We start from the raw sequence: 56,510 nt of genomic DNA on the forward strand, positions 1-56,510 counted from the left end.
ACCGGGCTCGGTGTCGACGAGGATCTTGCCGCCGTGCTCCTGGATGATCTTGAACGAGATCGACAGGCCCATGCCGGTGCCTTTTCCGATCGGCTTGGTGGTGTAGAACGGGTCGAAGATCTTCGGCAGCACGTTCGCCGGAATCCCGCTGCCGTTGTCCTGGATCTCGATGCGCACCATGTCGTCGCCCTCGCGCGCGGTGCGCAGCGTGATCACGCCGGGTTCGGCGCGCTCCGCCGGCATCGCATGCACCGCGTTCGTGATGATGTTCAGGAACACCTGGTTGATCTGCGACGGCGAGCACTGGATCTTCGGCAGGTCGAAGGCCAGCTCGCGACGGATCTCGACCGTGTTCTTCAGCAGGTTGCGCGCGAGCAGCAGCGTGCTCTCCAGGCCCTCGTGCACCGCGAACTCGCTGACCTTCGCGCGGTCGAGCCGGCTGAAGTTCTTCAGGTTCGTGACGATCTCCGAGATCTGCTCGATGCCGTGGATGCCGTCGGCCAGCAGCTGCCCCATCTCGTCCATCACGCGGCTGCCGGAGACCTCCCGCGTGGACTTGTCGAACCGGTTCGCCACCGTCTGCAACTGCGCGCGGTCGCGCTGCTCGTTCGGCAGGTGCAGCATCTGCGCGAACTGCACGCTGTTGGCCGCCAGCTGCGCCACCGGCACGACCTGCTCGCGCAGCACCTCGAACGTGCCCTTGACGTACGCGAGCGGCGTGTTGATCTCGTGGGCGATGCCGGCCACCATCTGCCCGAGGGCCGACATCTTCTCGGACTGCACCAGGTGGACCTGCGACTCCTTCAGCTCGTCGTGGCTGCGCGTCAGCTCCAGGTTGACGCGCGCCAGCAGGCGGTAGCTGGCGACGAGGCGCCACGCGAACCAGCCGAGTGCGACCAGCAGCGCGGCCGAATAGGCCACCAGCACCCAGCGCCAGGTCTGCTGCGAGACCAGCAGCTTCTCGTGCTCCAGCGCATTCATGTCGGCCAGCTCGTCCAGCGCGCGCGCCGTCGGCAGCACCGCCAGCTGCTTCAGCAGCCTGTCGCCCAGCTGCTGCTGGCGCACCACCGTCTCGGCATGGGCCGCGTAACCCGCAATGCGCTCGGCCGTGGCGTCCGGCAGCGCCTTGGCGAGCTTGCGCAGGTGGGCGATGCTGTCGTCGACACGGGCGACCAGGCCGGCGTCGGGCGTGTCGGTGTAGACAAGCGTGTCGACCAGAACGCGGTCGACCGCCTGGATCAGCCCGTCGCGTTCGGCGGCCGGCCCCGCGGCCAGCACTTCCGCGGCCGCCGACGGCAGGTAGCGGGTGGAGTTGCGCAGGATCGAATGTTGCGACTTGAAGCGGTCGATCAGCTCGACCTTGGACGCCATCAGCTGCCGGTAGTTGTCGAGCAGCGGCACGATGCGCGCGCCGCTGTCGCCGCGACCGCTCCAGAACAGGTTGGTCTTGCTGCGCAGCAGGTCGTCGAGCGATTCGATCACCGGCAACGGGCTCGCAACCGGGTCGTAGCTCGCGTTCAGGCCGGTCTTCGAGCGCAGCACGTCGACGTTCCATTCGGCATCGATCTGCTTGAGCTGGCGCAGCAGCGAGCTGATCTCGCCGTATTCGGCGTGGTTTACATCCGAGGTCTTGTCCACCAGCAGCGCCAGCACCAGGGCCAGCCCGGCGCCGACCAGCAGGTTCACCCAGGTTCTCTTGTTCATCGTGATCATGGGAGCTCGCTCGTTCAAGGTTGGGTGCGGGGCTCGAGCGAGCGGCCGCGAAGCTCGCCGGTGAGCGTGTACAGGAACTTCACGATCAGTGCCTTGTCCTGCTGCGGAGCGGGTCGCCCAAGCTGGTAGCGGAACATCGTGTCCACCGCATCGTCGAGCGTGCGGGCCGAGCCGTCGTGGAAGTACGGCGCCGTGAGCGCGACGTTGCGCAGGCTGGGCACCTTGAACATGTGCCGGTCCGCCTCGTTGTGCGTCACGTTGTAGCGACCCATGTCGGCGCCGGTCGGCTCGCCGCGGCCGGCGAAGTAGTCGCCCATCACGCCGAACACCTGGAACATGTTGCCGCCGACGTTCACGCCCTGGTGGCAGGCCACGCAACCGTAGCTCTTGAACAGCCGGTAGCCTTGCAGTTCGTCGCGGTGCAGCGCCGTCATGTCGCCGCGCAGGTACTTGTCGAAGCGCGCATTCGGCGTCGTCAGCGAGCGCTCGAACACCGCGATCGCATCCTGGATGTTGCGCGGCTTCAGCCCGTCGCGGTACGACTCGCCGAAGGCCGACACCAGGCTCTTGTCGCGCGACAGCTTCTCGATCACCTGCGACCAGTTGCTGCCCATTTCCTTCGGGTTGTGGACCGGGCCGGCCGCCTGTTCTTCCAGCGACGCCGCGCGGCCGTCCCAGAACTGGCGGAAGTTGAAGCCGCTGTTCAACACCGTGGGCACGTTGATCGGACCCACCGCGCCCCCGATGCCGATGGCGCTGACGCGGCCATCGACGCCGCCGCGCTCCAGCGAATGGCAGCTGGCGCAGGCGATGGTGTCGTCGCCGGACAGGCGCTTGTCGTGGAACAGGCGGTCGCCGAGCGCCACCTTGCGCGCATCGAGCCGGACATCGAGCGGGATCGGCCGGATCGGCTCGTCGACCTGCGCCCACGCTTGTCCTGCAGCGAAGCCGCCGAGCGCGGCGGCGAGAACAACAGCGGCAATTTTTTCGGCATCCAACCAGGGCATGAGGACCTCATCAATCGTTGTGTGCGTGATGCGTCACTGCACCCGACGACTATCGGCTCAGGTTGTCACGTGACGTAAGGAATTGCCGCACAGGTCGCCCACTCGAAAAGTCAACAACTGCCAACTGCGTTGACACACCCATCACGGGTACGAATGTCTGGCGCCGGGACCGGAACCGGCGGCGGCGTCAGGCCACTCAGTCCGCACCGAATCCCTCGGCATGAACATCGATCCATGAGCAACATCCTGAAGAACCTGGTGGACGGCTTCGCGCGTCGCGTCGGCGGCACGCACTTCGAGTTCGACGGCGAAGGCCACCTGCAGCTGGTGGTCGACGGCAAGTACGTCGTGAGCCTGCTGCACGAGCCCGACGAATCCCGCATCCACCTGTTCGCCGAAGCCGGCACGATGCCCTTCGGCCTCGATCATCTGCGCGATCGGCACGGCGAAGACCGCTGGCAGGCCAGCACCGACCGCACCGATGCCGAAGGCTTCACGTCGGCGCTGCGCTGGCATGAATCGACCGGCAGCGTGCTGCAACTGGCCAGCGCACCGGTCGCGCAACTCGACGATGTGAAGTTCGCGAACTGGCTCAAGCTGTTCCTCGACAACCTGACCCGGCTCGACGCGATGATCGCGGCCGGGCCCGATGTCGAGAACGCCGAAGTGATCGAGGTCAGCGAGTTCCCGCCGATGGATCCGCTGGAACTGGAACTGCAGTTGATGATGTGAGGCGGCGGCGGCCGGTTGGCGCTCCGCACAGCCGCCATCCGATCAAGGTCGGGGACCACACGGTGAGCCAGGAGCGGCTTCCCACAACCGCGCTTCTGCCGGAGTTTCAGCTGCAGCACGTGATGCTCGGTGCGCCACCCTCGGATGTCGGCGGCCCAGCTTCCGAGCGTCTCAACGGGATGCTGTCCGCACTGGAAGAGTTGCCCGCCTTCCCGGTCTGACCACGGCCCTGACCGCCGACGTTACAAGCAGTCCGGCGCCTGCACCGCCTGCAGCACGGTGTCGACGACACCTTCGCGGTCGCGCCGTCGGAACCACCACACCGCGCCCTTCTTGATCGACCAGGCCTGCGGCTGGCCGCTCAGCAGCAGCGCCGCCACCTGGCCCAGCGTCGGCTGGTGGCCGATCACCAGCACCGGTTCGGTCGCATCGGGCCAGCGCGCGACCTTCAGCACCGCCTCTGCCGTGGCCTCGGGCGCCAGCACCGGCACGGTCTTGAACGATTTGTCGAGCGCCTTCGCGGTCTGCTGCGTGCGCACCGCGGGGCTGACCAGGATGCGCGTCGAATGCGCGAGCCGCTGGTTCAGCCACTCGGCCATGCGCTGCGCCTGGCGCTCGCCCTTTGGCGTCAACGCGCGCTCGAGGTCGCCTTGGCCCTCGCGCAACACGTGCGCTTCCGCATGGCGCCACAGGATCAGGTCCATGTCGATCACCCCGCTCCGGATGGCTTCGCCGTCATCAACCGCATCAGTGCCTGCTGCGCGCTCGGACCTTCGGTGCCGATGCGCTGGTAGCTGCCGTCCGACTGCAGGGACCACGCGTCCTGGCCGTCGTGCAGGTAGGGCACCAGGCATTCGTCGATGACGCGCTGGCGCAGCGCGGCGCTGCGCACCGGCCAGGCCACCTCGATGCGGCGGAACATGTTGCGCCCCATCCAGTCGGCGCTCGACAAGAACAAGGCCTCGTCCGCCTCGCCCTCGCCCCAGCGGAAGTACAGCACCCGCGAATGCTCCAGCAGCCGGCCGACCACCGAGCGCACGCGGATGCGGTCGGTGCGGCCCGGGATGCCCGGCGGCAGCATGCAGGCGCCGCGCACGATCAGGTCGATGTCGGCGCCGGCCTGGCCGGCAGCGACCAGCGCCTCGATCAGCGGCACATCGGTCAGCGCATTGATCTTCACGACGATGCGCGCCGGCCGCCCCGCTCGCGCCGCATCGGCCACCTGGTGGATGTGCGCGAGCATCTGCTTGTGCAGCGTGAACGGCGCCTGCAGCAGCTGGCGCAGCGGCCGCATCTTGCCCAGGCTCGCGAGCTGCTGGAACACCGTGTCGATGTCGGCGGTCATCTCGGCATCGGCCGTCAGGCAGCCGACGTCGGTGTACAGCCGCGCGGTCTTCGGGTTGTAGTTGCCGGTCGACAGGTGGCCGTAGCGCCGCAGCCTGCCCTCTTCGCGCCGGGTCACCAGCAGCAGCTTCGCGTGCGTCTTCAACCCGACGATGCCGTACACCACCTGCGCGCCCACCGCCTCCAGCCGCTCGGCCCAATTGATGTTCGCCTCTTCGTCGAAGCGCGCCTTCAGCTCGACGACGGCCATCACCTCCTTGCCGCGCCGCGCCGCGTCGATCAGCAGGTCCATCAGCGGCGACTCGCTGCCGGTGCGGTAGATCGTCTGCTTGATCGCGAGAACGTCGGGGTCTTCGACCGCCTCGCGCAGGAACTGCACCACCGGCTCGAACGATTCGAACGGGTGGTGCATCAGCACATCGCCATGGCGCAGCCGCTCGAAGATCGAATGGTCGCGCGACAGCCCGGCCGGCCACGGCGCGTCGTGCTGCGCGAAGCGCAGCGCCGGCGCATCGGCGGCGTCGATCAGCGCGTTCAGCCGCACCAGGTTGACCGGCCCGTTCACGTGGTACAGCGCCGCCTGCGGCAACGCGAACTGCAACAGCAAGAACTCCGACAGCTCCGGCGGGCAGGTGTTCACCACCTCCAGCCGCACCGCCTGGCCGAAGTGGCGCGTCGTCAGCCCCGAGCGCAGCGCCTGCCGCAGGTTGGCGACGTCTTCTTCGTCGATCGCCAGGTCCGAGTCGCGCGTCAGCCGGAACTGCGAGAACGCCTCGACCTCGCGGCCAGGGAACAGCTCGGCCAGGTGGGCGCGGATCACGCTGGTCAGCAGCACGAAGGCCTGGCCGCCGCCGGCGATGTCGTCCGGCAGCCGGATCACGCGCGGCAGCACGCGCGGGACCTTGACGATCGCGATCGTGTTCTCGCGCCCGAACGCGTCCTTGCCGCCCAGCCGCACGATGAAGTTCAGCGATTTGTTCGCGACCTGCGGGAACGGGTGCGACGGGTCCAGCCCCACCGGCACCAGCAACGGGCGCACCTGGCGCTGGAAGAAGGCGTCGACCCAGCGCCGCTGGGCCTCGTTGCGGTCGCTGTGGTTCAGGATCTGGATGCCCTGCTGCTTCAGCGCCGGCATCACCTCGTCGTTGAAGCAGCGGTACTGGTCGTCGATCAGCAGGTGGGCCTCGGCGGCCACCGTCGCCAGGTCGCGCGCCGAGACGCCGGCGCCGGGCTGGCGCACCGCCTCGATGTAGTCGGCGAAGCGCACCTCGAAGAACTCGTCCATGTTGGACGACACGATGCAGATGTAGCGCAGCCGCTCCAGCAGCGGCACGTCGTCGCGCCGGGCCTGGGCCAGCACGCGGCGGTTGAACTCCAGGATGGCGCTTTCACGGTTCAGCAGCGCCGGCATCAGCGGTGCCGGCGAAGCGGCGGTCGGCGGGGTCATCCGACGAGTTTATGAAGGTTTTGCGTCGGTTTCGTGACAGCCAGGTCAGCGCCCGGCGCGGCCGGCACCAGGTGGCCGAGGAACTCGCGGCACACCGGCTCCCAGCCGAACTGCAGCGCGCGCTCGCGGGCCCGATCGCGCGGGATCTCCAGCGCCTGCAGTGCCGCCGTGCGCAGATCGTCGTGCAACACGCCGCCATCGCGCCCGTCGCGCTGCGGCGCGACCACGTCCAGCGGCCCGGCCACCGGGTAGGCGGCGACCGGCGTGCCGCAGGCCAGCGCCTCCAGCATCACCAGCCCGAAGGTTTCGGAGCGGCCGGGGAACACGAACACGTCGGCGGCGCTGTAGATGCGCGCCAGCTCGCTGCGGTCGACCACGCCGCGCCAGTGCACCTGCGGGTACTCGCGCTGCAGCCGCTCCTGCAGCGGCCCGACGCCGTAGACGATCTTCGAGCCCGGCAGGTCGAGGTCGAGGAAGGCCTCCAGGTTCTTCTCGTAGCTGAGCCGGCCGACATGCAGGAACACCGGCCGCGGCAACCCGAGGTCGGCGCCCGGCACCGGCTCGAACAGTCCCAGGTCGACGCCATGCGACCAGCGCCGCAGCGGCGTGAATCCATAGCCCTGCAGGATGTCGAACATGCCGGCGGTCGGCACCATGATGCCGCTCGACTTCGCATGGAAGCGGCGGAACCAGGCATAGCCCCAGCGCTCCGGCAGGTGCAGCGCCCGCGCCAGGATCTCGGGGAAGCGGGTGTGGAACGCCGTCGTGAACGCGAGCCCGCGCCGGATGCAGTGCGCACGCGCGGCGCCGCCGAGCGGTCCTTCGGTCGCGATGTGGATCGCATCGATGCCACCATCGTGAAGCGCGGCATCGTCGATGCGCCGCGCCACCTCGCGCCCCGGCCTCCACGCGAGTTCGATCTCGCGGTAGCCCGGGCAGGCGAAGCGCCTGAAGCCCGACGGCTCGATCATCAGCACCTGGTGGCCGAGCGCGGTCAGCCCCTGCTGCAGCTCGACCAGCGTCGTGACGACGCCGTTGACCTGCGGCTTCCATGCATCGGTGACCAGCAGGATCCTCATGCGGCCTCCGCGACGGCGGGCGCGGTCGCCGTCGCCTGCGGCTCGCGATCGCGCAGCTGCTGCGCCCAGTCGATGATCTCGAGCCGCCCGTCCGCATGCTCGACCAGCGCGGTCAGGCTCTCGACCCAGTCGCCGTCGTTCGCATAGGTGATGCCGTCGATCTCGCGCAGCTCGGCATGGTGGATGTGCCCGCAGACGACGCCGTGCATGCCGCGGCGGCGCGCCTCGCGGGCCACCGCGTTCTCGAAGTCGCCGATGAAGCTGACGGCCCGCTTGACCTTCAGCTTCAGGTATTTCGACAGGCTCCAGTACGGCAGGCCCATGCGCGCGCGCAGCGAGTTCAGGTGACGGTTCAGCTTCAGCGTGAACTCGTAGAGCGTGTCGCCGACGTGGGCGAGCCACTTGGCGCACTGGATGACGCCGTCGAACAGGTCGCCGTGCAGGATCCACAGCCGCCGGCCGTCGGCGGTCTCGTGCACCCACTCCTCGGCGACCTCGATGCCGCCGAACTCGTGTCCGACGTATCGGCGCGCGAACTCGTCGTGGTTGCCCGGGACGAAGACGACGCGCGTGCCCTTGCGCGCCTTGCGCAGCAGCTTCTGCACCACGTCGTTGTGCGACTGCGGCCAGTACCAGTGGCGCCGCAATTGCCAGCCGTCGACGATGTCGCCGACCAGGAACAGCGTGTCGCTCTCGACGTGGCGCAGGAAGTCGAGCAGCGCATCGGCACGGCAGCCGGGCGTGCCCAGGTGCAGGTCCGAGATCCACACGCTGCGGTAGCGCAGGCGGTGCGCGGTCGGTTCGTCCTCGGCGCCGGGCGGCGGCTCCTGCGGGACGGTCCAGGCACGAAGAAAGGCGTCTCGTTGCATGGACGCCCAGCTTCGCAGCCGGGCGTGACGTGGCAGTGGCAAGGGCATGACGGGCCGGTGACGCCGCGCCATCCGATAATCGCCCGATGCACTTGTTGATCCCCTACGCCAGCACGCTCTCGGAGGCTGGCCTGCCGGCCCAGCGCGGCCTGGCCCTCCCCCACCTGCAGCGCCTGCTGCCGCGCATGGTGCCCACCGAGAAACTGGGCAGCGACGAGTATTCGCTGAGCACGCCGGCCGAGCAGGCGCAGGCGCAACTGCTGGGCTGGCACGGTGCCGACGGCTGCCTGCCGTGGGCCGCGCAGGCCGCCGCGGCCGACGGCGTGCCGGTCGGCGACGCGCCCTGGGGCCTGTTGACGCCGGTGCACTGGCATGTGGGTGCCGAGCACGTCAGCGTCGGCTACCCGGAGCTGCTGCGGCTCAGCGCACGGGAATCGCACGCGCTGTTCGAAGCGGTGCGGCCGCTGTTCGAGAGCGAAGGCTGGCAGCTGACCTGGGGCTCGCCGCTGCGCTGGTATGCATCGCACGCATCGCTCGACGGCCTGCCGACCGCATCGCTCGAACGGGTGATCGGCCGCAACCTCGACCTGTGGATGCCCGACCATCCGCAGGCCAAGGCGATCCGCCGGCTGCAGAACGAGGTGCAGATGATGCTGTACCAGCAGCCGGAGAACGACCACCGGGCCGAGATGAGCATGATGCCGGTCAACTCGTTCTGGCTCAGCGGCTGCGGGCGCCGCCAGCAAGCCGCGGCCACGCCCGATCTCGTCATCGACCACCGCCTGCGCGCGCCGCTGCTGGGCGAGAACTGGGGCGACTGGGCCGAGGCCTGGCGCGCGCTCGATGCCGGCCCGGTGCGCGAGTTGCTGGCCCGCCACGACGCCGGCGAGGCGGTGTCGCTGACGCTGTGCGGCGAGCGCTTCGCGCAGCGGCTGCAGGCGCAGTCGCAGGGCTGGCTCGCCCGGATGGCACGTCGCTTCGGCGGCGCGTCGCCGCTGGCGCTGCTGGAGGCGCTGTGATGGCCGACCTGCGGATCTCGCGCCGCGACGCGCCGCCGCGCAGCGTGTGGGCGCTGGAGCAGGCCGGCGTGCACCCGCTGCTGGCCCAGCTGTTCGCGGCGCGCGGCGTGCGCAGCAACGACGAACTCGATGACGGCCTGGCCCGCCTGATCCCGCCGACCGAGCTGCTCGGCGCGCCAGCCGCCGCGGTGCTGCTGGCCGATGCCATCGCGGCGCGCAAGCGCATCTGCGTGGTGGCCGACTACGACTGCGACGGCGCCACCGCCTGCGCGGTGGCATTGCGCGGGCTCGCGCTGCTCGGCGCGGCGCCCGGCACGCTGCAGCACGTGGTGCCCGACCGCGCGGTGCACGGCTACGGGCTGACGCCGACCATCGTCGACCTGGCGCTCGGCCAAGGGCCCGACCGCCGGCCCGACCTGCTGCTCACCGTCGACAACGGCATCGCGAGCCTCGCCGGCGTCGCGCACGCCCGCGCGCTCGGCCTCGACGTGCTGGTCACCGACCACCACCTGCCGGCGAAGGAAGGCGAGCAGATCGTGCTGCCGGACGCGAGCGTGATCGTCAACCCGAACCAGCCCGGCTGCGGCTTCCCGAGCAAGAACCTGGCGGGCGTCGGCGTGATGTTCTACGTGCTGCTCGCGCTGCGCAGCGAGCTGCGCGTGCGCGGGGCCTTCAGCGCCGAACAGCAGCCGCGGCTCGACGCGCTGCTCGACCTGGTGGCGCTCGGCACCGTGGCCGACGTGGTGCGGCTCGATGCGAACAACCGCCGGCTGGTCGCCCAGGGCCTGCGGCGCATCCGCAGCGGCCGCATGCATGCGGGCATCGCCGCGCTGTTCAGCGCTGCCGGGCGCGATGCATCGCGTGCCAGCGGCTTCGACTTCGGCTTCGCGCTCGGCCCGCGCATCAATGCGGCCGGCCGGCTGTCGGACATGTCGCTCGGCATCGAATGCCTGCTGACCGACGACCCGGCGCGCGCCGCGCAGCTCGCGCAGACGCTGGACACCATCAACCGCGAACGCCGCGAGGTCGAGGCCGGCATGCGCGAGCAGGCCGAGGCCATGCTCGAGACGCTGATGCCCGAAGGCGATGCGCCGCCCGCGCTGGCCCTCTACGACCCGGAGTTCCACGAAGGCGTGGTCGGCATCGTCGCCGGTCGGCTGAAGGACCGGCTGCACCGGCCGACCTTCGTGTTCGCGCTCGGCCAGGACGGGCTGCTGAAGGGCTCGGGCCGCTCGATCCCCGGCTTCCACCTGCGCGACGCGCTCGACCTCGTCACCAAGCGCCACCCCGGCGTGCTCAAGCGCTTCGGCGGGCATGCGATGGCGGCCGGCTGCACGCTGGCCGAGGAGGATTTCGACACCTTCGACGGCGCGCTGCAGCAGGTCGCGCACGAATGGCTCGATGCGGCGACGCTGTCGCGCACGCTGCTGACCGACGGGCCGCTGCCGGCCGAGTACTTCAATGCCGAGACGGTGCGCTCGCTCGATGCGCAGGTCTGGGGCCAGGCCTTCGAGCCACCGCTGTTCTGCGACGAGGTCGAGGTGGTGTCGCAGCGGCTCGTCGCAGAAAAGCACCTGAAGCTGTCGGTGCGGCATGCCGGCGCGCTGCGCGACGCGATCTGGTTCGGCCACACCGAGCCCGTCGGCGCGCGGGTGCGGCTGGCGTACCAGCTGCGCGTCGACGAGTACAACGGCCAGCAGCGGGTGCAGATGGTCGTGGAAGGGGCGGGATGAACGCGATGAGGCGGGCGGCGCTGGTCGTCGCGATGTCGGTGGCGATGAGCATGGCGGCCAGCGCCGCGCACGCGATCGAGGTCGTGCCGGTCGCCACCGGGCTGGAGAACCCGTGGGGCCTGGCCTTCCTGCCGGATGGCCGCATGCTGGTCACCGAGCGGCCGGGCCGCCTGCGCATCGTCGCCGCCGACGGCCGGCTCGGCGAGCCGCTGCAAGGCCTGCCGGCGGTCGATGCGCGCAGCCAGGGCGGGTTGCTCGATGTCGCGCTCGACCCGAAGTTCGCGAGCAACGGGCTCGTCTACTGGAGCTATGCCGAAGCCGGCAGCCGCAGCGAGGCCGACAAGAACGGCACCGCGGTCGCGCGCGGCCGGCTGCAGGGCGAGCGGCTGACCGAGGTCAGCGTGATCTTCCGGCAGCTGCCGAAGGTGAAAAGCACCGCGCATTTCGGCTCGCGGCTGGTGTTCGACCGCAGCGGCCGGCTGTTCGTCACGCTCGGCGACCGCTACCTGCGACGCGACGATGCGCAGAACCTCGGCAACCACCTCGGCAAGGTGGTGCGCATCGACGCCGACGGCGGCGTGCCGGCCGACAACCCGTTCGCCAGGGCGGCCGGCGCGCGGCCCGAACTGTGGAGCATCGGCCACCGCAACATGCAAGGGGCCGCGCTGAACCCGTGGACCGGTGCGCTGTGGACGCACGAGCACGGGCCGCAGGGCGGCGACGAGGTCAACCTCGACATGGCCGGCAAGAACTACGGCTGGCCGGTGATCACCTACGGCTGCGAGTACGGCAGCTGCGCTGCGATCGGCGAAGGCAAGGCCAAGGCCGGGATGGAGCAGCCGCTGACGTACTGGGTGCCGTCGATCGCGCCGAGCGGCATGGCCTTCCTGACCAGCGATCGCTACGCCGGCTGGAAGGGCAGCCTGTTCGTCGGCGCGCTGGCCGGCCAGATGCTGGTGCGGCTGCAGCTCGACGGCGACAAGGTCGTCAAGGAAGAGCGGCTGCTGACCGACTTGCACGAGCGCATCCGCGACGTGCGCCAGGGGCCGGACGGCTTGCTTTATCTGCTGACCGACAACAACCCCGGCCGCGTGCTGCGCGTCGTGCCGTAACCCCTTCAACGCCGCTGCCGGGGCTGATCCTTACAATCGGCGGGTGAGCCAACCTGCTGTCTGGACCAACGCCGACCTGCACTGCCATTCCGTCGTGTCGGACGGCACGCTGCAGCCCGAGGAGCTCGCGGCGCGTGCGAAGGCCAACGGCGTCGAGCTGTGGGCGCTGACCGACCACGACGAGATCGGCGGCCTGCAGCGCGCCCGGGCGGCGGCGCTGGCGCTGGGCCTGCCCTACCTGACCGGCGCCGAGATCTCGGTGACCTTTGCCGGCCTGACAGTGCACATCGTCGGGCTCGGCTTCGATGCCGGCGATGCGCAGCTCGCCGCCGGCCTGGCCGCAACCCGCGGCGGCCGCGAGGAACGCGCCCGCGAGATGGCGGCCGGCCTGGCGCAGGTCGGCATCGCCGGGGCCTACGAAGGCGCGCTGAAATACGTCGGCAACCCGGAGCTGATCTCGCGCACCCACTTCGCTCGGCACCTGGTCGAGAGCGGCGTCTGCCAGGACACGCACGAGGTGTTCCGCAAGTTCCTCGTCGAAGGCAAGCCGGGCTTCGTGCCGCACCGCTGGGCGAAGCTCGGCGACGCGGTGCGCTGGATCCGCGAGGCACAGGGCATTGCGGTGATCGCGCACCCCGGGCGCTACAAGTTCACTGCGAACGAGGAGTACGCGCTCTTCACCGAATTCAAGGCGCACGGCGGTCGCGCGGTCGAGGTCATCACCGGCAGCCACTCGGGCGCCGACTTCATCAAGTACGCCGACATGGCGCTCGAGTTCGAGCTGCTGGCGTCTCGCGGCTCCGATTTCCACAGTCCGGACGAGAGCCACGTCGACCTGGGCACGCTGCCGCCGTTGCCGGGGCAGCTGTCGCCGGTGTGGGAAGCGCTGGCCGAGCGGGTGCTGTTGCCGTCGTGAGCCTGCTGTCGTGAAGGGACACCGCCCTGCCCGGGGCATCGCGCTGATCGCGCTGGCCGCGCTGTGCTTCGCGACGATGGACACCACGATCAAGTACCTCGGCGCCTTCCTGCCGGTGCTGCTGATCCTGTGGGCACGCTACGCGTTCCAGGCGGTGTCGATGGGCCTGTGGCTGATGTTGACCCCCGAATCTGCCGCTTCGCGTCAGGCCCCCCGAGGGGGACAAGGAAACTTGGGAACGGCCCTGCGTTTCCTTGTGCGCTCGAAGACCGCGGGTTTCCGCACCGAGCACCCGCGCTTCCAGCTGGCGCGCGGCGCGCTGCTGCTGGCCACCAGCGCGCTGAGCTTCTTCGGCGTGCAGCGCATGCCGGTTGCCGAGTTCACCGCGATCAACATGCTGACGCCGGTGGTGGTGACGCTGCTGGCCGCCTGGGTGCTGCACGAGCGCGTGTCGGCGCCGCGCTGGGCGCTGGTGTGCGCCGCGTTCGCCGGCGCCGTCATCGTGATCCGCCCCGGCAGCGGCCTGTTCGGCTGGGCGGTGCTGTTCCCGCTGGCCGGCGCGCTGACCTACGCCAGCTTCCAGGTGCTGACGAGCAAACTGTCGGCGCTGGAGAGCCCGTACACCACGCACTTCTACACCGGCCTGACCGGCGCGCTGGTGCTGACGCCGCTGCTGTTCTTCAGTGCGATCGACACCGACGGCACGCTGCTGGCCGCGCCGCCGCGGCAGCTCGCGCTGCTGCTGGCGATCGGCGCGCTCGGCACCGTCGGCCACCTGTTCCTGATCCTCGCGCTGGGCCTCGCGCCGACGGCCACGCTGATGCCGTTCATCTACCTGCAGATCGGCGTCGCGGCGGCGGTCAGCTGGGTGGTGTTCCGCTACGTGCCCGACGGCTGGGCCTGGGTCGGCATGGGCGTGATCGCGGTGTGCGGTGCCGCGAGCGCGTGGCTGAACATGCGAAAGACCGCGTCGCACCCCGCGACATCGACAGTGGCGGCCGACACGATCGCGGATTAGCATCGCGGCCCATGCCGCAACTCTTCGAAGTCCATCCCGACAACCCGCAGCAGCGCCTGCTGAAGCAGGCCGCGCAGATCCTGCACGGCGGAGGCATCGCCGCGGTGCCCACCGATTCGAGCTATGCGCTGGTGTGCCACCTCGACGACAAGAACGCGGCCGAGAACCTGCGGCGCATCCGCGGCGTCGACGACAAGCACCACCTGACGCTGCTGTGCCGCGACCTGTCGGAACTGGCCAGCTACGCCCGTGTCGACAACCGGCAGTACCGGCTGATGAAGCACGCGACGCCGGGCCCGTTCACCTTCATCCTCGAAGCGACCAAGGAAGTGCCGCGGCGCGTCTCGCACCCGTCGCGCCGCACCATCGGCCTGCGCGTGCCCGACCACAAGATGCTGCAGCAGCTGCTCGACATCTTCGGCGAGCCGCTGCTGTCGACGACGCTGATCGCACCGGGCGAGACCGAACCGCTGAACGACCCCGACGAGATCCGCGAGCGTTTCGCCGGCCGGGTGCAGGCGGTGGTCGATGCCGGCGCCTGCCCGCGCGAGCCGACCACGGTGGTCGACCTGACGACGGACGAGCCGGTGCTGTTCCGCCTGGGCCGAGGCGACCCCGCGTTGCTCGGCCTTCCGGTGGCCTGACGGCCACCGGCACTCAAACCACCCACCCCATCAACAACAAGCGGTTGCCGCCGCGAACACACGCGGTTCGCGCGCGGTGCGGGGTGGCGGCGGGCGCGCGAGGCACAAGACCTCAGGCAGCAACCGCACCCACCAGCAACCCGTCGTCTTTCAGCTTGAACTGCCGCACCGCGTCGACCAGCCGCGCCGCCTGCTGCTGCAGGCTGTCCGCTGCCGCGGCCGACTGCTCGACCAGCGCCGCGTTCTGCTGCGTCACCTGCTCGATCTGCATCACCGAATCGCTGACCAGCCCGATGCCGGCCGTCTGTTCGCCGGTCGCGTTGCTGATCTCGTCGATCAGCTCGGCCACCCGCTTCACCTGCGCGACCACGTCCGTCATCGTCACGCCGGCGTTGCCCACCAGCTGCGTGCCGGCCGCCACCTTCTCGACGCTCGCACCGATCAGCGCCTTGATCTCCTTGGCCGCCTGGGCCGAGCGCTGCGCCAGCGAGCGCACCTCGGCCGCCACCACCGCGAAGCCGCGCCCCTGCTCGCCGGCGCGCGCCGCTTCCACGGCGGCGTTCAGCGCCAGGATGTTGGTCTGGAACGCGATGCCGTCGATCACGCCGATGATGTCGCTGATCTTGCGCGAGCTCGCGCTGATCTCTTCCATCGTCGTCACCACCCGGCCGACCACGTCGCCGCCCTGCACCGCCACCTGGCGGGCCGAGCTCGCGAGCTGCGTGGCCTGGCGCGCGGTGTCGGCATTCGCCCGCACCGTCGCGGTGATCTGCTCCATCGACGCGGCCGTGCGCTGCAGGTTCGAGGCCTGCTCCTCGGTGCGCTGCGACAGGTCGGCATTGCCGCCGGCGATCTCGCTCGAACCGGTCGCGATGCTGTCCGAGCCGGCGCGCACCGCGCCCACCACCCGCACCAGGCTGTCGTTCATCACCTGCAGCGCGCCCAGCAGCTGGCTGGTCTCGTCGGTGCCGTGCACCTCGATGCGCGAGGTCAGGTCGCCGGCCGCCACCGTCTCGGCCACCTGCACCGCGCGCCGCAGCGCGCCGGTGATCGAGCGGCTGATGACCAGGCTGATCGCGACGGCGCACAACGCGGCCACGCCGGCCAGCACCAGCGTCGTGACGATCCCGGCGCGGCCGGAAGCCTGTGCCTGCTGCGCGTCCGCCTGCATCTGCGATTCCTGGAAGCGCACCATGTCGAGCGACGCGGCAAGGTAGGCGTCCTGCAGCGGCCGCACTTCCTTCAACAGGAAGTTGCGCGCGGCATCGGGCAGGTTGGCCTGCAGCAGCGTGACGACCTTCTGGCGCTTCTTGACGTAGGCGTCGCCGCTTTCCTGCAAGGTCTTCAGCAGCTCGTCGCCCTTCGGCGAGGCCCCGGTCGCAGCCAGCTTCTCGCGCAGCTGCGAGATCTCGCGCGTGGCTTCGCTGACCTTCGTGATGTAGCCCTTGACCTCGGCCTCGTCGCCGACGGCCAGCACCGCGCTGCGCAGGTGGTTGGCCTGCTTGTTGACGGCACGGTCGATCTCGTTGGCCAGCGCGATCTGACCGTAGCCCTCGGTGACGATCTCGGCCGTGGCCGCATTGATGGCGCGAATGCGCCACACCGACACGCCGGTGATCAGCACCAGCAACAGGATCACGACGCCGAAACCCAGGCCCAGCCGCGTCCCGATCTTCATCCGGTTGACGAAATTCATGTTGGTTGTCTCCTGAGTCGCCCGCGCAGCCCGGACGGCCGCAACGGGATCAGGAGGCTATCGGCGCCCGGTCGCACCGACTTGAGGACGAACGACCCCTATTTCGTCAGGATCAGCTTGCCGAGCGAGGTTTGTCGCAGGCGGTAGCGCATGCCGTCGTGTTCGATCTCGACGACCGTCTCGCCGTCGAGGATCTGCGCGCTGCTGATGCAGCGGACCGGCCCCGCAGCGCTGCCGCCAGCCGGCTGCGCACGAAGGGAACGGGCGGGCGCCGCGGGCAAGGCCTGCGCGGCGGAGGACATGAGGGTGGAGGTGTGCATGGGCTCAGTTTAAATGCGAACTGTTCGCATCTACAAGCCCCCGGGCCGACAAACCCCTGCGCCGGTCCGGCTTTCGCCCGGCAGCGCGGGGAATCAGGCCTTCAGCGCCGCGGTGACGACGATCTCGATGCGGTAGGCCGGGTTCGCGAGCTTCGCCTGCACGGTCGCGCGCGGCGGCGCGTCGCCGGGGGCGACCCAGTCGTCCCAGACCTCGTTCATGCCGGCGAAATCGGCCATGTCGGCCAGGAAGATCTGCGCCATCAGGATGTGCGCGTTGTCGGTGTGCGCCTCGGCCAGCAGCCGGTCGACCATCGCGAGCACCTGCCGGGTCTGGCCGCGGATGTCCTGCGTGGTGTCGTCGGGCACCTGGCCGGCAAGGTAGACCGTGCCATGGTGGATGGCCATGTCGGAATAGCGGTCCTCGACGTGGAAACGCCGCACGGCGTGGGTCATGACTTGGCTCCGTGGTCGGAATGCTTGTGGGAGTGCTTGTGGGCGTGTTTCGCGGCCTGCCGGGCCGCGTGGTCGGCGGGCGCGGCCCTGCCCGGCGCCTTCTTCTTGCTGCCGAGCTTGCTCTCGGTGCCGGCGATCAGCTTCTGGATGTTGGGCAGGTGGCGCCAGACCAGCAGCAGGCTCATCGCGACGATCGCGCCGGCCAGCGGGCCGCCATCCCAGATCAGCAGCTGGTAGAACGGCGCGAACACCGCGGCCACCAGCGCCGCGAGCGACGAGTAGCGAAAGAAGCCCGCGATGATGATCCAGGTCAGCAGCGTCGCCGCGCCCAGCCACGGGTTGAACGCCAGCAGCACGCCGGCCGCGGTGGCCACGCCCTTGCCCCCCCGGAAACGGAAGAACACCGGCCACAGGTGGCCGACGAAGGCCGCGAGGCCGACCAGCGCGACGGTGCCCTCGCGCAACCCGAAGCGCGCGCCGAACAGCACCACCAGCAGCACCGGCACGTAGCCCTTCAGCGCGTCGAGCAGCAGCGTCAGGATCGCGGCGGTCTTGTTGCCCGAGCGCAGCACGTTGGTCGCCCCCGGGTTGCCCGAGCCGTAGCTGCGCGGATCGTTCAGGCCCATGGCCCGGCTGACGATCACGGCGAACGACAGCGAGCCGATCAGGTAGGCCGCGATCACGGCGGCAACGGTGTAGAGAGTCTCCATGGGGTCCTGGCGTGCGGTGGCAGTGGCGATTGCGGCTGGGCGCTCATTCTGCACCCGCGCACTGCACCGGCTTCGCGCCGAGCAGGCCGGTCAGCACCGAGGGCGCGATGCCGACCAGGTAGCCGCGGCGCCCGCCGTTGATGTACAGGCCGGGCAGCTCGAGGATGCTGGCCTCCACATACACCGGCATCGCCTTGCGGGTGCCGAACGGCGAGGTGCCGCCGACCAGGAAGCCGCTGTGGCGCTGCGCCACCTCGGGCTTGCACGGCGTGACCTTCTTCGCGCCGATCTGCCGCGCGAGGTTCTTCGTGCTGACCTGCCGGTCGCCGTGCATCAGCACGATCAGCGGCGCGGCGGTCTCGTCCTCCATCACCAGCGTCTTGACGACCTGGTGCTCGTCGACGCCGAGCTGGCGGGCCGATTCGGTGGTGCCGCCGTGCTCGACGTAGTCGTACAGGTGCTCGGTGAACGCGATGCCGTGCTTGCGCAGCAGCTGCGTCGCGGGGGTTTCGGAAGCGTGGTCCTTGCGTGCCATGGCCGCGAGTGTAGGGAATCCGGTTTGTATCGCTCTTTGTCCGGAGCGGGCGACGACACGGCGCGGGACAAAACGGCCGCGTTCATGACACACCGCGGATACGTCGGGCCGGCTCAATGAGGCCTGTCCTTGACCCGTCATCAACACAAGAGGTTCGCCATGTCCGAGAAGATCGATCTCCAACGCCGCCACCTGTTCGGCGCCGCCGCGGCCACCTTCGGCGCCGCGCAACTGGGCCTGATCGCGCCGGCCTCCGCCGCGCAGGCGGCGCCCGGCAGCGCCACCTCGTTCGGCCCGCTGAAGCAGGTCGACGCCGGCGTGCTGAGCGTCGGCTATGCGGAAGCCGGCCCGGCCAATGGCCCGGTGGTCATGCTGTTCCACGGCTGGCCCTACGACATCCACACCTATGTCGACGTGGCGCCGCTGCTGGCCGCGGCCGGCTGGCGCGTGATCGTGCCGTTCCTGCGCGGCTATGGCACGACGCGCTTCCTGTCGGCCGACACGCCGCGCAACGGCCAGCAGGGCGCGATCGCGCAGGACGTGATCGCCTTGATGGATGCGCTGAAGATCGACAAGGCGGTGATGGCCGGCTGCGACTGGGGCGCGCGCACCGCCTGCATCGTCGCGGCGCTGTGGCCGCAGCGCACGAAGGCGCTGGTGTCGGTCAGCGGCTACCTGGTGAGCAACGTGCAGGCCGGCCAGCAGCCGCTGCCGCCGGCCGCCGAGCTGCAGTGGTGGTACCAGTTCTACCTGACGACCGAGCGCGGCCGTCGCGGCTACGACGCGAACCGCCATGCGTTCGCGAAGCTGATCTGGCAGACGGCGTCGCCGCAATGGCATTTCGACGACGCGACCTTCGACCGCTCGGCGAAGGCGCTGGACAACCCCGACCACGTCGCGATCGCGGTGCACAACTACCGCTGGCGCCTCGGCCTCGCGGCCGGCGAATCGAAGTACGACGAGATCGAGGCAAAGCTGGCCGGCGCGCCGCGCATCGCGGTGCCGGCGATCACGCTGGAAGGCGATGCCAACGGCGCGCCGCACCCGGAGCCGTCGGCGTACGCCAGCAAGTTCAGCGGCCCGTACGAACACCGCAACGTCACTGGCGGCATCGGCCACAACCTGCCGCAGGAAGCGCCGCATGCGTTCGCGCAGGCGGTGATCGATGTCGCCGCGAAGGCTTGATCCGATTTCGCTCTCCCCCTCTTTTCAACCCCAGGTGACATCCCCATGAAGAAACTCCGCTCCCTCACCGCCATCGTCGGCGCCACGCTGCTGGTCGGGCTGACCGCCGGCGCACAGGCCGCCGATGCGAAGGACGCCTCGAAGCCGTCCGTCGTCATCGTCCACGGCGCCTTCGCCGACGGCTCCGACTGGGCCAAGGTCATCCCGCTGCTGCAGGCCAAGGGCATCAGCGTCACCGCGGTGCAGAACCCGCTGAGCTCGCTGGAAGACGACGTGGCGGCCGCGAAGCGCGCCATCGACGCCCAGCCCGGCAAGGTCGTGCTGGTCGGCCATTCGTGGGGCGGCACGGTGATCACCGAAGCCGGCAACGACGGCAAGGTGGCCGCGCTGGTCTACGTCAGCGCGTTCGCACCGGACGCCGGCCAGTCGACCGCCGACGTCGGCAAGGGCTACGCGCCGGCACCGGGCCTGGCGCACCTCGTCAGCGACGCGTCGGGCTTCCTGCGCCTCAGCGAGGAAGGCATGGCGAAGCACTTCGCGCCGGACCTGCCGGCGAAGCAGACCTCGGTGATGTTCGCGACGCAGGGGCCGATCCTCGGCAAGGCGTTCGGGCAGGCCGTGACGGCCGCCGCGTGGAAGACCCGGCCGAGCTGGTTCGTCGTCTCGCTGGACGACCACATGATCCAGCCGCAGCAGCAGCTGGACATGGCGAAGAAGATCGGCGCCACCGTGACCCCGCTGAAGACGAGCCACGTGCCGCAGCAGGTGCAGCCCGACAAGGTCGCGGCCGTGATACTCGACGCCGTGCACGCCGTCCGCTGAGGCCCGCCATGTCCATCCTCCACCGCATCGCCTCGCTGTGCCGAACGCTGACCCGTCTGGCCGTGCTGGCCGCCAGCCTGGCCACGCCGGCCGTCCACGCTGCCGAGCCACCGATGCCGCGCCTCGACGGCGCGGTCGGCTGGCTCAATTCGCCGCCGCTGACGCTCGAGTCGCTGCGCGGCAAGGTCGTGCTGGTGGATTTCTGGACGTACTCGTGCATCAACTGCCTGCGCACGCTGCCCCACGTGCGGGCCTGGGCGCAGCGTTACGCCGGCCAGGGGCTGGTCGTGGTCGGCGTGCACACGCCGGAGTTCGCATTCGAGAAGAACCTCGCGAACGTCCAGCGGGCCACCACGGACCTGAAGATCGGCTTCCCGGTCGCGATCGACAGCAACTTCGCGATCTGGCGTTCGTTCCAGAACCGGGCCTGGCCGGCGTTCTACCTCGTCGATGCGCAGGGCCGCGTGCGCCACCAGCAGTACGGCGAAGGCGACTTCGACGCGACCGAGACGATGATCCAGTCGCTGCTGAAGGAGGCCGGCCCCGCGGCGGCGCCGAAGCCGGTGCCGCCGGTCGCGCTCGACACCAGCGGCGTCGGCCTGCCGCCCGACATGCGCAACGCGAAGTCGTCGGAAACCTACGTCGGCTACCAGCAGGCCGAAGGCTTCGCGTCGCCGGGCGGCGTCTTCCCCGACAGCGCCCATGCCTATGCGCCAGGGATGCCGCGGCTGAACGAATGGGGCTTGTCGGGCGAGTGGACCGTGCGGCCCGAGTTCGCCGAGCTGAACCGCGCCGGCGGCAGCGTGGTGTACCGCTTCCATGCGCGCGACCTGCACCTGGTGCTCGGCCGCGGATCGGCCGGCAAGCCGCTGCGCTTCCAGCTGACGCTGGACGGCAAGCCGCCGGGTGCCGACCACGGCGTCGACACCGATGCCGCCGGCAACGGCGTGATCGACGGCGAGCGCCTGTACCAGCTGGTGCGCCAGCAGGGCCGCATCGGCGACCGCACGATCGAGATCCGCTTCCTCGATGCCGGCGTGCGCGCGTTCGCGTTCACCTTCGGCTGAGACGCTCCCGGCCTGCGATCACTGGGCCGGATCGCGGTGCGTCCAGCGGATCGCGTCGATCTCGGCCAGCAGCTCGGGCGACAGCGTCGTGTCCCACGCGGCCAGGTTCTCGTCCAGCTGCGCGAGCGACGTGACGCCGATGATGGTGCTCGCGACGCGCCGGCTGCGGTAGACGAAGGCCAGCGCCAGCTGCGTCGGCGTCAGCCCGTGGCGGCGCGCCAGCGCGTTGTACAGGCGCGCTGCGGCCAGCGCTTCGGGCCGGCCCCAGCGGCCTTTCTTCATGCCATCGAAGATCGCGAGCCGCCCGGGCTTGTCGGCGGCGTCGAAGCCGACCGCGTCGTACTTGCCGGTCAGCGCGCCGAACGCCAGCGGCGAGTAGGCGAGCAGCGAGACCTGCTCGCGGTACAGCGTCTCGTCGAGCCCGTTGTCGAGCGCGCGGCTGGTCAGCGCATACGGGTTCTGCACGGTGGCCACGCGCGGCAGGCCGTGCTGGTCGGCCAGCTTGACGAATTCGCCGACGCCCCACGGCGTCTCGTTCGACAGTCCGATGTGCCGCACCTTGCCGGCCTTCACCAGCCCGGCCAGCGCCTGCAGCTGCTCGTGGATGCTGCTGAATTCGGCGTCCTTCGCCGGGTCGAAGTACAGCGCGCCGAAGGTCGGCACGTTGCGGTTCGGCCAGTGGATCTGGTAGAGGTCGATCACGTCGGTGCGCAGCCGCTTCAGGCTGTCGTCGCAGGCTTGCACGATCTCGGACGGCAGCAGGTTCGGGCTGCCGCCGCGCACCCAGTCCATGTTGCGGCCGGGGCCGGCCACCTTGGTCGCGAGCACCACCTTGCCGCGCACGCCGGGACGGGCCGCGAACCAGTTGCCGATGATGCGTTCGGTCGCGCCGTAGGTCTCGCGGCGCGTCGGCACCGCGTACATCTCGGCGGTGTCGATGAAATTGATGCCGCGTTCGATGGCCTGGTCGAGGATCGCATGCGCCGCGGCCTCATCGACCTGTTCGCCGAAGGTCATCGTGCCGAGGCAGATGGGGGTGACGCGCAGGTCGCTGCGGCCTAGCGGGAGGGTGGTGAAGGTGGTCATCGCGCGAGTTTATGAACAAACGCGCCCGCCTGCCTGCACTGGGCATCATCAGTCGTCCATGACCACTCGGGGAACATGCGCCGTCACGACAGTCGATAGGCCTTCGTCTCGGCGGCTCGAATGATCTCCGAACTGAGACGATCCAGGAGATCGAGCATCCGGCCGGACCGTTCCAGGAACTGCTCTTTCGACACAGGAAAACCGTCCCCGTGGGCAACCTTGTGACGATCTGCCACGACCTGCTCATCGATGAACACTCTTGTCGTGGACCAGCCAGCCGCGTCGAGCCCGATCTCTGCATCGATTCCCACCGAGCCGAGAAGCCTTGCCACCAGCGTGCTGCCGGGATTCCCCTCGGTTTTTGCGACCCACTCCGAACGAGAGCACACCACATCAAGCCCCTGCTGAATTCGCTTTGCCAGCCGAACGTGTGTTTCGCTGCCAGGAAACTCAGCCTCGCTGGCTCGCCGGACATCCGAGAAGAGGGCCTGCGCAACAAACACGGGCGCCAAGTCATGCAACCGCAGCCCCTGTGCGAACACATGCGCCACATACTTCTCGACGGCCTTCTTCAAGAAGCCCTCCCAGTGGGCGCAGATGAGAACGAGGCCGGCCCGAAAGAGATAGTTCCTTTCTGTCGCTGATCTCATGGCGGAAATGCGCAAGCCACTGAGCTCCTTCTTGCGCCAAGAGAGATCCCTCTCCAGCGCAGCCTGCAGGCCTTCCAGAGACTGAACGCTCACGGCGGCTCCTAAGGTCGACGCGGCACAGCCACCCGCTTGGCTGCGGCCTTGCTCGTCGGTACAACCTTGGCAGCAGCCTGTGCCATCGGAGCGCTGCGTCGGCGGGGCGCACAGCGAGCGAGTTCATCAGCAATCAGCGCATCGGCGGCAGGGCGCACGCGGGCCATCCGCTCCCGCGCCCGCAAACCGGAGAAGCTCTCCTGGTACGCCTTCGTGGACCAGAGGGACTTGACGACCGTGCGAATGTCGAACGTGTCGTGATGAGCTCTGACCTCTTGCCAGCGCCGCCCGAGGGAGAGCGCCAAGCCTTCGTATGCCCCCAGCGAAAATCCGCCACTGAAGGAGTCGCGGCCTTCATTCCAACGTCTGAATGCATCGCCATCCAGCGTCGCGTCAAGGAAAGCAAACACCTCCTGGAACACTTCGCGCTCGGATTCGGTATCGAACTCCGGATCGGTAGCGATCTGCTCCATCCGATCTCTCAAGAACTCATGCACGTCTCCGATCGAGGTCGGATCAACGTCGCGCAGCGTGACGAAGCGCAACGCAAGGTCCATATCGTATTGCTCAAGGACTTGCGCTTCGCTCAGCAGCACACTGGCACGGAAGTGAGCATCGGAAGCCAGCTCCTTCAACCATCTGAAGAGGCCGGGATTCAGGCTGACCAGCACACAATTCCTCAGTTCTTGCGGAGACAGCGGCTCACCATACGTGTTCAGTCGCTCGAAGAGATCGAACTTCCCTGTGGCTTTGCCTTGCTGCTCTCTTGCCAGAACTTTGATGTCCAGGCGCGTCCGCTTGAACTCCAGGCGCAGCGCATGATCCATGGTCTCGAACGTCGCTCCTTCCAGACTCGGCAAGTGCTTGGTCCCTTCCAGCACAAGAGCCGGCTTGCACTGCAGTTCAAGCTTGGCGTCGTCATTCGGACCCAGCAGTTCTCCCATGAACTCGAAGATCGTGGAGAGACGCTGTACGCCATCGATAACTTCCCACACTCCGGCGTCACTTGTCGCGACGTAGATCGACGGAAGTGGAATCCCTAGCAGCAGCGATTCGATCAGCCGCGACTTCTGCTGACTCTCCCAGCGAAAGACACGCTGGAACTCAGGGTGGATATCGAGTTCCTTGTCCTTGTACAGATTGAGCAACTCGCCGATCGACATCGAAAGATTGTCCGAAGAAATCTCGCGACGCTTCGCATCTACATCTGATTTGAGCGACATGCGCCCTCCTTGTCCGTGCCTTGCTGGCAGTCTACGTCGTGACAGTCGCAAGGGCGGGCGCCAGACCACGCCGCAGCACACGACAACGATTTCTATCGTTGTTTCGCTCGTTCCTCCTCCTGTAGCCGCAGCACCCGCCGCTGCACTTTTCCGGTGGTCGTCATCGGCAGCGCGTCGATGAACTCGATCTCCTTCGGGTATTCGTACGGCGCGAGCCGACCCTTCACATGCGCCTGCAGCTGCCCGACCAACGCGGCATCGCCGACCACGCCGTCGGCCAGCACCACGTAGGCCTTGACCAGCGCGCCGCGCGCCGGGTCGGGCTTCGGCACCACCGCGGCGTTCACCACCGACGGGTGCTTGACCAGGCAGTTCTCGATCTCGCCCGGCCCGATGCGGTAGCCCGCCACCTTGAACACGTCGTCGCTGCGCCCCTGGTACCAGAGGTAGCCGTCGTCGTCCATCAACGCGGTGTCGCCGGTGCGGCACCAACTGTCGTCCGGATCACCGGTGAACTTGGCGCGCGTCGCGCCGTCGTTGCGCCAGTAGCCGGCGAAGAACACCGGGTCGAGGTCGCCGTGCACGTCGCGGCGGTGCACCGCGACGTCGCCGGGCGTGCCGCGTGGGCATTCGTGGCCGGCATCGTCGAGCACCGCGACGCGGTGGCCCGGGTAGGCCCGGCCCATGCTGCCGGGCCGCGCCGGCCAGCCGGGCTGCACGCGGCCGTCGGCATCGAGGTATTCGGTGCAGTTGCCGACCACGTAGTTGATCTCGGTCTGGCCGAACATCTCGTTGACGGTGATGCCGAGCTGCTCGCGGCACCAGGCGAACACCGCGTCGCCGACCGCCTCGCCGGCGCTCATCACCGCACGCAGGCGCAGCGCGTAGCGCCCGCGCGGGGCCGGCACGGCCTTCATCATCGCCTTCAGCGCGGTCGGGAACAGGAAGGCGTTGGTGACGCCGTAGCGCGCCATCAGTTCGAAGGCCTTCTCCGGGCCGAAGCGGCCCTGATACGCGACGATCTCGCGGCCGAAGCACAGCGTCGGCAGCAACGCATCCATCAGCCCGCCGGTCCAGGCCCAGTCGGCCGGACTCCAGAACACCTCGTCGCGGCGCGGAAACCAGTTCTGGCTCGCGACGAAGCCGCTCAGGTTGCCGACCAGCGCCCGCTGCGGCAGCAGCGCGCCCTTCGGCGGGCCGGTGGTGCCGCTGGTGTAGATCAGGATCGCCGGGTCGGCGGCACGCGTCGCGACCGGCACGAAGCCGGCTTCGTCCTGCTGCAGCAGCGCGTCCCAGGCGACCTCGCCGGGGCTGGCCGCCGCGGCGCCGACGACCACCAGCGACGCGAGCGACGGGCACCGCGGGTGCACCGCGCGCAACGCGCCGATCGACGCTTCATCGCCGATCGCGATGCAGGCCTCGCTGTCCTGCAGCCGGAACTCCAGCGCCTCGGGACCGAACAGCACCGACAGCGGCATCGCGACCGCACCCAGCTGGTGCAGCGCGATGTGCGCGACCGCGGTCTCGATGCGCTGCGCCATCACGATGGCGACACGGTCGCCGCGTCGCACGCCGAGCCGTTGCAGGGCTGCCGCCAGCCGCCGCGAGCGGGCTTGCAATTGGCGGTAGCTGCAGGTGCGGCGGGTGCCGTCTTCGCGTTCATGCCGGATCGCGATCGCATCCGGCGTCTCTCGCGCCCAGCGCCCGCAGCAGGCCTCGCCGATGTTGAAGTCGGCCGGCACCTGCCAGCGGAAGCTTGAGTACAGACTGTGATAGTGGTCAACGTCAGGCATGACCACAAGCTTAATGCGCGTTGCTGCGCAGCCGATCAAGCAACGCCCGCGGAACCGGCTTTGCCGGGCCGCCGGGTGGCGCCCCTCGGGGGCAGGAGCGAAGCGACTGGGGGGCCCTATCCAGAGAAGCGCGCCAGCGCTTCCCCGGTGATGCGGCAGATGCGCCAGTCGGGCATCACCGTCGCGCCCATGCGCTCGTAGAAGCGGATCGCGTTCTCGTTCCAGTCGAGCACGCTCCATTCGAAGCGGCCGTAGCCGCGGTCGACCGCCAGCCGGGCCAGCCGCGTCAGCATGGCCTCGCCGACGCCTGCGCCGCGGTGCGCGGGCTGCACGTACAGGTCTTCGAGGTAGAGCCCGGGCTGGGCCAGGAAGGTCGAGAAGTTGGTGAAGAACAGCGCGAAGGCGATCACCTCGCCGTCGGCCTCGGCGACCATCGCCTCGGCCACGGCCTTCTCGCCGAACAGGTTAGGCCGCAGCTTCTCGGGCGTGACTTGCAGCAGGTGGGTCAGCTTCTCGAACTCGGCGAGTTCGCGGATCAGGCCGACGATCGGCACGACGTCGCGCAGTTCGGCGGGTCGCAGCGCGTAGGCGGGGTTGCCGTCGAGCGGCATCGAAGAGGTGGGCATGCGCCGATTGTCTCAGGCCGGCGACCCGTCGCACCCCGAAGGCCCTCCCCCGTTCAGGCGGCCAGCCGCTCCCAGGCCACGGCCGGGGCGGCACGGGCCGGCTCGGGCCAGATCACGCAGACGGTGCGCGGGGTCATCAGCTGCTGGCAGAAGAAGGCGGCGACGCGCGCCGTGTACGCCGCCGTCGCGCCGGCGGCGGCCCGCCCGGACTCCAGCTGCAGCGCCCGGCCGCGCAGCGCGCCGATGCGCCGGCGCAGCCAGTCGTCGTCCATGGCGGCACTGCCCAGCCACCAGGCAGCTGCCAGCACGCCCGGCGCCAGAGCGCCGGCAATCCACGGCAGCGCCTGCCACCGGCGGCGCAGTGCGCGATCGAGGGTCGCGCCGGTGCCTTCGGCCAGCACCGCGCGGATCGCGGGCTCGTCGGCCGCGGCCCCCAGCACCGCATTCGCGCCGATGCCCGAGCCCATCACGCCGATGCGTCCCGGCGGGTGACCGCGCTCCAGCAGGTAGTCGACCGCGCCGAGCACGTCGTGGCGCTCGCGGCGGCCGAAGCTGCCCCGGTGGGCGCTGCTGCCGCCGCGCCCGCGCAGGTCGATGGCCAGCACCGACAGGCCCTGTGCCCGCAGCGCCTGCGCCAGCTCGCGGTTGCGCCGGCCGTCGCGGCCGTTCACCAGCACCACCGCGGCTCGGCCGGCCGGCACCGGCAGGTACTCGCCGCAGACGCGGGCGCAGCCGTCGCGGGCCGCAAAACCCACCCGGTCGAGGGCGGCTGCGCCGCGCGCCGGCGGCTTCGGACGGGCCCGCGTGTGACGGTGCGCGAACCAGAGACACGCTGCCGCATAGGCGAGAACGCCGGTGAAAGCGACGACCGTTGCTGCCGAGCCGATGTCCACGATGAAAAATCCCCCTGAGCGAAACCCAGTGTCCGATTCCACGCCCGCGCCGTCCTTCAGCGGACTGAAACCGGCCTGAATCGTTCTGAAGCCGGCGGCATCGCGTAAATTCGCCGCCTTGGAGGATCCACTTGCCTGACCACTACCGCTTCGGACGCATCGCGCTGAGCCCGGCCACGCGCCAGCTGCTGATCGACGGCCAGCCCGCGCTGCTCGGCGCGCGCGCGTTCGACCTGCTGCAGGCGCTGGTCGAGCGCAGCGACCGGCTGGTGTCGAAGGGGGAACTGCTCGACCTGGTCTGGCCCGGCCTCGTGGTCGAAGAGAACAACCTGCAGGTGCATGTCTCGGCGCTGCGCAAGCTGCTGGGCGCGCAGGCGATCTCGACGGTGCCGGGGCGCGGCTACCGCTTCACGATGACCCCCTCGCCTTCGCCCGCGCCCGCGCCGGCGGTTGCACCGGCCCGGCCGCCGCGCGATGCGTTGCCCGAGCGGCCGGTCGCGCTGGTCGGGCGCGAGCGCGAACTGGCCGAGCTGCTGGCGCAGCTGGACGGCTCGGGCCTGGTGACGCTGGTCGGCCCCGGCGGCATCGGCAAGACCTCGCTGGCCCGCGCCGCCGCCCAGGCGCGGCGCGAGGCCTGGGCCGACGGCGTCGCATGGGTCGAACTCGCGTCGCTGACCGATGCCTCGCTGATCGGCGGCGCGATCGCGCAGGCACTGTCGCTGCAGCTCGCGGTGGGCGGCGATGCAACCGCCGCGCTGCTGGCGTCGGTGAAGAACCTGCAGGCGCTGCTGGTGCTCGACAACGCCGAACACCTGCTCGACGGCCTCGCGCCGCTGGTGCAGGCACTGCAGCAGGGCGCTCCCGGCCTGCGGCTGCTGGTGACGAGCCAGGTGCCGCTGCACCTGGCGGGCGAGCGGCTGCAGCGCATCGGGGCGCTGGCGGTACCGCCCGACGGCAGCGCCGCCGGTCCGGCGCTGCAGCATGGCGCGGTCGCGCTGTTCTGCGAGCGCGCGCTGGCGGTCGACCGCCGCTTCGCACTGACCGATGCCAACGTCGGCGCGGTGACCGAGATCTGCCGCCGGCTCGACGGCGTGCCGCTGGCGCTCGAACTGGCGGCCGCGCGCGTGCCGGTGCTGGGCGTCGGCGGGATCGCATCGCGGCTGGACGACCGCTTCCGGCTGCTGGCCAGCAGCACGCGCGGCACGCCGACGCGCCAGCAGACGCTGCAGGCGGCGCTCGACTGGAGCCTGTCGCTGCTGACGCCGGCGCAGCGCGCGCTGTTCGACTCGCTCGGGGTGTTCGCCGGCGGCTTCACGCTGGCGCTGGCCAGTGCGGTGCTGGCCGACGGCAGCGATGCCGACGGCTGGGCCGCGATCGACGGGCTGGCGCTGCTGTCGGACCATTCGCTGGTCCAGGTCGGCGACGGCGACCCGCCGCGCTATGCGCTCAGCGAGAGCGCACGGGCCTATGCGCAGTCCCGGCTGGCGGACGACCCGCAGGCCGATGCGCTGCGCGGCCGCCATGCGCGTGCGCTGCGCGCGTTCTTCGCCGGTGCGCAACGCGACTGGCTGCGGATGGCCGATGCGCCGTGGCTCGCGCTGTACGAGCCGGAGCTCGACAACCTGCGGGCCGCGCTCGCGTGGTCGCAGCAGCACGACCCCGAGACGCTGGTCGCGCTGGTCGGCGCGGCCGCGCCGCTGTGGCATCACCTGTCGCTGCATGCCGAGGCCAGGCGCTGGCATGACATCAGCGAGGCGATGGTTGATGACAACGTTCCCAAGCCACTCGCTGCAGCCTGGTGGCGGGCCGCGCAATGGGTGTGGGCCGACGCCTCGCCGGGGCGCTCGCGCGGCGCGGCCGACCATGCGCAGTCGCTGTTCCGTGCGCTCGGCGACGAGCACGGGCTGTACGCGCAGCTGACCGGACTGGCCGGGTTGTGGCACGAGCCGAACCCGGCGGCGCGGGCGGCGCTGGACGAAGCGTTGGCACTGGAGCGGCCGGACTGGCCGGCGCGCGAGCGCGCCTGGGGCCAGCGTGCGCGGGCCGACGTGGCGCGCGCCGAAGGCCGGCTGGCGGACAGCCGGGCCGCTCGCGAGGTCGAACTCGGGTTGCGGATCGCCGCCGGCGACGAGCGCGGCGCGTGGCGCGCACGCGCGCACCTGGCCGACCTGGCGCTGGCCATCGGCGAGGTCGACGAGGCGGTGTACCTCGGTCATCAACTGGTCGATGCGCTGCGAGACAAGCGCGCGCCGGCGACGCTGTGCACCGCGCAGCTGAACCTGATGCATGCGCTGCTGGTCCGGGGGTCGGTCGACGAGGCATGGTCACTGTCGAGGGCGACGCTGCAGCTGGCGCTCGATCACGGCCTGACGTGGCAAGCGGTCGATGTGCTGGCCTGGTTGGCCGCCTGCCAGGGCGACCTGCAGGCGGCGGCCCGTCTGGCCGGGTGGTCCGATGCGTCGTACCGGCAGCGCGACGAGCCGCGCACACCGGCACGCGAGCACGCCCGCGAAGAAGTGCGGCGGCGCTTGTCCGGCCTGCCGGCAACGCTGCAGGAGCCGTTGCGAAAGAACGGCGAGCAACTCGACGCGTCCAGCGCCATGGCGCTGTGGGACGGCGTCGCGCGCTCAACCAGGGCGCTCAGCGGTTCTCGTTCTGGATGACGGGATCCACGCTGCCGGTCAGTCCGGTGGCCAGGTGGATGACGTTCACCAGGTAGGGATAGGCCAGGCCGCTCTGATTCACGTTCGAGACCGTCGCGGTCCGCATGTCGTCCGAATACTGGATCGTCGTGAACGAGGCGTCCCATCCGTTCGAGAGGGATTGGATGCCGGAAAGCTTGTCGCGGAACGCGTACCCTGACGTCGCCACCTGGAAGACGATATTCACGCTGTCGCCGATGCCGATCAGGTTCAGGAACTCCGGCTCCACTCGCGTCACCACGACGTTGGGCGCTTCGGCTGTCATGTACGCAGCGATGGTGACGGTCATTGTCGGCGGGATCGGCACGATGGATTCGTTGCTCATGGGGTAGTCCTTCTAGTTGGATGTGTGACTGCTTCCGCCCCGCGCGGTCTGCAATCGTCTGGCGAGTTCGGCGTATGCGGGGTGCCGATAAGTGGTTTTCTCGATCCGGGTTGCAAGCGCCTGGGCGCCCTTGACATCGCCGAGCCCGAGCCGGGCCCGCGCGAGCGGTGTCAGGACCGCGCCGTCGTCCATCGCGGCGAACGGCGCCAGCGCGGACTCCACGCGCTTCCAGGCCTGCTGCGCGACATCGCGGCGATCCGGCTCCGCGAGCACCGCCAGCGCCGCGGCGGCGCCGGAGATCTCGACCGCCTGCCGCGCAGCGAGGTGCGCGTCGCCCTTCGCCTGCATGTCAGTGGATGCCAGCAACGCCTGCAGCTTCGAGATCAATTCGCCGCGCCCCGGGGCCTGCACGACTTGCGCCGTCAATTCCAGCAGGCGACTGCGCAGCCCGACCGCGTAGCGGGCATCCCGCGCCTCGCCGGCGAGGAACTTGTCGACGCACGCGGTCGCCGCGGTCAGCTCCTCGCGGGCCGCGTCGTGCCGCGATTGCGCCACCAGGGTCTCGATCAGGCGCAGCCGCGCAAAGCACGCATCGCCGAGCCACAGCATGTTGCTCGCGTCGGCCAGCACCAGGTTGTCGGCCATCTTCAATCCCGCGCGGCTGTGCAGTTCCGCATCGTGCGGCCGGCCGAGTGCCAGCTCGAAGAAGCTGATGATGTTGAGCGCGTTCTGGATACTGCGCTGCGCCACGCGGCTCTTCGACGAGTCGGCCATCCGCTGGTGCAGCGCGAGCTTCTCCTGCTGCTCTCGCAGCGCATGCTCGTAGTCGCCGAGCGCCGCGTAGGTTTCGGCGAGCCAGCCATGGTTCTGCGCCCATTCGGAGGCGAACTCCGGGCGCTTGGGCGCCAGTTCGCGAAGCAGCTCGTCGGCCTGGCGCAGCGATGCGAGCGCATCCGAAGGCCGCCCCATCCCGAGTTGCACGCCACCGATGTTCACGTGGGCAAACGCCACTTCGGCCCGCCAGTCGAGGTTGGCGGAGTCCAGCGCGACAAGCCGCTGCGCGAGGGCGAGGTACTCCTGGAAGCGAGCCAGCGCGGCCCGCCCGTCCAGATGCTTCCATGCGGCATAGCCAACCCAGAACACGCTTTGCGCATGGTCGAAGATGCGCTGGCCATCGCCGGGCGCCTTCAGCAACAGCTGCCGCGTGGTGGCGGCCGCCTGCTCGAAGGCCGCCTGGGCCTCGACCGCGTTGCCACGCAGGTCGCGGATCTCGCCGATCAGGTGCATGGCCCGCGACCGATGACCGAGCGCCGTGGCGTCGAGCCGATCGGCGTGCTGTTCGGCGTAGTACGCGAGCGCCTTCTCCCCCACCGAATCCAGCACCTCCAGTCGACCCACCGGTTCGAGCTTCTTGCGCAGGTCGCCGAGCATGAACTCGATCAGGCCCTCGGCCTGCGCACGCTGGTGCTGTGCTTCATTGCGCGCTCGCACCGCCAGCACCGCCAGCAGCGCGAACACGACCACGCCGACAGCCGAAGCGGTCGCGATCGCCGCCAGCCAGCGCAGCCGCCGCTGCGTGTCGCGCTGGACCAGGTCGTCGAAGCCGACGCCGATCATGCCGGCCAGCAGCTTCAGCGCGGCGCGGCGCGGGCCGTCGCCTTCGGCGCGCTGGTCGGCGGCAATCGGCTCCAGCGGCTCGCCTTCGGCACGGCCGTCGGGCGTCAGCGCAAAACGCAGCGCCGGCGGGAAGCATTCGCTCGCCTCGCGGCCCGGCGTGTTGCTCGCGAACGGCTCGCCGCGCGCGATCAGCGCCAGCACGCGGCCTTCGCCATGCAGGCGCTTGAATTCGATGATCTCGCGGTTCACCCACGGCGAACGCGCGGCGTCCGGCGAGCAGACGACGATCAGCCAGCGGCTGGCCGCGAGGGCCTCCTGCACGCTCGCCTTCAGGTCGGCGCCGGCGTTCAGCTCGTCGCGATCGCGAAACAGCGGCGGCAGGCGCGCCGGCACCGGCCCGTGCGGCGTCGCGCGCCCGAGCAACCGGCGCGGGATGCGGTACGTCTCGAGCTGCCGCTGCAGCCGGCGCGCCGCCACCTTGTCGTGGTGGCTGTAGCTGATGAAGGCCCCGTAGCGCGGTGCAGGAACAGGCGATGCGGTGGCCGGCGTTTCGTCGGCGTTCATCGCCGCGTGTCCCTCACGTGGGCCAGCACCGCGTCGAGCCGGCGGCGGTCGCAGCACTGTTCCACCGTGCCGCCGGCCCGCGGCCACAGCAGCCTCGGTCGCTGGCGCGGCCGGGTCGACAGGTGCAGCACCGGGATGCGGCGCCGGAAGGCCTCGTCGACGACGTCGGCCGTGCCGCCGGTGCCGCGCGACGGCGCACCGTCCCACAGTGCAAGAAGCAGGTCGGCCTGGTCGAGCAGCGCATGCCCGGCGCGCAGGTAGGTGCGCCCGGCCACGCCCAGCGGCCCGCGCAACTCGGTGATGCGTGCCGCGTCGGCCAGCAGCGCCCGGTACTCGCGACGCGACGCGGCGCTGCTGAAGCCGCGCGCGTAGTCGTCGCGCGGGCGCGGCAGCACCGCGTGCAGCGTGTAGCCGATCTGCAGGCCGAGCCACGCGAGGTGGCGGTCGCTGCCTTCGGCGAGGTTCGACAGCAGCACCGGCTCGATGCAGCGCGATGCGCTCGCCAGGTGGGCGAGCACCGGCTCGATCTGCGGCGTGATCTGGTCCAGCTGATGTTGCGAGATGCGATTCAAGCGATGCCCCGTGACACCGACGTGCAAGCCCCGCGCCGGCGGCCGTGGGTGGCACGGTGCCGGTGTCGCGATCTCCTCGAGCTCCCTCACGTCGTTACTGCAGAACGGCACGGGTCAGTCCAGTTTTTCCTTCACGGCGGACATGCCCTCCTCCCCGAGCATAGGGCGCGTTGGCCCCGCGCCCGACGACGGCGGCGTTCGCGCATGGCCGGCAGCGGTCGGAAGTGCGCAGGAAATCACGAGTGGCGCCGGCGTCGCGAGCGCATGGAAACCCGCGAACAGGGCCGCGACCCCGAGAACGGCCGCGGCGAAGCGCAGCTGGGGGGTCTGCAGGATGAAGATCGGGCGCATCGGTTTCATGGCCCGCATGGTCGGCGCTGCACCGTCCCGCCGTCCTGAAGCACGGCTGAATTGTCCTGAAGCCGCGCGCGCCGCCACTGTCCCTGGCCGGACAGCCGGCCGGCGGGCAAGCTCCTAACATCGGCGGCCATGTCGTCCTCCGCGCCCTACCTGCCCCATCGCCCCGGCCGCAGCCGCTTCGTCGACCTGCGCGGCCTGCGCTGCCACCTGAACGAATGGGGCGACGCGGGCCAGGCCAGCGCCGACCGGCCGACGCTCGTGATGCTGCATGGCTGGATGGACGTCGGCGCGTCGTTCCAGTTCGCGGTCGACGCGCTGGCGGCGATCGAGGGCGACGGCCGCCACGTGATCGCCCCCGACTGGCGCGGCTTCGGCCTCAGCGACCCGGGCGGCGCCGACGGCTACTGGTTCCCCGACTACCTCGGCGACCTCGATGCGCTGCTGGATTCGCGGGCCGATCCGGCCGCCCCGATCGACCTGCTCGGCCACAGCATGGGCGGCAACGTCGCGATGGTCTACGCCGGGGTGCGGCCCGAACGCATCCGCCGGCTCGTCAACCTGGAGGGCTTCGGCCTGCCGGCCACCCGCCCGGCGCAGGCGCCGGCGCGCTACCGGCAGTGGCTCGACGAACTGAAGCAGCCGGTGGCGCTGCGCCCGTACGACAGCCTGGCCGCGGTCGCCGACCGGCTGCGCAAGACCAACCCGCTGCTGCGCGCGGACCGCGCGGCCTGGCTGGCCGGCCACTGGTCGCGCCAGGCGGACGACGGCCGCTGGCACATCCTCGGCGATCCGGCCCACAAGCGCGCCAACCCGGTGCTCTACCAGAAGGACGAGGTGCTGGCCTGCTGGCAGCGCATCGCCGCGCCGCTGCTGTGGGTCGAGGGCGACCGCACCGACGTCGCCAAGTGGTGGGGCGACCGCTACCCGCGCAGCGACTTCGACGCCCGCCTCGCGCAGGTGCCGCGGGTCGAGCGCCAGGTGCTGTCGCCCGCCGGGCACATGCTGCACCACGACCAGCCGGAGGCACTCGCCGCCCATCTGGCACGCTTCCTCGAAGGAGGATGACGACCCCTCGGTCGACGGGACCATCGACCGATCCCCCGCGGGGATGCGGGCCGGCTTGGGGCGGCCCGCCGTTCGGCCCGCTCGCATGGGCATGTCGTGCGTGCGAAAATCCCGCGATTCGCAGAACACACACGGGAACCGCACCATGGACGTCGAACACATCAATGCCATCGGCAACACCCTGGCCGACCTGACCGAGCGCACGGTCGGCCTCCGGGGGTATCTTTGACTACGATCGCAAAGCACTGCGACTGAACGAAGTCAACGCCGCGCTCGAGAACCCCAAGGTCTGGGACGAACCGAAGCGCGCGCAGGAGCTGGGGCGCGAGAAGCGCACGCTGGAGCAGGTCGTCGAGACCATCGACCACCTGACCAGCAACCTGGCCGACAACTCCGAGCTGTACGAGATGTCGAAGGCCGAAGGCGACACCGACGGCCTGCAGGCCATCGAGGCCGAGACCGCGAAGCTGACCGAGATCGTCGACGGGCTCGAGTTCCGCCGCATGTTCAACAACCCGGCCGACCCGCTCAACTGCTTCCTCGACATCCAAGCCGGCGCCGGCGGCACCGAAGCCTGCGACTGGGCCGGCATGCTGCTGCGCCAGTACCTGAAGTACGCCGAGCGCAAGGATTTCAAGGCGACGGTCGAGGACGTGTCCGACGGCGACATCGCCGGCATCAAGAGCGCCACCATCAAGGTCGAGGGCGAGTACGCGTTCGGCTTGCTGCGCACCGAAACCGGCGTGCACCGCCTGGTGCGCAAGAGCCCGTTCGATTCCGCCGGCGGACGCCACACCAGCTTCGCGAGCGTGTTCGTCTACCCCGAGGTCGACGACACGATCGAGATCGACATCAACCCGTCGGACGTGCGCACCGACACCTTCCGCGCGAGCGGCGCCGGCGGCCAGCACATCAACAAGACCGATTCGGCGGTGCGCCTCACGCACATCCCGACCGGCATCGTCGTGCAGTGCCAGGACGGCCGCAGCCAGCACAGCAACCGCGACGTGGCCTGGAAGCGGCTGCGCTCGCGCCTGTACGACCACGAGATGCGCAAGCGCATGGAAGAGCAGCAGAAGCTGGAAGACACCAAGACCGACGTCGGCTGGGGCCACCAGATCCGCAGCTACGTGCTCGACCAGAGCCGCATCAAGGACCTGCGCACCAACGTGGAGATTTCCAACACCCAGAAGGTGCTGGACGGCGACCTCGACCAGTTCATCACCGCCAGCCTGAAGCAGGGCATCTGATGACGCAGCTGAAGGCCCTGCTCTTCGACCTGGACGGCACGCTGATCGACAGCATGCCGCACCACCACACCGCCTGGGTCGAGTGGCACCGGCGGCGCGAGCTGACGATCGATGCCGAGCGCTTCTTCCTCGAGACGGCCGGGCGCAGCAACGTCGAGATCTTCACCGACATGCTGCCCGGGCGCAGCGGCGACGACTACGCCGCGCTCGCCGCCGAGAAGGAGGCGATCTACCGCGACATCGCCGCGACCCGCCTGGGGCTGATCGCCGGCACGCACGAGCTGCTCGACCGCGCCGCCGGGCTCGGGCTGAAGCTCGCGGTGTGCACCGCGTCGACGCCGCAGAACATCGCGCTGGCCTACGACCGCTTCGGCATCGGCGACAAGGTGCAGACCACCGTGAGCCCGGCCGACGGCCTGCGCGGCAAGCCGCATCCGGACATCTTCCTCGAGGCCGCGAAGCGCCTCGGCGTGAGCCCGGCCGACTGCCTGGTCTTCGAAGACGCGCCGCTCGGCGTCGAGGCCGCGCGCCGCGCCGGCATGAAGGCGGTTGCGCTGACCACGACCATGGGCGCCGACGCCTTCGCCGGCTTCGACAACGTCGTCGCCGTCGTGCCCGATCTGCAGGACATCAAGCTTTCCCTCCCGATCCATCAGCCCTGACGAAAGAAGAACACCATGCGTGAAGGCACTGCACCGCTGATCCGCCGCGAGGACTACACCGCGCCGGCGTTCTGGATCCGCACCGTCGACCTGACGTTCGACCTCGACCCGGCGAAGACGCTGGTCATCAACCGCATGACGATGGAGCGCAACACCGCGCTGCCGCCGCAGCCGCTGCGCCTGCACGGCGAAGACCTGACGCTGACGCGCGTGCTGGTCAACGGCGAATCGGTGTCGTTCCGCCATGAAGACGGCATGCTGGTGATCGACAGCCTGTCCGACGTGCCGGCCGGCGAGTTCACGCTCGAGATCCGCAACACCTGCGCACCCGAGAAGAACACCCAGCTGTCGGGGCTGTACACCTCGGGCGGCGGATTCTTCACGCAGTGCGAAGCCGAGGGCTTCCGCCGCATCGCGTACTTCCTCGACCGCCCGGACGTGATGGCGGTCTACACCGTGACGCTGAAGGCCAGCAAGAAGGCCTACCCGGTGCTGTTGTCGAACGGCAACCTGGTGCAGCAGGGCGAACTCGACAACGGCCGACACTTCGCGAAATGGCACGACCCGTTCCCGAAGCCGAGCTACCTGTTCGCGCTGGTCGCGGCCGACCTGGTCGCACGCGAACAGCACATCCGCACCCGCTCGGGCAAGGACCACCTGCTGCAGGTGTACGTGCGCCGCGGCGACCTCGAGAAGACCGAGCATGCGATGAACTCGCTGATCGCGAGCGTCGTGTGGGACGAGGCCCGCTTCAAGCTGCCGCTCGACCTGGAGCGTTTCATGATCGTCGCGGTCGGCGACTTCAACATGGGCGCGATGGAGAACAAGGGCCTGAACATCTTCAACACGAAGTTCGTTCTCGCCAACCCGGCCACCGCGACCGACGTGGACTACGCCGGCATCGAGAGCGTGGTCGGCCACGAGTACTTCCACAACTGGACCGGCAACCGCATCACCTGCCGCGACTGGTTCCAGCTGAGCCTGAAGGAAGGCCTGACGGTCTTCCGCGACCAGGAATTCAGCATGGACATGGCCGGCAGCCCGACGGCGCGCGCCGTCAAGCGCATCGAGGACGTGCGCCAGCTGCGCCAGATCCAGTTCCCCGAAGACGCCGGCTCGATGGCCCACCCGGTGCGCCCGGACAGCTACGTCGAGATCAACAACTTCTACACCGCGACCATCTACGAGAAGGGCTCGGAGGTGGTGCGGATGATGCAGACGCTGGTCGGCCGCGAAGGTTTCGCGCGCGGCATCACGCTGTACTTCGCACGCCACGACGGCCAGGCGGTGACCTGCGACGACTTCGCGCAGGCGATTGCCGATGCCAACCCCGACAGCGAGCTCGCGAAGCACCTGACGCAGTTCAAGCGCTGGTACAGCCAGGCCGGCACGCCGCGCGTCAACGCGCGCGGCCGCTACGACGCGCCGAGCCGCACCTACACGCTGGGCATCGAGCAGAGCTGCCCACCGTCGCCGGGGCAGATGGCGAAGGAATCGAACGTGATCCCGGTCGCGATGGGGCTGATCGGCCGCGACGGCCGGCCGCTGCCGCTGCAGCTCGAAGGCGAAGCGGCCGCCGGCGGCACCGAGCGCGTGCTGGTGCTGCACGAAGCGCGCAGCTTCTTCACCTTCGTCAACGTCGACGTCGAGCCGGTGCCGTCGCTGCTGCGCGGCTTCTCGGCGCCGGTGATGCTGATCGACCACCTGGCCGACGACGACCTGCTGGTGTTGCTGAAGCACGACAGCGACCCGTTCAACCGCTGGGAAGCCGGCCAGCGCCTGGCGCTGAACCGCCTGCTGGCCGCGGTGGCGAGCGAGCAGCCGCAGCCGCTGGACGCCGCCTTCATCGAGGCGATGCGCGCGGTGCTGCGCCACGACGCGCTCGACGCGGCGTTCAAGGAACTGGCGCTGACGCTGCCGAGCGAGACCTATGTCGCCGAGCAGCTCGACCTGGTCGACCCGCAGCGCATCCATGCGGCGCGCGAATCGATGAAGCTGCAGCTCGCGCAGGCGTTGCGCGACGACTGGCAACGGGCGTTCGACGAACATCAGGTGCGCGGCGGCTACTCGCCCGATCCGGTGTCGGCCGGCAAGCGCGCGCTGGCCAACCTGGCGCTGGCGATGCTGTGCCTCGATTCGACGCGCCGTGGCGACAGCGTGTGGCCGGGCCGCGCGTTCCAGCGCTTCAAGGACGCCGGCAACATGACCGACCGGCTTGGCGCGCTGGCCGCGCTGGTGCATGCGCATGCCGAGCTGGCCGAGCCGGCGCTGCAGCGCTTCCACGAGATCTTCAAGGGCGAGCCGCTGGTCATCGACAAGTGGTTCGCGCTGCAGGCGGGAGCGCCCGAGAAGGACGGCCGCGTGTTCACGCGGGCCAAGCAGCTGCTGCAGCACCGGGACTTCTCGCTGAAGAATCCGAACCGCGCGCGCAGCCTGATCACCACGCTGTGCATGCTGAACCCCGCGGCCTTCCACCGCAGCGATGCGGCCGGCTACGTGTTCTGGGCCGACAGGATGATCGAGCTGGACAGCCTGAACCCGCAGCTCGCCGCGCGCGTTGCCCGCGTGATGGACCGCTGGAGCAACCTGGCCGAGCCGTACCGCACCGCGGCCGGCGAGGCGCTGAAGCGCGTCGCGGCCAAGCCCGACCTGTCGAACGACGTGCGCGAGATCGTCGGCCGGGCGCTGCAATCCGGCGAGGGCGCGGCATGACGCAGCGCCTGACCCCGAAGCGCATCAGCCTGACGCAGTACCTGATCGAGCAGCAGCGCAGCCACGGCAACATCCCGGCCCAGCTGCGGCTCTTGATCGAGGTGGTGGCGCGCGCCTGCAAGCGCATCAGCATCAGCGTCAACAAGGGCGCGCTCGGCGGCGTGCTCGGCAGCGCCGAGACCGAGAACGTGCAGGGCGAGATGCAGAAGAAGCTCGACATCATCGCCAACGAGGTGCTGATCGAGGCCAACGAATGGGGCGGCCACCTGGCCGCGATGGCCAGCGAGGAGATGGAGGGCATCTACGTGGTGCCCAACCGCTTCCCGCAGGGCGAGTACCTGCTGCTGTTCGACCCGCTCGACGGCTCGAGCAACATCGACGTCAACGTCAGCATCGGCACGATCTTCTCGGTGCTGAAGAAGCCCGAGAACAGCGCCGGCGCCACGGTCGGCGTCAGCGAGGCCGATTTCCTGCAGCCCGGCTCGCAGCAGGCTGCCGCCGGCTATTGCGTGTACGGTCCGCAGACGATGCTGGTGCTGACGGTGGGCGACGGCGTCGCGATCTTCACGCTCGACCGCGAGGAAGGCGCCTGGCTGCTGACGCAGGACGGCGCGAAGATCCCGGAAGACACGAAGGAATTCGCGATCAACATGAGCAACCTGCGGCACTGGGCGCCGCCGATGCAGCGCTATGTCGAGGAGTGCCTGGCCGGCAGCACCGGCCCGCGCGGCAAGGACTTCAACATGCGCTGGATCGCCAGCATGGTGGCCGACGTGCACCGCATCCTGACGCGCGGCGGCGTGTTCATGTACCCCTGGGACCGGCGCGAGCCGAAGAAGGCCGGCAAGCTGCGGCTGATGTACGAGGCGAACCCGATGGCCTTCATCGTCGAGCAGGCGGGCGGCGCGGCGACCAACGCCGGGCAACGCATCCTCGACCTGCAGCCGACCGCGCTGCACGAACGCGTCAGCGTGATCCTGGGGTCGAAGAACGAAGTTGAGAGAGTCACGGCCTATCATCGCGAAAACGGCTGAAGCCACGCTATACTCGCTGGCTTCACGCCGGTGTAGCTCAGTTGGTAGAGCAGCGCATTCGTAATGCGAAGGTCGGGAGTTCGACTCTTCTCACCGGCACCAACATCTCCAGCCCCTCGGGGCCCGGATCAGGAAAAGCCGCTTCACAGCGGCTTTTTTTGTGCCCGCGCGTTGTCCCGTCAGGCCGGCATGGCTACCGGCCCGCCGCGCAGCTTGAACACCGCGACCGCTTCCACCAGCATGCGCGCCTGCTGCTTCAGGCTTTCGGCGGCCGCCGCGCCCTCTTCCACCAGCGCAGCGTTCTGCTGCGTCGCCTGGTCCATCTGCGACACCGCCTCGCCGACCTGCGAGACCCCCGAGCTCTGCTCGACCGCCGCCGAACTGATCTCGCCGACGATGTCGCTGACGCGCTGGATCGCCGCGACGATCTGCTGCATCGACTGCCCCGCCTGGTCGACCAGCGTCGTGCCCTGCTCGACCTGCGCGACGCTGTGGCCGATCAGCGCCTTGATCTCGCGCGCTGCCGACGCGCTGCGCTGGGCCAGCGTGCGCACCTCGGCGGCCACCACCGCGAAGCCGCGGCCCTGCTCGCCGGCACGCGCCGCTTCCACCGCCGCATTCAGCGCCAGGATGTTGGTCTGGAACGCGATGCCGTCGATCACCCCGATGATGTCGACGATCTTCTTCGACGACGCCTGGATGCCGCGCATCGTGTCGACCACCCGGCCCACCGCGGCACCGCCGTCATTCGCCGCACTCGCCGCGCCCAGCGCCAGCTGGTTGGCCTGGCGCGCGTTGTCGGCGTTGCTGCGCACCGTGACGTTCAGTTCTTCCATCGTCGCGGCCGTCTGCTGCAGCGCGCTCGCCTGCTCTTCGGTGCGCTGGCTCAGGTCGAGGTTGCCCTGCGCGATCTGCGAGCTGGCGGTGGCGACGCTCTCGGCGTTGCCGCGCACGCTGCCGACGATCTGCACCAGGCTGTCGCGCATGCGTTGCAGCGCGCGCAGCAGGTGGCCGGTCTCGTCGTGCGCGTCGATCTTCAGCGTGGTGCTCAGGTCGCCTTCGCTGACCTGTTCGGCCAGTGCCGCGGCCTGCTTCAGCGGCCGCACGATCGAGCGGGTGACGGCCCAGGCGATCAGCGCACCGAACGCCGCCGCCAGGCCGGCCAGGCCGAGCATCAGCAGGCTGTCGGCGCGGGCCGCCGCCTGGATGCCGCTCGCCACCTCGCGCATCTCCTGCTGCTGCGCGTCGACCAGCGCATCCACCGCCTTGAAATAGGCGTTCTGCATCGGCCGCACGTCGGCCAGCAGGGTTTTCGTCGCGGTGGCATCGTCGCCGGCCAGGCCCAGCGCGATCGCCTTGTCGAGCGCCTGCTCGTACGGCGGCAGCGTCTGCGACACCGCCTTCAGCAGCTCGCGGGTCGACGTGTTGCGCACCGTGGCTTCCAGGTCCGCGACGATCTCGGCATTCTTCGCGCGCATCTCGTCGATGCGCTTCTTCTCGGCCTGCATGCCGGCCGGCTCGGACAGCAGCACGATGTTGCGCACGCCGCGCGCGATCACGTTCTGGTTGTCCTTCATGCGCGACAGCTGTACCACCTTGGCCATCTCGCCGCTGGTGAGGTCGCCGACCTGCTGGCTGATGGCCGTCATCTGCTGCCGGGCCGACAGCGCCATCGCGACCGCCACCGTGATCGTGATCAGGAAGCCGGCACCGAGCCGCCTGCCGATCGTGAAATTGCCGAGGAAATTCATCGTGATCGTCCCGAGCACGCTGCGGCGGGAGGCCACTACCGGCGTACTGAAGGCGATATCGACGACGGATGGAACGGCATGAAGCCCACAAACGTCCCGTATTGCACACCCCGGGACCCGTCGTCGCATGAAAAACGCCCCGCGCGGCAAAAGCCGACGCGGGGCGCTCGATGAGATGCGGCCGTCAGGCCGCCGGCTTCATTGGGCCGAGCGCGTTGCGCGTTGCGCGCTCAGCTGGTTGTTGGTCTCGACGTTGTAGCCGGCCAGTTCGCTTTGCGACACGGTGCGGCCGATCAGCTTCATGCGCTGTTCGAACTGCTGTTGCGCGTTGCCGGCGAAGGTGTCGCTGACGACCGTTGCCGAGGTTTCGCCATGTGCCGCGGTGCGGCCGATCAAGTTCATCCGGGCGACGTGGTCGGCACGCTGTTCGGCAGCCGTCCGCAGCTTGCCGCTGTTGTCGACGAACTGGGCGGGCGCCTGTTCACCAGCCTGGGCGGTGCGGCCGATCAGGCGCATTCTTTCGGCATACGACGAGGTGTCGGCCAGCGCAGCGCCGTGGACGGCGGCAAGGGCGAGGGAGGCGGCGATGAAAAGCTTGCTGTTCATGATGAGTTCCTTGAGCTTGAAGGTGGCAATGAAAGGTTGATGGAGCTTGTTTTCTTGCGGGTCGCCACGCCTTCATCGCGTGTCCGGCTCGTTCGAACTCGACCGGTCATCTGGTGGAAGACGAAGAGTCGATGGGGTGAACTCTAGTGGTTAACCCTGAATTCATCGACGGCGGTTTGGTGAATTGATCGTTGCCACGATCGCAACAATGAACGCCGGCCTCCGGACTTGAAGTCGGGGAGATCGACGGGGGGTCCCGTCGCGTCGCGCCGGCTCGGGCCGAACGGCGAGATCAGCGACGAGAAGACGCGCGAGTTCCGCAGCCGGTTGCTGCAGGAGTTCGAGGCCTGGATCCAGCGCCAGCGGCGCTGAGGGCCTCAGCCGCCGCCGCGCACCGGAATCGCCGCGCCGTGCACGGCGCGCGCGTCGTCGCTGCACAGGAAGACGATCACGCGGGCGATGTCCTGTGGCGAGGTCCACTGGCCGGTGTCGGCGGTCGGCATCGCGTTGCGATTGGCTGGCGTGTCGATGGTGCCCGGCAGAACCGAATTGGCCCGCACGCCGCTGCCGCGCAACTCCTCGGCCAGCGCTGCCATCAGCGCGAGCACCGCGGCCTTCGACGCCGAATAGACCGCCGAGCCCGCGGCCGGCACCAGTCCCGACATCGCCGCCACGTTGACCAGCGCGCCGGCGCCGCGCGCCTGCATCGTCGGCACCACTGCGCGCAGCAGTGCATGGGTGGCACGCAGGTTCAGGTCGATCATCTGGTCGAACGCGGCGGCATCCTGCTGCCACAGCTTGACGCCGCCGGCCCAGCCGCCGATCGCATTGACCATCGCATCGAGCCGGCCGTGGCGCGCCAGGCAGGCGGCGACGCAGTCGCGCACCGCGGCCTCGTCGCTCGCGTCGAGCTCGATGCCTTCGACCGGCACCGCGCCGGCGCGCAGTTGTTTCTGCAGCGCATCGAAGGACTTGCGCTGGCGGTAGGTGACCAGCACCGTCGCGCCGCTGTCGACGAAGGCCTGCGTCACCGCACCGCCGAGCGCACCGGTGCCGCCGGCGACCAGCACCACGCGGGAAGAAGACGAAGAGCTCATGCGCAAGTCCTGATGGAAGAGGAACGGAGCCGGGGATTGTCGCCGGTCGCGCCGGGCCCCGGCCTCAATTGCAACCGATTGTTCTCAAGCGAGCGCTCCAGCGCCGGACCGACCCGCCCGACGCAGCACCTGTGAGCGATGCCACGTCCGATCGCACGGTCGTTCGTGAAAGCGCTTTCTGAATCGTCTCGCAATTGGTTGCAAGCCGCCGCCCCGTCGCGGCGGCGGCGATTCGAGAATCGCCCCCGGACGTCCGGCCCATGCCGGCACACACAGCGAGGGAAACGTCATGTTGGGAAAAGCAAGAAGCTTCTTGGGATGGATCGTCGCCGCGTTCGCGCTCGCGGCCGGCCTGGCGGGCCACGCCGCGGCGGCCGACTTCACGCAGGGCGTGACCAGTTCGGGCAGCACCGCGACGATCTGGTTCAAGTCGAACGTCGCGACCACCTGGGTCGACATCCACTACCAGGTCAATGGCGGCGCGCAGCAGAACCTGCGCATGGGCTACAACAGCGGCGCCGCCCGCTACGAGCAGGTGATCACCGGCGTCGCGAACGGCAACGCGCTCGGCTATTTCTTCACCTACAACAACGGTGCGCCGGCCTATGACTCGGCCCGCTTCACCGCGACGGTCGGCGGCGGCACGACCACCCCGCCGCCCGCGACCAGCGGCACGATCTGCTTCTACGAGCACGCCGACTACCAGGGCGCGTCGTTCTGCGGCGACGCCGACAACAGCTGGGTCGGCGCCACCTGGAACGACCGCGTCTCGTCGGTCAAGGTCAAGAGCGGCTACCAGGTCGACCTGTTCGACGACATCAACTTCGGCGGCCGCACGCTGACGCTCGGCGCCGACACGCCCAACCTGGTGAACGTGAACTTCAACGACATCATGTCGTCGTTCCGCGTGCGCCAGGGCAATGGCGGCGTCGACCTGCCGGTGGGCAGCGGCGTGATGACGATCAAGCTGGTGAACAACACCGGCGGCGCTTTCGCCGACAACCAGGTCTACTGGTCGATCATCGGCTACGACCCGGCGAGCAAGGTGCTGTCGCATGTCGACGCGAGCGGCCGCCTGGTGCCGTCCGCACTGGCCGACAACACGGCCGGCAACCGCCTCGCGAAGAACGGCCAGACCTACTCGAACTACTTCAACAAGCTGAGCGACGCCGGCTGGGTCTCGATCCCGAAGATCGACTCGGGCCGCATGTTCATCAGCCTCGGTTCGCCGATGTTCATCAAGATCAACACCGCGGGCGACGGCCGCCTGGGCTTCGCCGGTCCCGACCTGAACAACCCGACCGATCCGAACCAGGACGTGAACTTCGAGTGGATCGAGTTCACCGTCGACAACAGCGGCTACCACGGCAACACCACGCGGGTCGACCAGTTCGGCTTCCCGCTGAAGACGCGCCTGCTGGGCAAGGACGGCTACGACCGCACGCTGGGCGAGAACGCGTCGCGGGCGCAGATCTTTGCCGACTTCGAAGCGCTGCCGCAGGCCGAGTTCCGCGCGCTGGTGCAGCGGCCGTACCGCATCGTCGCGCCGGCCAAGGGCCAGTTCGGCGCGGGTCGCGCGCAGGGCAACTACTTCGCGTCGTACGTCGACCAGGTGTGGAGCCGCTACGCCGGCACCGACCTGGTGTTCAGCGCCGAGGCCGGCACCTTCCGCGGCCGCGTGATCGGCAACGATTTCGTGTTCTCGAAGGACGGCGGCCCGCAGAACCTGTACATCCGCGGCAAGCCCACCACGCAGGGCATCCTCGAGGCCTCGGGCAACCTGGCCAGCGGCAATTCGCAGGAGCTGGTGGTGCAGGCGCAGATCGCCGCCGCCTTCAACCGCCACCTGCTGATCAGCGTCGACCCGTCGCAGTGGAGCAACTCGGCCGCGTACTACCCCGCCGGCCCGGCCAACTACTACGCGAAGTTCTGGCATGACCACAGCATCGACGGCCTGGCCTACGGCTTCGCCTACGACGACGTGCGCAGCAAGAGCACGCTGCTGGAGCACCCGACGCCGCGCGGCATGATCGTCACGATCGGCTGGTAAGCCAGGCCCGCCCCGCGGCGCTGCCGGTACGCATGTCTGGCGGCCGGCACTCAAGCGGGAGGGGTACGGGCCGATAAGCTACGGGCGCCGTCCGCATGTCGCGGTCGGCGCTTTTTGCCTTGTCGGCACCCGTGCATCCTCCTGCGCCGTGAATCGCTCCACCCTTCCGGTCCTTCGGCCGCCATCGCGGCGACTGGCGGCGCTGGCCTGCGCCGCGGCCTGCGCATGGGTGCCCGCCGCGCGGGCCGACGACGCCGAGCAGAAGGCGACCCTCGTCTTCAACCTGCTGCTGTTCATCGACTGGCCGACCGACGTGCTGCCGCCGCAGGCGCCGTCGCTCGCGCTGTGCATCGACCGCGCGAGCCCGCTGCGGCCGGCGGTGCAGGCGCTCGACGGCCGCATCGTGCGCCACTGGCGGCTCGACGTGCGCGACCTGGCGTCCGCCGGCAGCTGGTCGGCCTGCCATGCCGTGCTGCTGGACAGCCCGTCGAACGCGCCGGAACGCCCGCCGGTCGGCACGCTGCTGATCGCCGACGGCGATGCCGCGCCGTCGGTCCAGGCGGCCGTGGTGTTGCACCGCACCGGCGAGCGCGTGGTGTTCGACATCGACCTCGCCACCGTCCGCCAGTCGCGCCTGCAGGTCAGCTCGAAGCTGCTGCGCGTGGCGCACCGCGTCAGCGAGTGAGCGGTTGACCCGATGACCGACACCGAACGCCGCCGCGACCCGTTCCGCGTGCAGCCGGGCCCGCAGCTCGGCCGCCGCCTGATGCGCGCGGTGGCGCTCAGCGTCAGCACCGCGCTGCTGCTGGCGGGGCTCAGCTTCGACGCCTACGTGTACTTCTCGCTGCGGGCCGCGATGGTCGACGACCTCACCGCGCAGGCGCACATCGTCGCCGACAACAGCTCGGCCGCGGTGCTGTTCGGCGACAACGGCGCCGCGGCGCAGACGCTCTCGGGCCTGCAGTCGTCGGAAGCCATCGAACGCGCATCGCTGCACGACCTGCAGGGCCGCCTGCTCGCCGCCTACAACGCGCCCGGCCTGCGCACGCAGCGCATCGATACCGCACCGACGGCACTGGCCACCGAAGGCCATCGCTTTGCCGAGAACCGCCTGCAGGTGCGCGTGCCGGTGCGCGAGGGCGACCGCGTGGTCGGCCACGTGCTGCTGAGCGCGAGCCTGCGCCCGCTGTACGAGCGCGTCGCCGCGTTCGTCGCGATCACGCTGGTGGTGAGCCTGGTGTCGTTCGCGCTGGCCTTCGCGCTCGCGGTCGGCATTCGCCGGCAGATCGACGGCACCGAAAAGCGCCTCGACTACCTCGCCCACTACGACCCGGTCACCGGGCTGCCGAACCGGCATGCGGCCAACGAGCAGATCCAGCGGCTGATCGAGACGGTCGGCCGCACCAGCGAGGGCTTCGGGCTGCTGCTGCTCGACCTCGACGACTTCAAGCTCGTCAACGACACGCTCGGCCACGGCGTAGGCGACGAGCTGCTGCGGGCGCTGGCCGGCCGGCTGACGAAGTTCATGCGGCCCACCGACATCGCGTTCCGCTTCGGCGGCGACGAGTTCGTGATCCTGTCGCCGCGCGTCGTCGACCCGGTGCAGCTGCAGGCGCTCGCCAATGCGGCGATGCGCGCCTTCGACGAGCCGCTGGCCGTCGGCGCGCAGCTGCTGCGGGTGCGCGGCAGCGCCGGCGTCGCGCTGTACCCGAACGACGCGGTCGACGCTGCCTCGCTGGTGCTCGCCGCCGACACCGCGATGTACGAGGCCAAGCGCCTGGGCAAGAACACCTTCGCGGTGTTCCAGCCGCGCATGTTGAACGACACCACGCGCCGCGTGCAGCTCGAAGCCGACCTGCGCGAAGCCGTCTCGCACCAGCAGCTGCGGCTGCTGTACCAGCCGATCGTCGACCTCGTCACGCAGCGGCTGGTTGGCGTCGAGGCGCTGCTGCGCTGGGAACATCCGCGGCTTGGCCAAGTGTCGCCGGTCGAGTTCATCCCGATCGCCGAAGCGAGCGGCCTGATCGTCGACATCGGCCAGTGGGTGCTGCATGCCGCGTGCCTGCAGATCCGCCGCTGGCACGACGCCGGCCACCGGCTGCACGTCGCGGTGAACGTCTCGGCGCTGCAGATCCGCCGCGGCATCCAGGCGCAGATCGATGCCGCGCTGCGTGCCTCGGGCGCCGACCCGCGTTCGCTGCAGATCGAGATCACCGAGCATTCGATGGTCGAGGACCTGGCGAGCAACGTCGCGCAGCTCGAGGCGGTGCGCGCGCTCGGCATCCAGGTCGCGGTCGACGATTTCGGCACCGGGCTGTCGTCGCTCGCGTACCTGAAGCGGCTGCCGATCGGCAAGCTGAAGATCGACCGCGCCTTCGTGAAGGACCTGCCCGACAGCAGCGACGATGCAGCGATCGCGTCGGCCATCATCTCGATGGCGCACAGCCTGTCGCTGACGGTGGTCGCCGAAGGGATCGAGACGGTCGCGCAGCGCGACTTCCTGGCCGCGCAGCGCTGCGACTTCGCGCAAGGCTTCCTCTACAGCCGGCCGGTCGCGGCGCAGGCGATCGACGCGATGCTCGCCGGTGGGAGGGTGATGGCCATCGCCGGCTGAGCGACAGGCGCTCCCGCCCGATCTCACCCCAGGCGCGCAACCGCCTCCTTCGCCGCCGCCGCCAGCGCCGCATTGCGCCGCGCCGCATCCGCCTTGCTGTCGGTCAGGTAGGCGGTGACGACCAGCGGCGCGCGCTGCGGCGGCCAGATCACCGCGACGTCGTTGGTGCTGCCGCGAGCGCCGGTGCCGGTCTTGTCGGCGACGCGCCAGCCGGGCGGCACGCCGGCGCGCAACCGGTCGACACCAGTGCGCACTGCCTCCATCCATTGCACCAGCCGGGCCCGCGATGCGTCGGACAGCGCGGTGCCGAGCAAGGCGCTGCGCAGCGCGACGGCCATGGCGTGCGGCGTGGTCGTGTCGCGCGGATCGCCGGGGCGGGCCTCGTTCAGCGCCGGCTCGGTGCGGTCCAGACGTGTCTTCGTGTCGCCCAACGCGCGCGCATGGCGGGTGATCGCGGCCGGTCCACCGAAACTCGCCAGCAGCAGGTTGGCCGCGGCGTTGTCGCTGACCAGCACCGCCGCCTCGCACAATTCGGCGATGCTCATGCCGTCGCCGCCGACGTGCTTCTCGGTGACCGGGGAGTTGCTCAGCAGCACCTCGCGGCGCACGACGATGCGGCGATCCAGCCGCTCGATCCCGGTGTCGACGCGCTGCAGCGCCAGCGATGCGGCCAGCCACTTGAAGGTGCTGCACATCGGGAAGCGCTCGTCGAGACGGTGGCCGTCGACCTGGCCGGTCGCGGTGTCGAGCACCGCGACACCGAGCCGCCCACCCGATTCGGCTTCGATCGCGGCCCAGCGAGGGTCGTGCCCTTGTGCAAAGTTTTTCTGTGCAGCTTGCGCCGGCATCGCGGCGCAGGCGATCGGCATCGCGGTCGTCAGCGACCAGGCGAGCGCGCTGTTGAACTGTCTTCTTTGCATCGGGAAATCCTCGTGGCATGTCGGTTCGGAGCGTGCACGATAGCGATCTCCCTGCCATCGCTCAAACGCTGCTTTCGAGGGCGAGACCCCAGATAATCTGGGGCATGCAACTCCCGTTGAACGCGCTGCGCGCCTTCGAAGCGTCGGCACGCCACCTGAGCTTCACCCGCGCCGCGATGGAGCTGTGCGTGACGCAGAACGCCGTCAGCGCGCAGGTCAGGAACCTGGAGGAGCGCCTCGGCGCACCGCTGTTCCGCCGGCTGCCGCGCGGGCTGGCGTTGACCGACGAGGGCGCCGCCTTGTTGCCGATGCTGAGCGACAGCTTCGAGCGCATGCGGCTCGTGCTGGAGCAGTTCGAAGGCGGCCTGCACCGCGAGGTGCTGACCGTCGCGGTGGTCGGCACCTTCGCGGTCGGATGGCTGCTGCCGCGGCTCGCGGCGTTCCAGCGCGACCATCCGTTCATCGACCTGCGGCTGCTGACCAACAACAACCGTGTCGACCTGGCCGCCGAGGGGCTCGATTGCGCGATCCGCTTCGGCGATGGCGCCTGGCACGGCACCGAGGCCGAGCCGCTGCTGGAGGCACCGCTGTCGCCTGTGTGCACGCCGGCGCTGGCGCGGCGGCTGCGCTCGCCGGCCGCGTTGGCCGACGAGACCCTGCTGCGCTCGTACCGTGCCGACGAGTGGGCGCGCTGGTGCGCGGCCGCCGGCATCGAGACGCCGCTGCTGCGCGGGCCGGTGTTCGATTCGTCGATCGCGATGGCGGCGGCCGCGGCGCAGGGCATCGGCGTCGCGCTGCTGCCGCCGGCGATGTTCGGCGAAGAGCTGCGCACCGAGCGGCTGGTGCAGCCGTTCGCGCTCGGCGTGTCGCTCGGCCGCTACTGGATCACGCGGCTGAAGTCGCGCGCGCCGACGCAGGCGATGCGGGTGTTCCAGGCCTGGATCGTCCGGCAGGCGCTGCAAACCGATTGAGCCGCCACGGCGCTCGACGTCTCGCCTGTATGCCTATACAGTACGCGCCCAGTCCATTCACTCTGCACGCCGTCATGTCCGACACCTTCGACGAAACCACTGCCGTTGACGAAGCCGCGCCGATCCAGGAAGCGCGCCACTGGGAAGACGAGACCTGGATCGCCCAGGTCATCAAGAACGAAGACGACGACGGCTGGGCGGTCTCGATGACGCTGCGCGGCGAGGCCGAGCCGGCGCTGATCGGCCCGTGGACGATGGGCCGCGACAAGAAGAACCCGAAGCCGCTCGATGCGCCGGCGTTCCACACGCTGGTCAAGACCGCGCATGAAGTACGGCGGCGCCATGAGCAGCAATTGCAGGCGCGGCTGCACAGGCAGGTGTCGATCGCGACCGAGGCCGGCGCCTTCGTCGTCACGCTCGACATCGTGCCGGACGACGACGAGCCGTATGCCACGCTCGCCGCGCGCGATGCCGACGGGCAGGAGGTCGCCCGCAAGCGGGTCGACGCCGGCTTCCGGCTGACGGCCGACTCGGCCGCTGCGTGGCTCGCGCGCGAACTCGCTTGAGCCGGCGGCATTTGCGCGGCGCGGCGGTGTGCGCCGGTGCGTTGCTGGCCGCCGGGCTGGTCCAGGCCCAGGCCGAGCCGCCTGCCCGGGAGCCGGTCGGGCGCGAAGCCGACACCGATGCGGTCGGCGATGGCCCGCATCGAGACGTCGCCGGATCGATCCCGACCATCTCGCTGTTCGGCTACGAACGGGTGCGTTTGCCGCAGGGCGAGCGCATGGGCCTGGTCGGCGGTTCGCTGCTGTTCGACGTCGGCTCCGGCTGGGCCTTCGGGCCGGCGGTGTACGGCGCGGCCACCGGGCAACGCGGCGGCTTGTTCGTCGCCGGTGTCGAGCTGCAGCACCGTTGGCAGGTCGTGCCCGGGTGGACGCTGGCCTCCGGCGTGTACGCCGGCGGCGGCGGCGGGGCCTCGGCACCGGTCGGCTCGGGCCTGATGCTGCGCCCGGCGCTGACGCTCCTGAAAGACCTCGGCAGCACGCTGCAGCTCGGCGTCTCGTTGTCCGCGGTGCATTTCCCGAGTGGCGAGATCCAGAGCCAGCAACTGGGCCTGGCCCTCGCCTGGCGCGGCGGCTTCAAGCACCTGGCCGGCGAGCACGGCGGCACGACCGACGCATCCGATGAAGTCACCGGCCTCGGCTTCGACCGCATCGCGTTCACCGCATCGGCCTACCGCTTCGACGGCGGGCTGCGGCCGACCATCGGCCTCGCCGGCGCGCGCGCCGAGCGCCGGTTGGCGAACGGGCTGTCGTGGGGCATCGAATCCGCCGCGGCCGCGAAGGGCGATGCCGCCGGCTACATGGAAGTGCTGGGCACGCTCGGCGCGAGCTTCGCGCCGTGGCCGGTGCTGTTGCCGACCTGGCGGGCCGGCGTGCGCGTGGCCGCCGGGCTGGGCGGCGGTGGCGCGGTGCCTACCGGCGGCGGCCTGATCGGCAAGGCCTCCGGCACGCTGGAGTGGAGCCCTGCGCCGGGCTGGACCGTCGGCGGCGAGTATGGCCGCATCCATGCCGCGCAAGGTGGCCTGCGCGCACGCCAGGTCCAGCTGTGGCTCGGCATCGACCTCGAACCCGGCCACGACGGCCGCAACACGCCGCCGCGCGTCGTGCGCACCGAATGGGTCGCGGTGCTGCAGCACCATGACCGCGTGCGGCGCACCGATGGCAGCCGCCAGGCGCTCGACACCATCGGCCTGAAGCTGAACCGCTACGTCGACGACAACATCTACGTCAGCGGCCAGGCGCACAGCGCGTTCGCCGGCCGGGCCGGCGCCTACTCGGTCGGCCTGGTCGGCGCGGGCGTCGCGAGCCGGCCGGGCTCGCCGTGGCGGGTCGGTGTCGAAGCGCTGGGGGGCGCGGCGGGGGGTGGCGGCGTCGCGACCGACGGCGGTGCGATCCTGCAGGCCGTGCTGTGGGCCGGCTGGAACCCGACGCCCCGCAGCGAATGGCGCCTCGGGGCCGGTGCGATGAAGCCCTTGCGCGCGCCTCAGGCGACGCCGCTGGTCGAACTCAGCTGGAGCCGCAGCTTCGGGATGTCGGGCTGGTAGGTTCTTTCGGGCCGAGCCTGTCGAAGCCTTCGCTCGCCTGGCAACAATCCTTCGACACGGGCCCTCGACAGGCTCGGTCCCTGCTCAGGGCGAACGGGGGGATGAGCCACAGCCCTCAAGCAAGACCGGCCAAACAAGAATATGATGATGGTCATATTAAAGGAACCAGACCGGAGAAGACCGATGGCACGCCCCGCCAACACCCGGAAGGAAGAAACCCACGAGCGCATCGTCGAGGCGGCCGCCCGCGCGATCCGTCGCCATGGCTACGCCGGCCTCGGCGTCGCCGAGGTGATGAAGGATGCCGGGCTGACGCACGGCGGGTTCTATGCGCACTTCGAATCGCGCGACGCACTGCTCGTCGAAGCCCTCGAGCGCGCCGGCCGCGACAGCGCCGAATCGGTGACGCGCGCCGCCGCGCAGCGCGCCGCAAAAGGCGTCAGCCCGTTCCGCGCGCTGGTCGACAGCTACCTTTCCGACCGCCACCTCGCGTCGATGGACAGCGGCTGCCCGGTGGCCGCGCTCGGCTCCGACATGCCGCGCCAGTCCGAGCTGGTGCGCGACGCCTCCGCGCTGCGCGTGCGCCGCCTCGTCGAGCGCGTGACCACCGCGCTGCCCGACGCGCACCGCAGTGCCGCCAGCGTGGTCACCGGCACGCTGGTCGGCTCGCTGCAGCTGGCGCGCGCGCTCGGCGACAACAGCGAAGGCCGCGCGCTGCTCTCGAACGCGCGTCAGGCCTTGCTGCAGCACTACGACACACCCCCCGCTTCCTCTTCCCCCAGGACCACCCCATGAGCATCGCCACGCCCGTCGCCATCGAGCCGCCCGCCCGGCGCACCTCCCCCTGGCCGGTGTTCTGGGTCGCGAGCGTCGCGGCCTTCCTGGTGTCGCTCGACAGCACGATGCTGTATGCCGCGTTCGGCGCGCTGCGCGCCGGCTTTCCGCAGGCCACCGCGGCCGACATGTCATGGGTGCTGAACGCCTACACCGTCGTCTACGCGGCAATGCTGATCCCGGCCGGCGGGCTGGCCGACACGCATGGCCGCAAGCGGGTTTTCCTGTTCGGCGTCACGCTGTTCATCGCGGCCTCGGCCGCCTGCGGGCTGGCCGGCAGCGTCGGCTGGCTGATCGCCGCCCGCGTGCTGCAGGCCGTCGGTGCGGCACTGCTGACGCCGGCCTCGTTGTCGATCGTGCTGGCCGCGTTCCCGCAAGAGAAGCGCGCGTTGACCGTCAGCCTGTGGGGCGCGGTTGCCGGCTTCGCGGCCGCGGTCGGGCCGAGCCTCGGCTCGCTGGTCGTCGAGACCGTCGGCTGGCCATGGGCCTTCTTCATCAACCTGCCGATCGGCGCGCTGTCGCTGTGGCGCGGTGCCGCGCTGCTCGGCGAATCGACCCGCTCGACCACGCCGCGCAAGGTCGACGCGGTCGGCATGGCGCTGCTGATCGTGGCGGTCGGCGCGATCGCGCTGGCCATCGTCGAATCGGAATCGCCGGCCTGGACGCGCACGCAGCTGATCGGCGCCGCCGCCGCCGGCGTGATCGCACTCGTCGCGTTCGTGATCTGGGCCGGCCATGCGCGCGATCCGCTGGTCGACCTCGGCCTGTTCCGCCACCGCACCTACAGCGCCGTCAATGCCGCGACGCTGTCGTTCGGCATCGCGTTCGCGACGATGTTCTTCGCGTTCTTCTTCTACATGGGCAACGTGTGGCACTACAGCCAGGCGCAGGCCGGCCTCGCGATCGCACCGGGCCCGCTGACGGTGATCCCGGTGGCCATCGTCACCGGCCGCCTCGCCGGGCGAATCGGCCACCGGCCCTTCCTGGTCGGCGGCGCGCTGCTCTACGCCGCGGCCGGACTTTGGTTCATGCTCGTGCCCGGCACCGAGCCGGCCTACCTGACGCACTGGCTGCCCGGGCTGTTCCTCAGCGGCGCAAGCGTCGGCATGGTGCTGCCCTCGCTGTCCGGCGCGGCGGTCAGCAAGCTGCCGGCGCAGCACTACGCGGTCGGCAGCGCGGTCAACCAGGCCACGCGCCAGATCGGCGCGGTGATCGGCGTCGCGATCACGGTGCTGCTGCTCGGCCACGGCGTCGTGCAGCGCAGCGACTTCAATGCGGTCTACGGCCTGCACATCGGCCTGGCATTGCTGACGGCGTTCCTGTGCCTGTTCGTCAACACACGACCCGCGCCTCGGCCGTCCTGAGCCGACGCGGCGGGCATCACCGAGCGGCGTCGCGTTGCTCCGCCTTCGCGACGACGAATTCGAGGAACGCCCGCAGCCGGCCGGCCTGCCGCAGGTCCTGGTGGTAGCCGGCCCAGACCTCGCGGCCGGGCGGCGGCTCGGCCCGCGCGATGCGGCGCAGACCGGGCATCGGATCGGCCAGCACGCAGGGCAGTACCGCCACGCCGGCGCCGGCCGCGCACAGCCGCGCCTGCGCCTCGCGGCTGTTGCTGCCGAACACCGTGCGGGCCTCGGGAAAGCTGCGCTTCAGCCAGGCCACGTCGGGCATGTCGTCGAAGGCGCTGTCCATCGTCACCAGGCGCAGGCCCTTGCCTCGGCGCGGCAGCGGCCCCGGCCGGCTGCGCGCGGCGTACAGCCCGTAGTCGAGGTGCATGAAACGCCGCTGCACCACCTCGGGTTCGCTGAACGGCGCGATGCGGAACACCAGGTCGGCCTCGCGGCGCGCCAGGCTGAACAGGCGGGTGTCGGTGACCAGTTCGATCGACACCTCCGGGTGCCGCGCCATGAACTCGGCGCACCACGGCGCGAGCACGTGCACGCCGAACCAGTCGGACGACGAAATCCGCAGCAGGCCGCTCAGCGCGACCTGCCCGCCCGCCAGCCGGCGCTCGATCGCCAGCGCCTCTTCCTCGATGCGCTGCGCATGCTGCAGCACCGACTGCCCTTCCTCGGTCAGCACGAAGCCGGCGCCGCCGCGCTGGAACAGCTTCTGGCCGAGCGCGGCCTCGAGCGCGCGCAGGCGCCGGCCCATCGTCGGCTGCGTCTGCCCGACCTGCCGCGCGGCCCCGCCGAGCGAGCCTTCGCGCGCCACCGCGAGGAACACCTTCACGTCGCTCCACTCCATCTCGCCCCCATGCAGTTTCGTATGAGCAGCGTGCATTCTTGTCGATTGATGAACGTTTGTGAATGAACCAGACTGGTCGCATCAACTCCTGGAGAACGACATGTCGTCGTCATTCACCCTTCCATCCCTCACCACCGCGGCCGTCGTCGACGCAGCCGGCGCGCCCTTCGTCGTGCGAGAACAGCCGATGCCGTCGATCGCTGCAGGCCAGGTCCTGGTGCAGGTTCGCGCCAGCGGCCTGAACCCGCTCGACGCGAAGATCCGCGCCGGCCAGGCCGCCCACGCACGGCAGCCGCTGCCGGCGGTGCTGGGCATCGACATGGCCGGCACGGTGCGCGCGGTCGGCGCGGGGGTGTCGCACCTGCAGCCGGGCGACGAGGTGTTCGGCATGGTCGGCGGCGTCGGCGGGCATGCCGGCACGCTCGCCGGCTTCATCGCGGTCGACGCGCGCTTGCTGGCGCTGCGACCGGCGGCCTTGTCGGCGCGCGAGGCCGCGGTGCTGCCGCTGGTCACCATCACCGCGTGGGAAGGGTTGGTCGACCGCGCCCGCGTGCAGCCCGGCCACCGGGTGCTGGTGCATGGCGGGGCCGGCGGCGTCGGGCACGTCGCGGTGCAGCTGGCGCGCGCGCACGGCGCCGAGGTGTGGGCGACCGGCCACGCGGCGCAGC

52 protein-coding genes and 1 tRNA gene (2 of these 53 running past the window's edge) are annotated in these 56,510 nt (G+C 70.0%); 27 read left to right on the plus strand and 26 right to left on the minus strand.

What is annotated here, in order from left to right; translation table 11 throughout:
- Both FHT26_RS16855 and FHT26_RS16860 read right to left on the minus strand, forming a co-directional pair.
- On the minus strand, positions 1–1,704 hold the 5' portion of the coding sequence (locus tag FHT26_RS16855; RefSeq protein WP_168561268.1) for a DAHL domain-containing protein. 102 nt of this gene lie to the left of the window's left edge; only the first 1,704 of its 1,806 coding nucleotides appear in the window; its start codon is at positions 1,702–1,704; its stop codon lies beyond the left edge, outside the window.
- Between the two features lie 23 nt (positions 1,705–1,727).
- A complete protein-coding gene (locus FHT26_RS16860) occupies positions 1,728–2,720 on the minus strand; it encodes a cytochrome-c peroxidase (protein ID WP_168561269.1) in 993 nt (330 codons plus the stop codon).
- 234 nt (positions 2,721–2,954) lie between these two features.
- Here FHT26_RS16860 and FHT26_RS16865 point away from each other — a divergent pair, with 234 nt between their 5' ends.
- The gene (locus FHT26_RS16865) at positions 2,955–3,452 is read left to right on the plus strand and encodes a type III secretion system chaperone (RefSeq protein WP_168561270.1); all 498 of its coding nucleotides are present in this window, start codon (positions 2,955–2,957) and stop codon (positions 3,450–3,452) included.
- 242 nt (positions 3,453–3,694) lie between these two features.
- On the opposite strand, the gene sixA is transcribed toward FHT26_RS16865, so the two are convergent.
- The 4 genes from sixA to FHT26_RS16885 are packed head-to-tail and all read right to left on the minus strand — an operon-like array spanning position 3,695 to position 8,191.
- Positions 3,695–4,156 (minus strand): phosphohistidine phosphatase SixA, encoded by a 462-nt coding sequence (sixA, locus tag FHT26_RS16870; RefSeq protein WP_168561271.1) that lies wholly within the window; start codon positions 4,154–4,156, stop codon positions 3,695–3,697.
- A 5-nt stretch (positions 4,157–4,161) separates the two neighbouring features.
- Positions 4,162–6,243, minus strand: a complete 2,082-nt coding sequence (gene ppk1, locus FHT26_RS16875; protein WP_168561272.1) for a polyphosphate kinase 1 — start codon at positions 6,241–6,243, stop codon at positions 4,162–4,164.
- Positions 6,240–7,322: a glycosyltransferase family 4 protein gene (locus FHT26_RS16880; RefSeq protein WP_168561273.1), complete on the minus strand. Its 1,083-nt coding sequence runs from the start codon at positions 7,320–7,322 to the stop codon at positions 6,240–6,242. The genes ppk1 and FHT26_RS16880 overlap by 4 nt, the downstream gene beginning before the upstream one ends.
- Complete coding sequence (locus tag FHT26_RS16885; protein ID WP_168561274.1) at positions 7,319–8,191, minus strand: UDP-2,3-diacylglucosamine diphosphatase; 873 nt, start codon at positions 8,189–8,191, stop codon at positions 7,319–7,321. The genes FHT26_RS16880 and FHT26_RS16885 overlap by 4 nt, the downstream gene beginning before the upstream one ends.
- An 86-nt stretch (positions 8,192–8,277) precedes the next feature.
- On the opposite strand from FHT26_RS16885, the gene FHT26_RS16890 reads away from it, so the two are divergent.
- From FHT26_RS16890 to FHT26_RS16915, 6 genes are read left to right on the plus strand one after another with little or no spacing between them, the layout of a single operon-like run.
- Positions 8,278–9,210 (plus strand): hypothetical protein, encoded by a 933-nt coding sequence (locus FHT26_RS16890; RefSeq protein WP_168561275.1) that lies wholly within the window; start codon positions 8,278–8,280, stop codon positions 9,208–9,210.
- Positions 9,211–9,218: 8 nt separating this feature from the next.
- Positions 9,219–10,943: a single-stranded-DNA-specific exonuclease RecJ gene (gene recJ, locus FHT26_RS16895; protein WP_168561419.1), complete on the plus strand. Its 1,725-nt coding sequence runs from the start codon at positions 9,219–9,221 to the stop codon at positions 10,941–10,943.
- Positions 10,940–12,055, plus strand: coding sequence for a PQQ-dependent sugar dehydrogenase (locus FHT26_RS16900; protein ID WP_490362794.1), 1,116 nt, complete (start codon positions 10,940–10,942; stop codon positions 12,053–12,055). Before recJ ends, FHT26_RS16900 begins: the two co-directional genes overlap by 4 nt.
- Positions 12,056–12,098: 43 nt before the next feature.
- A complete protein-coding gene (locus FHT26_RS16905; protein ID WP_168561276.1) occupies positions 12,099–12,971 on the plus strand; it encodes a 3',5'-nucleoside bisphosphate phosphatase in 873 nt (290 codons plus the stop codon).
- A gap of 10 nt (positions 12,972–12,981) precedes the next feature.
- Positions 12,982–13,989, plus strand: a complete 1,008-nt coding sequence (locus tag FHT26_RS16910) for an EamA family transporter (RefSeq protein WP_168561277.1) — start codon at positions 12,982–12,984, stop codon at positions 13,987–13,989.
- 11 nt (positions 13,990–14,000) lie between these two features.
- Positions 14,001–14,633 carry an L-threonylcarbamoyladenylate synthase gene (locus FHT26_RS16915; RefSeq protein ID WP_168561278.1) on the plus strand — a complete coding sequence of 211 codons (633 nt, stop codon included), beginning with the start codon at positions 14,001–14,003 and terminating at the stop codon, positions 14,631–14,633.
- 112 nt (positions 14,634–14,745) lie between these two features.
- On the opposite strand, the gene FHT26_RS30385 is transcribed toward FHT26_RS16915, so the two are convergent.
- From FHT26_RS30385 to ybaK, 5 genes are all read right to left on the minus strand, one after another.
- The gene (locus FHT26_RS30385) at positions 14,746–16,329 is read right to left on the minus strand and encodes a methyl-accepting chemotaxis protein (RefSeq protein WP_168561279.1); all 1,584 of its coding nucleotides are present in this window, start codon (positions 16,327–16,329) and stop codon (positions 14,746–14,748) included.
- A 98-nt stretch (positions 16,330–16,427) separates the two neighbouring features.
- Positions 16,428–16,649: a hemin uptake protein HemP gene (gene hemP, locus FHT26_RS16925; protein WP_246867937.1), complete on the minus strand. Its 222-nt coding sequence runs from the start codon at positions 16,647–16,649 to the stop codon at positions 16,428–16,430.
- A gap of 93 nt (positions 16,650–16,742) precedes the next feature.
- Positions 16,743–17,102, minus strand: coding sequence for a RidA family protein (locus FHT26_RS16930; protein WP_168561280.1), 360 nt, complete (start codon positions 17,100–17,102; stop codon positions 16,743–16,745).
- Positions 17,099–17,812 (minus strand): glycerol-3-phosphate 1-O-acyltransferase PlsY, encoded by a 714-nt coding sequence (gene plsY, locus FHT26_RS16935; protein WP_168561281.1) that lies wholly within the window; start codon positions 17,810–17,812, stop codon positions 17,099–17,101. The genes FHT26_RS16930 and plsY overlap by 4 nt, the downstream gene beginning before the upstream one ends.
- A gap of 43 nt (positions 17,813–17,855) precedes the next feature.
- Entirely contained in the window at positions 17,856–18,347 is a 492-nt protein-coding gene (gene ybaK / locus FHT26_RS16940; RefSeq protein ID WP_168561282.1) for a Cys-tRNA(Pro) deacylase, read from the minus strand.
- Between the two features lie 159 nt (positions 18,348–18,506).
- Between ybaK and FHT26_RS16945 the strand changes: the two genes are divergently transcribed.
- From FHT26_RS16945 to FHT26_RS16955, 3 genes are read left to right on the plus strand one after another with little or no spacing between them, the layout of a single operon-like run.
- Complete coding sequence (locus tag FHT26_RS16945) at positions 18,507–19,532, plus strand: alpha/beta fold hydrolase (RefSeq protein WP_168561283.1); 1,026 nt, start codon at positions 18,507–18,509, stop codon at positions 19,530–19,532.
- A gap of 45 nt (positions 19,533–19,577) precedes the next feature.
- Positions 19,578–20,354 carry an alpha/beta fold hydrolase gene (locus FHT26_RS16950; protein ID WP_168561284.1) on the plus strand — a complete coding sequence of 259 codons (777 nt, stop codon included), beginning with the start codon at positions 19,578–19,580 and terminating at the stop codon, positions 20,352–20,354.
- An 8-nt stretch (positions 20,355–20,362) separates the two neighbouring features.
- Positions 20,363–21,421 (plus strand): thioredoxin family protein, encoded by a 1,059-nt coding sequence (locus tag FHT26_RS16955; protein ID WP_168561285.1) that lies wholly within the window; start codon positions 20,363–20,365, stop codon positions 21,419–21,421.
- Between the two features lie 18 nt (positions 21,422–21,439).
- Here FHT26_RS16955 and FHT26_RS16960 read toward each other — a convergent pair whose 3' ends face one another.
- The 6 genes from FHT26_RS16960 to FHT26_RS16985 form a co-directional block, all read right to left on the minus strand.
- Positions 21,440–22,507, minus strand: a complete 1,068-nt coding sequence (locus FHT26_RS16960; protein ID WP_168561286.1) for an aldo/keto reductase — start codon at positions 22,505–22,507, stop codon at positions 21,440–21,442.
- 83 nt (positions 22,508–22,590) lie between these two features.
- Positions 22,591–23,250, minus strand: a complete 660-nt coding sequence (locus FHT26_RS16965; protein WP_168561287.1) for an MAE_28990/MAE_18760 family HEPN-like nuclease — start codon at positions 23,248–23,250, stop codon at positions 22,591–22,593.
- Positions 23,251–23,258: 8 nt separating this feature from the next.
- Complete coding sequence (locus FHT26_RS16970; RefSeq protein WP_168561288.1) at positions 23,259–24,473, minus strand: DUF262 domain-containing protein; 1,215 nt, start codon at positions 24,471–24,473, stop codon at positions 23,259–23,261.
- Between the two features lie 92 nt (positions 24,474–24,565).
- On the minus strand, positions 24,566–26,266 hold the full coding sequence (locus FHT26_RS16975) for an acetate--CoA ligase (protein ID WP_168561289.1): 1,701 nt from the start codon (positions 26,264–26,266) through the stop codon (positions 24,566–24,568).
- Positions 26,267–26,382: 116 nt separating this feature from the next.
- Positions 26,383–26,892 (minus strand): GNAT family N-acetyltransferase, encoded by a 510-nt coding sequence (locus tag FHT26_RS16980; RefSeq protein WP_246867938.1) that lies wholly within the window; start codon positions 26,890–26,892, stop codon positions 26,383–26,385.
- A 53-nt stretch (positions 26,893–26,945) separates the two neighbouring features.
- On the minus strand, positions 26,946–27,785 hold the full coding sequence (locus FHT26_RS16985; RefSeq protein WP_168561290.1) for a serine aminopeptidase domain-containing protein: 840 nt from the start codon (positions 27,783–27,785) through the stop codon (positions 26,946–26,948).
- A gap of 131 nt (positions 27,786–27,916) precedes the next feature.
- Here FHT26_RS16985 and FHT26_RS16990 point away from each other — a divergent pair, with 131 nt between their 5' ends.
- On the plus strand, positions 27,917–30,448 hold the full coding sequence (locus FHT26_RS16990) for an ATP-binding protein (protein ID WP_168561291.1): 2,532 nt from the start codon (positions 27,917–27,919) through the stop codon (positions 30,446–30,448).
- On the opposite strand, the gene FHT26_RS16995 is transcribed toward FHT26_RS16990, so the two are convergent.
- The 4 genes from FHT26_RS16995 to FHT26_RS17010 form a co-directional block, all read right to left on the minus strand.
- Positions 30,426–30,812 carry a hypothetical protein gene (locus tag FHT26_RS16995; protein ID WP_168561292.1) on the minus strand — a complete coding sequence of 129 codons (387 nt, stop codon included), beginning with the start codon at positions 30,810–30,812 and terminating at the stop codon, positions 30,426–30,428. The genes FHT26_RS16990 and FHT26_RS16995 overlap by 23 nt on opposite strands.
- A gap of 12 nt (positions 30,813–30,824) precedes the next feature.
- Positions 30,825–32,993: a toll/interleukin-1 receptor domain-containing protein gene (locus FHT26_RS17000; RefSeq protein ID WP_168561293.1), complete on the minus strand. Its 2,169-nt coding sequence runs from the start codon at positions 32,991–32,993 to the stop codon at positions 30,825–30,827.
- A complete protein-coding gene (locus FHT26_RS17005; RefSeq protein ID WP_168561294.1) occupies positions 32,990–33,565 on the minus strand; it encodes a hypothetical protein in 576 nt (191 codons plus the stop codon). Before FHT26_RS17005 ends, FHT26_RS17000 begins: the two co-directional genes overlap by 4 nt.
- Before the next feature lie 114 nt (positions 33,566–33,679).
- On the minus strand, positions 33,680–33,925 hold the full coding sequence (locus tag FHT26_RS17010) for a hypothetical protein (protein WP_168561295.1): 246 nt from the start codon (positions 33,923–33,925) through the stop codon (positions 33,680–33,682).
- A gap of 129 nt (positions 33,926–34,054) precedes the next feature.
- Here FHT26_RS17010 and FHT26_RS17015 point away from each other — a divergent pair, with 129 nt between their 5' ends.
- The 6 genes from FHT26_RS17015 to FHT26_RS17040 all read left to right on the plus strand — a co-directional run bounded on the left by FHT26_RS17015 (position 34,055) and on the right by FHT26_RS17040 (position 40,750).
- A complete protein-coding gene (locus tag FHT26_RS17015) occupies positions 34,055–34,990 on the plus strand; it encodes an alpha/beta fold hydrolase (RefSeq protein WP_168561296.1) in 936 nt (311 codons plus the stop codon).
- Positions 34,991–35,135: 145 nt separating this feature from the next.
- A protein-coding gene (gene prfB, locus FHT26_RS17020; protein WP_168561297.1) for a peptide chain release factor 2 occupies positions 35,136–36,240 on the plus strand; the annotation gives its coding sequence in 2 pieces (ribosomal slippage) (positions 35,136–35,216 and positions 35,218–36,240; 1,104 coding nt in all).
- Positions 36,240–36,902, plus strand: coding sequence for an HAD family hydrolase (locus FHT26_RS17025; RefSeq protein ID WP_168561298.1), 663 nt, complete (start codon positions 36,240–36,242; stop codon positions 36,900–36,902). The genes prfB and FHT26_RS17025 overlap by 1 nt, the downstream gene beginning before the upstream one ends.
- 15 nt (positions 36,903–36,917) lie before the next feature.
- Entirely contained in the window at positions 36,918–39,614 is a 2,697-nt protein-coding gene (gene pepN / locus FHT26_RS17030) for an aminopeptidase N (RefSeq protein ID WP_168561299.1), read from the plus strand.
- Positions 39,611–40,648, plus strand: coding sequence for a class 1 fructose-bisphosphatase (locus tag FHT26_RS17035; RefSeq protein WP_168561300.1), 1,038 nt, complete (start codon positions 39,611–39,613; stop codon positions 40,646–40,648). The genes pepN and FHT26_RS17035 overlap by 4 nt, the downstream gene beginning before the upstream one ends.
- A 26-nt stretch (positions 40,649–40,674) precedes the next feature.
- Positions 40,675–40,750, plus strand: a tRNA-Thr gene (locus FHT26_RS17040).
- Positions 40,751–40,827: 77 nt separating this feature from the next.
- On the opposite strand, the gene FHT26_RS30390 is transcribed toward FHT26_RS17040, so the two are convergent.
- Positions 40,828–42,399: a methyl-accepting chemotaxis protein gene (locus FHT26_RS30390; RefSeq protein ID WP_282597179.1), complete on the minus strand. Its 1,572-nt coding sequence runs from the start codon at positions 42,397–42,399 to the stop codon at positions 40,828–40,830.
- A 198-nt stretch (positions 42,400–42,597) separates the two neighbouring features.
- Complete coding sequence (locus tag FHT26_RS17050) at positions 42,598–43,005, minus strand: hypothetical protein (protein WP_168561302.1); 408 nt, start codon at positions 43,003–43,005, stop codon at positions 42,598–42,600.
- Between the two features lie 228 nt (positions 43,006–43,233).
- Between FHT26_RS17050 and FHT26_RS17055 the strand changes: the two genes are divergently transcribed.
- Positions 43,234–43,377: a hypothetical protein gene (locus FHT26_RS17055; protein WP_168561303.1), complete on the plus strand. Its 144-nt coding sequence runs from the start codon at positions 43,234–43,236 to the stop codon at positions 43,375–43,377.
- Positions 43,378–43,382: 5 nt separating this feature from the next.
- Here the strand turns inward: FHT26_RS17055 and FHT26_RS17060 are convergent, their stop codons facing one another.
- Positions 43,383–44,102: an SDR family NAD(P)-dependent oxidoreductase gene (locus tag FHT26_RS17060; RefSeq protein WP_168561304.1), complete on the minus strand. Its 720-nt coding sequence runs from the start codon at positions 44,100–44,102 to the stop codon at positions 43,383–43,385.
- Positions 44,103–44,415: 313 nt separating this feature from the next.
- Between FHT26_RS17060 and FHT26_RS17065 the strand changes: the two genes are divergently transcribed.
- The 3 genes from FHT26_RS17065 to FHT26_RS17075 all read left to right on the plus strand — a co-directional run bounded on the left by FHT26_RS17065 (position 44,416) and on the right by FHT26_RS17075 (position 48,766).
- Positions 44,416–46,152, plus strand: a complete 1,737-nt coding sequence (locus tag FHT26_RS17065; RefSeq protein WP_210427444.1) for a beta-1,3-glucanase family protein — start codon at positions 44,416–44,418, stop codon at positions 46,150–46,152.
- 148 nt (positions 46,153–46,300) lie between these two features.
- Positions 46,301–46,837, plus strand: coding sequence for a YfiR/HmsC family protein (locus tag FHT26_RS17070; protein ID WP_168561306.1), 537 nt, complete (start codon positions 46,301–46,303; stop codon positions 46,835–46,837).
- A 12-nt stretch (positions 46,838–46,849) separates the two neighbouring features.
- On the plus strand, positions 46,850–48,766 hold the full coding sequence (locus FHT26_RS17075; RefSeq protein WP_168561307.1) for a putative bifunctional diguanylate cyclase/phosphodiesterase: 1,917 nt from the start codon (positions 46,850–46,852) through the stop codon (positions 48,764–48,766).
- Between the two features lie 23 nt (positions 48,767–48,789).
- Here FHT26_RS17075 and bla read toward each other — a convergent pair whose 3' ends face one another.
- Positions 48,790–49,686 (minus strand): class A beta-lactamase, encoded by an 897-nt coding sequence (gene bla, locus FHT26_RS17080; RefSeq protein WP_168561308.1) that lies wholly within the window; start codon positions 49,684–49,686, stop codon positions 48,790–48,792.
- 104 nt (positions 49,687–49,790) lie between these two features.
- On the opposite strand from bla, the gene FHT26_RS17085 reads away from it, so the two are divergent.
- The 5 genes from FHT26_RS17085 to FHT26_RS17105 all read left to right on the plus strand — a co-directional run bounded on the left by FHT26_RS17085 (position 49,791) and on the right by FHT26_RS17105 (position 54,959).
- Entirely contained in the window at positions 49,791–50,657 is an 867-nt protein-coding gene (locus FHT26_RS17085; protein ID WP_168561309.1) for a LysR family transcriptional regulator, read from the plus strand.
- A 74-nt stretch (positions 50,658–50,731) separates the two neighbouring features.
- Complete coding sequence (locus FHT26_RS17090) at positions 50,732–51,223, plus strand: hypothetical protein (protein ID WP_168561310.1); 492 nt, start codon at positions 50,732–50,734, stop codon at positions 51,221–51,223.
- Positions 51,220–52,761, plus strand: a complete 1,542-nt coding sequence (locus FHT26_RS17095) for a hypothetical protein (protein ID WP_168561311.1) — start codon at positions 51,220–51,222, stop codon at positions 52,759–52,761. Before FHT26_RS17090 ends, FHT26_RS17095 begins: the two co-directional genes overlap by 4 nt.
- A gap of 183 nt (positions 52,762–52,944) precedes the next feature.
- Complete coding sequence (locus FHT26_RS17100) at positions 52,945–53,556, plus strand: TetR/AcrR family transcriptional regulator (RefSeq protein WP_168561312.1); 612 nt, start codon at positions 52,945–52,947, stop codon at positions 53,554–53,556.
- Positions 53,553–54,959, plus strand: a complete 1,407-nt coding sequence (locus FHT26_RS17105) for an MFS transporter (protein ID WP_168561313.1) — start codon at positions 53,553–53,555, stop codon at positions 54,957–54,959. The genes FHT26_RS17100 and FHT26_RS17105 overlap by 4 nt, the downstream gene beginning before the upstream one ends.
- 16 nt (positions 54,960–54,975) lie before the next feature.
- Here the strand turns inward: FHT26_RS17105 and FHT26_RS17110 are convergent, their stop codons facing one another.
- Positions 54,976–55,878, minus strand: a complete 903-nt coding sequence (locus tag FHT26_RS17110; RefSeq protein WP_246867939.1) for a LysR family transcriptional regulator — start codon at positions 55,876–55,878, stop codon at positions 54,976–54,978.
- A 64-nt stretch (positions 55,879–55,942) separates the two neighbouring features.
- Between FHT26_RS17110 and FHT26_RS17115 the strand changes: the two genes are divergently transcribed.
- Positions 55,943–56,510, plus strand: the 5' portion of a protein-coding gene (locus tag FHT26_RS17115; protein WP_168561314.1) for a zinc-binding dehydrogenase. 452 nt of this gene lie beyond the right edge of the window; 568 of the gene's 1,020 nt are visible here — the first part of the coding sequence; the start codon lies at positions 55,943–55,945; its stop codon lies beyond the right edge, outside the window.

It is taken from the genome of Rhizobacter sp. SG703 (genome assembly GCF_012275445.1).
Taxonomy (GTDB): domain Bacteria; phylum Pseudomonadota; class Gammaproteobacteria; order Burkholderiales; family Burkholderiaceae_C; genus Rhizobacter.

Excerpts from the sequence above, each read along its gene's own strand:
- FHT26_RS16975 (WP_168561289.1), bottom strand. The coding sequence starts at position 26,266 with ATGCCTGACGTTGACCACTATCACAGTCTGTACTCAAGCTTCCGCTGG.
- FHT26_RS30390 (WP_282597179.1), bottom strand. The coding sequence starts at position 42,399 with ATGAATTTCCTCGGCAATTTCACGATCGGCAGGCGGCTCGGTGCCGGC.
- FHT26_RS17075 (WP_168561307.1), top strand. The coding sequence starts at position 46,850 with ATGACCGACACCGAACGCCGCCGCGACCCGTTCCGCGTGCAGCCGGGC.
- FHT26_RS16945 (WP_168561283.1), top strand. The coding sequence starts at position 18,507 with ATGTCCGAGAAGATCGATCTCCAACGCCGCCACCTGTTCGGCGCCGCC.
- FHT26_RS17060 (WP_168561304.1), bottom strand. The coding sequence starts at position 44,102 with ATGAGCTCTTCGTCTTCTTCCCGCGTGGTGCTGGTCGCCGGCGGCACC.
- FHT26_RS16890 (WP_168561275.1), top strand. The coding sequence starts at position 8,278 with ATGCACTTGTTGATCCCCTACGCCAGCACGCTCTCGGAGGCTGGCCTG.
- FHT26_RS17110 (WP_246867939.1), bottom strand. The coding sequence starts at position 55,878 with ATGCACGCTGCTCATACGAAACTGCATGGGGGCGAGATGGAGTGGAGC.
- FHT26_RS16930 (WP_168561280.1), bottom strand. The coding sequence starts at position 17,102 with ATGACCCACGCCGTGCGGCGTTTCCACGTCGAGGACCGCTATTCCGAC.
- bla (WP_168561308.1), bottom strand. The coding sequence starts at position 49,686 with ATGCAAAGAAGACAGTTCAACAGCGCGCTCGCCTGGTCGCTGACGACC.
- FHT26_RS17105 (WP_168561313.1), top strand. The coding sequence starts at position 53,553 with ATGAGCATCGCCACGCCCGTCGCCATCGAGCCGCCCGCCCGGCGCACC.
- FHT26_RS16900 (WP_490362794.1), top strand. The coding sequence starts at position 10,940 with ATGAACGCGATGAGGCGGGCGGCGCTGGTCGTCGCGATGTCGGTGGCG.
- plsY (WP_168561281.1), bottom strand. The coding sequence starts at position 17,812 with ATGGAGACTCTCTACACCGTTGCCGCCGTGATCGCGGCCTACCTGATC.
- FHT26_RS16880 (WP_168561273.1), bottom strand. The coding sequence starts at position 7,322 with ATGAGGATCCTGCTGGTCACCGATGCATGGAAGCCGCAGGTCAACGGC.
- FHT26_RS17085 (WP_168561309.1), top strand. The coding sequence starts at position 49,791 with ATGCAACTCCCGTTGAACGCGCTGCGCGCCTTCGAAGCGTCGGCACGC.
- FHT26_RS17010 (WP_168561295.1), bottom strand. The coding sequence starts at position 33,925 with ATGAAACCGATGCGCCCGATCTTCATCCTGCAGACCCCCCAGCTGCGC.
- FHT26_RS17025 (WP_168561298.1), top strand. The coding sequence starts at position 36,240 with ATGACGCAGCTGAAGGCCCTGCTCTTCGACCTGGACGGCACGCTGATC.
- FHT26_RS17015 (WP_168561296.1), top strand. The coding sequence starts at position 34,055 with ATGTCGTCCTCCGCGCCCTACCTGCCCCATCGCCCCGGCCGCAGCCGC.
- FHT26_RS16960 (WP_168561286.1), bottom strand. The coding sequence starts at position 22,507 with ATGACCACCTTCACCACCCTCCCGCTAGGCCGCAGCGACCTGCGCGTC.
- FHT26_RS16955 (WP_168561285.1), top strand. The coding sequence starts at position 20,363 with ATGTCCATCCTCCACCGCATCGCCTCGCTGTGCCGAACGCTGACCCGT.
- FHT26_RS17050 (WP_168561302.1), bottom strand. The coding sequence starts at position 43,005 with ATGAACAGCAAGCTTTTCATCGCCGCCTCCCTCGCCCTTGCCGCCGTC.
- FHT26_RS17035 (WP_168561300.1), top strand. The coding sequence starts at position 39,611 with ATGACGCAGCGCCTGACCCCGAAGCGCATCAGCCTGACGCAGTACCTG.
- FHT26_RS16980 (WP_246867938.1), bottom strand. The coding sequence starts at position 26,892 with ATGCCCACCTCTTCGATGCCGCTCGACGGCAACCCCGCCTACGCGCTG.
- sixA (WP_168561271.1), bottom strand. The coding sequence starts at position 4,156 with ATGGACCTGATCCTGTGGCGCCATGCGGAAGCGCACGTGTTGCGCGAG.
- FHT26_RS16860 (WP_168561269.1), bottom strand. The coding sequence starts at position 2,720 with ATGCCCTGGTTGGATGCCGAAAAAATTGCCGCTGTTGTTCTCGCCGCC.
- FHT26_RS16995 (WP_168561292.1), bottom strand. The coding sequence starts at position 30,812 with ATGAGCAACGAATCCATCGTGCCGATCCCGCCGACAATGACCGTCACC.
- ybaK (WP_168561282.1), bottom strand. The coding sequence starts at position 18,347 with ATGGCACGCAAGGACCACGCTTCCGAAACCCCCGCGACGCAGCTGCTG.
- pepN (WP_168561299.1), top strand. The coding sequence starts at position 36,918 with ATGCGTGAAGGCACTGCACCGCTGATCCGCCGCGAGGACTACACCGCG.
- FHT26_RS17100 (WP_168561312.1), top strand. The coding sequence starts at position 52,945 with ATGGCACGCCCCGCCAACACCCGGAAGGAAGAAACCCACGAGCGCATC.
- hemP (WP_246867937.1), bottom strand. The coding sequence starts at position 16,649 with ATGCACACCTCCACCCTCATGTCCTCCGCCGCGCAGGCCTTGCCCGCG.
- FHT26_RS16915 (WP_168561278.1), top strand. The coding sequence starts at position 14,001 with ATGCCGCAACTCTTCGAAGTCCATCCCGACAACCCGCAGCAGCGCCTG.
- FHT26_RS16950 (WP_168561284.1), top strand. The coding sequence starts at position 19,578 with ATGAAGAAACTCCGCTCCCTCACCGCCATCGTCGGCGCCACGCTGCTG.
- FHT26_RS17000 (WP_168561293.1), bottom strand. The coding sequence starts at position 32,993 with ATGAACGCCGACGAAACGCCGGCCACCGCATCGCCTGTTCCTGCACCG.
- FHT26_RS30385 (WP_168561279.1), bottom strand. The coding sequence starts at position 16,329 with ATGAATTTCGTCAACCGGATGAAGATCGGGACGCGGCTGGGCCTGGGT.
- FHT26_RS16885 (WP_168561274.1), bottom strand. The coding sequence starts at position 8,191 with ATGCAACGAGACGCCTTTCTTCGTGCCTGGACCGTCCCGCAGGAGCCG.
- FHT26_RS16970 (WP_168561288.1), bottom strand. The coding sequence starts at position 24,473 with ATGTCGCTCAAATCAGATGTAGATGCGAAGCGTCGCGAGATTTCTTCG.
- FHT26_RS16865 (WP_168561270.1), top strand. The coding sequence starts at position 2,955 with ATGAGCAACATCCTGAAGAACCTGGTGGACGGCTTCGCGCGTCGCGTC.
- ppk1 (WP_168561272.1), bottom strand. The coding sequence starts at position 6,243 with ATGACCCCGCCGACCGCCGCTTCGCCGGCACCGCTGATGCCGGCGCTG.
- FHT26_RS17090 (WP_168561310.1), top strand. The coding sequence starts at position 50,732 with ATGTCCGACACCTTCGACGAAACCACTGCCGTTGACGAAGCCGCGCCG.